Origin of the sequence: Janthinobacterium sp. PSPC1-1 (assembly GCF_049897625.1) — a bacterium.
GTDB classification, from domain to species: domain Bacteria; phylum Pseudomonadota; class Gammaproteobacteria; order Burkholderiales; family Burkholderiaceae_D; genus Janthinobacterium; species Janthinobacterium tructae.
In genome coordinates this window covers 56,663-111,961 of sequence record NZ_JAFCWP010000007.1, presented here as the reverse complement: position 1 = coordinate 111,961, position 55,299 = coordinate 56,663, and the positions used below count along the sequence as shown (strand labels likewise).

The following is a 55,299-nucleotide window of genomic DNA, read 5'->3' as shown; positions in this document are numbered from 1 at the left end:
TCGCCCGTCTGATCCTTGGCGCCATCGAGCCAGCCTTCCGCTTCATTGATGACGGTTTTCAGGTCGCCGACCAGTTTGTCGCGGGCCTTGTCGGCGTCGGCGAGGATGCTGTCGCTGCTGGATTTTCCGGTATGTATCGAGCTCATGTATTACCTCATGGAAGTGAAACTGCACAGTGAAATACCAGTGTAGGCAGCTGCGGTCAGGCTAGTCTTGTGCCGCCTCAAGGGCTGCTGCGGCGCAAGGATCATTGATTAACGGAAAGCAAAGTCCAGCACCACGCCCGCAAACACCGCTGCTCCTAGCCAGTTATTATGCCGGAACGCGGCAAAACACGGCATGCGCTCGCGTGCGCGGATCAGGGTGTAGTGGTAAACAGCGCAGCCGGCCGCTACCAGCAAGCCCGCCACATACCAGTAGCGCAAGCCCAGGTGCCAGCCGCAGACCAGCCACAGCAGCAGGAAAGCGGCATAGCACAGCATGATGATGGCCACGTCGTAGCGGCCAAAGGTGATGGCCGAGGTCTTGATGCCGATCTTTAAGTCGTCGTCGCGGTCGACCATCGCGTATTCCGTATCGTAGGCCACGGCCCAGAAGACATTGCCCAGCAACAGCAACCAGGCGACGACTGGCACGGAATCCGTGATGGCGGCAAAGCCCATGGGGATGCCGAAGCCGAAGGCGATGCCCAGGTAAGCTTGCGGAATCGCAAAGAAACGCTTGAAGTAGGGATAGGTGCCGGCGATGATGACGGCGGCCACCGACAATTGCTTGGTAAGCGCATTCAAGGGCAGGATCAGGCAGAAGGCCAGCACGGTCAGCACGCCGGCCACGGCCAGCGCTTCCTTGCCGCTGATGCGCCCGCTGGTGATGGGACGGTCCACCGTGCGCTTGACGAATTTGTCGATATCCTGGTCGGCGTAGTCGTTGATGGCGCAGCCAGCCGAGCGCATCAGGAAAGTGCCAAGAATGAAAATGAGCAGCAGCCGCCAGTCCGGCACGCCCTGCTGCGCCAGCCACAGCGCGCACAGGGTAGGCCACAGCAGCAATACGGTACCGATAGGCTTGTCCAGCCGTATCAGGCGAAAATACAGCGCCAGCTTATTCATGGAAGACTCGATCTTGTTGAAGAGAAAGGTCGATTATCGCAAATAGTATGCAAATGTACTATTTTGACGCCTGGCCGCTAGGCTGCGTCTTTGCACAAGGGGGTAATGCCGGGCAAGTCGCAGCTGGCGATGGCCGCGCACAAGGCATCGATGGCCGCCTTGCGCGTAAAACTCTTGCGCCACAACATCACCACCCTGCGCGATGGCACCGGGGCGGCGAAGGGCCGGTATTCGAGCATGCCCTCGGTGGCGTGCATATTGGCGACGGAGGCGCGCGGCAGGACCGTCAGGCCGATGCCGCTGGCCACCATGTGGCGAATGGTTTCCAGCGAGGAACCCTCAAACGTGCGCTGCATGCCGTTGCCGGGCGAGGAAAAACGCGCCATTTCGGGGCACACTTCCAGCACCTGGTCGCGGAAACAGTGGCCATTACCCAGCAGCAGCATGGTTTCCGATTTCAAGTCTTGCGCGGCGATTTTTTCACGCGCTGTCCACGGATGCTGGCGCGGCATGGCCACGACGAACGGTTCGTCATACAGTTCTTGCATGGCCATGCCGTGGTCGGGCAGGGGCAGGGCCATGATGGCCACGTCCAGTTCGCCCTGGCGCAGCAATTCGAGCAGGCGAACCGTGAAGTTTTCCTGCAAGATCAAAGGCATCTGCGGCACCTGGTCTATCATGGCCTTGACCAGGGGTGGCAGCAGGTAGGGGCCGATCGTGTAGATCACGCCCAGGCGCAGGGGGCCAGCCAGCGGGTCCTTGTTTTGCTTGGCGAGTTCCTTGATGGCGGCTGTCTGTTCCAGCACGCGTTCGGCTTGCGCAATGATCTGCGCGCCCAGGGGCGTGACGGAGATTTCCGCGCCGCCCCGTTCGAACAGGACCACGCCCAGTTCGTCTTCGAGTTTCTTGATGGCCACTGACAGGGTGGGTTGGGCAACGAAGCAGGCTTCGGCGGCATGGCCGAAGTGCTTCGCTCGCGCGACTGCAACGATATATTTCAGTTCAGTCAGTGTCATAGTTTGATTGAAACACAGGAAGTACTTACTTGCAATGAATGAAAGGTGGCGCGCACGTGAAACTGTGGCGCCGATGGCGTATTGTAGCGGATCGCCCCCTATAATGCGGGAGCGGGCAGCGAAGGGAGATGGCTGCAGGCGCTGGCATGCAAGGCGATAGCCACGCCTGAGCGTGACCCTATTTAACCCAACAAGAGATATCCATGCCTGATTTTGAAAACAAACTGTGCGACCGTGACGAACTGCGCGCCCGCGCCGCAGCCCTGCCGAAACCGGTGGTGGTGACGAATGGCGTGTTCGACATTCTGCACCGCGGCCACGTGACCTATCTGGCGCAGGCACGCGCGCTGGGCGCCTCGCTGGTGGTGGCCGTGAATACCGATGCCTCGGTGAAACGCCTGGGCAAGGGCGACGACCGTCCCCTGAACAGCTGCGAAGACCGCATGGCCGTGCTGGCCGCGCTGGAAGCGGTGAGCCTGGTGGTGCCGTTCTCGGAAGACAGCGCCCTGGAAGTGGTGCAGGAAATCGAACCGGAAATCTATGCCAAGGGCGGCGACTACGACATGGCGGCCATCCCCGAAGGCAAGGCCGTGCTGGCGTATGGCGGCCAGGCCGTGGCCATCGATTTCGCGCATGACCGCTCGACCACCAAGCTGCTGACGAAAGTGCGGACGCAGCAGGGCTGAGGAACGCCGTCAATGTTTTCATACTGATAAAAAGACGTTACTATGAGAACTGCCAGGGTTGCGACCTCGTTGCGTCAGCCCCAGCACCCGTTACACCGTCTGATATGCATTGCTAGTCATAGAAAATACATGGATCTTAAAACTTCTGGGGATTGGGCCGTGCCCTCCGGCGTCTGGTACGTCGATGACGATGGCGCGTGGAGCATGCAGCGCAGCGCGGACGGCCAGAACGTCTCGCCCTTGCTGAGCCCTGCCGATATCGGCCTGCTGATGCATGCGCGGCGCCTGCCGGCTGCCGTCGGCGCGCCCGTGCGGCAGTTTCCGCCTGAATTCTCGTTCGACCCCGCCACCGGCGCGGCCTTGCAGGTGCCGCCTGGTACGGCGCTTACACCGCCCTGGGTTCCGCCTTTCGGCGCGCAGCCCGTCAGCGACGTGCCACCGGCCGGCGCGGCCGGCTTGCGCCAGGCCAGCGTGCCCCTGAAGCTGGCGGACCAGCGCGTGCGCGAAGAGCATGCGCAAGCCGACGCCTCGTTGCCCATGCCGCCGCCCGGCGAATACGAATTCTTTTCCGCCCAGTTCGGCACCAGCGCGCCCGCGCTGCTGGCGCTGGACCCACGCAAGGCCGTCTTGCACGCCTGGCTACCCGCCTCGAAACGCTGGCTGGCGCTGGACCCCGACTATGGCAGCCTGCTGGCCGAATCGGACCTGGCCCACGGCGCCTGGCGCGCCGAGCTGGTGCCGGAGTTCAACAGCGTGCTGGTCTTGCCGACCAGCCATGGCCTCGCCTGCATCCGTCCCGACGTGCCTTCGCTCACTTACGTGGTCGAGCATGTGGGCGGCGCGCCGTGTGTGGCCGCGCCTGTCTGGTTCCAGAATCGTTTGTGGGCGCCTTTGCGCGACGACGATGGCCGCATCCGCTTCGTCAATCTTGACGCGCAACAAAAGTCGGGCAGCGACGTGCTGCTCGACGGCATGATGGATCTGGGCGCCGTCGGCGCGCCCGTCGCCTACAATCGCATGGCCGTGTGGCCGTGCGCCAACGGCCAGTTGCGCTTGCAGTTGCAGCCGGATGGCAACGTGGCCGCGTCGTTGACGCCCTGGCCCGAAGGGCTGGTGCCGCACTTCGAATTCGGCAGCCCTTACCTGTCGCGCGACGGTGGCCTGTGGCAACTGTGCTTTGAAAGCCGCCGCGGCACGTATGTCTATGTGAAGCTGGGTGGCCAGGTCGAGAAGGCCGACGCGCTGGCGCCGCGCCTGTGTTCGGGCAGCTTCAATTACCGCTTCGCCACCAAGCTGAAAACGGCGCCTTGGGAAGAGCCGGAACACGGCGACGATGGCGGCAAGAACCAGGCTGTCATGCCGCTGCTCGAATCGAGTGCTGGCAACAGCGTCTTTGGCGTGAAGTTTGCCACCAGCGCCGGCCTGTCCAGCGTGCTGCGCTCGAACGAGCGCCTGGCGGCCCAGCTGGTGCAGGACGATGAATTGCGCGAAACCGCGTTTCATACCTTTGCCGTCAGCGAGCCGTGGCGCGTGCGCTTGTTTGTGCATGAAGGCACCTTGTGGGCCTACCACCCGCTGCTGTCGCGCATCGATGGCTGGGCCTTGCAGGCATGAACGCGCGCTTACTGACGGTGGCCTGCGCCGCGTTGTTCAGCGCTGCCGCCGCGCATGCGGCCGGCATCCAGCAAGCGTTTCTGGTGCAAAACTCGGGCTGGATGGAGCCGTTTTATACGGATGAACATTCGCAACTGAAAGCCCTGGTGGGCGCCGTGGCGCAGGCCGCCACGAGCCCGTCCGATAAAGTCTACACGCTGGCGTTCAGCCAGAGCAGCGGCAGCAATGTCTCGCCCGCACTGATCGGGCAGGGGCAGGGTGGCGCCGGCGTGGCGGGCCAGCTGGCCCGCCTGGGCCTGGCGCGCAAGAGCGCCGGCGGCGCGCTGGCCGACACGGATTTCCAGGAAGCCGTGACCAAAACCATCACGGGGCCGTTCCAGTCCGCGTCCGGCATCGTGTGGATTTTTACGAATAACAAGAACAGCCCGAACAACGACAGCCAGACGGCCGAGCGCAACCGCGACTTTTACCGCTTGCTGCACCTGGAGCCGTCGATCAGCAAGACCTTGGTGTTTCCACTGCGCATGCCTGTACAGGGCAAGCTGTACAGCGCCAAGGGCTTGATGGTGTATGCGCTCGCGTATGGCCAGCCGGCGTCCGAGGCGTTGACCCGCATCCTGGCTGAAGGGCGGCTGTCGCAAGTGCTGACGCGCCCGCCCGCGCGATTAAAACCGGTGGACCAGGATGCCGTGCGCATCGTGCCCCAGTCCGTCAAGAACAGTCCCAACGTGCACGCCAGCCTGGGCCGCGACGGGCGCACCATCGTGCTCGACGTCGATGCGGCGAATCTGGTGCCGCAAGTGGTGCTGCAGGCGTCCTTGCAAAACATGTTTTTCCCGTACGTGATCGACAGCGCCAGGGTGCACGCCAGCCTGGCGGGCCAGAACGCGCCCCTGCACGTTGCGCCAGATCAAATCCGCCAGTTGCAGCCGGGCGCCAGCCAGGCCGTGCAGGTACAGTTTGCCTTGCCGATGGCGCAGATTCCCTCGCCGTGGTCGGCGCAGGCGATCGCCGCCATGGGCAAGCAAGTGATGCTGCCCATGCAGGCGCAGGTGGGCTTGTCGGAACAGCGGCTGGCGCTGGCGCCCAGTTTTGGCAAAGATTTGCAGGAACTGTTCCCCGGCGACCCGATCTCGGACATGTTCACGCCGCCCGACAGCGTGCGTGCGTCGCAGGCGACGATCCCGCTGCTGGTGCGCATCCAGTATCCGCTGCTGCCCGTGCTGGTACTACTGGGCGGCGTGCTGGCGCTCGTGCTGGGTCTGCTGGCGCTGGGTTTGCTGGGCACGCGCGCCACGCGCTACAAGGTGATGGCTGACGGCGTGCAGCGCCAAGTGCTGCTCAAACCATTCAAAAGCGTGCAGATCCGCGATGATAACGGCCGCGATATCGGCGAACTCAAGCGTGGCCTGGGCAAGCCGGCCGTCGTGCGCGTGGCCGAAGGGCATACCCTGAGCCTGGCCTGAGCAACCATTTTTTAAAAAACCTTCTATTCAACTGAGGCATACCATGGCGCAAGAGACTCCAAAAGACAACAGCGGTTTTACCCTGCCGGCCCCCGCATCCGCGCCGCCGGCAGCCGATGCATCCGCTGCGGCCAGCGCCACCACGGCCACCACCGAAGCTGCGCCCGGGTTGGACCCTGCCAGCACCACCGATACCTCGTCGCGCGACACCCTGGTCGGCGGCGTGGTGCTGTTGCTGCTGTTCATCGCCTTTTTCTTTGCCAAGAATGCCTATGCGAATGGCCTGGTGGCCAAGCGCGTGCCGCCGAACAAGGCCAATGCCTCGGGCTGGTGGCTGTTCATCTTCCTGGCCAGCCTGGCGACCGGCGTCGTGCTGGCCGCCGTGAACGCGCATAAATTTCTTGCGCCACTGTTCATGGGGCCGCTGGTGCTGGTGGGCCTGGTCGCGTTACTGTTGACCTTTACATCGAGCCGCCGCTAAGCCGCGCGCCGTCGTACGCATCATCGAAGGAATCACCATGGCAGAGAACCTGAACCAAACCATCCCCGGCGGCGCCAGCGAGCGCAAGCAGGACAAGATCATCGAACTGCGCCCGACCCTGTTCATCGGCATCGGCGGCACGGGCATGCAGGTGCTGATGCGCGTGCGCCGGCGCATCCTCAACACCCTGTGGGGCGGCGCGGGCAAGCGCACGCGCATTGAGGGCTTGGCCGACTTTCCCATCGCGCAATTCATCCATTTCGACCTGGACAATGGCGCCGTGATCGAAAGCGGCGAGTCGCAGGCGAAGGACTTGCAGTTCGACCAGGTGAAGTTCACGGATGACGACAAGGTGGTCGAATCGTTCGACATGGACAAGTACAGCCGTGATGAAGATTCCCTGGAAAAATATCCGCACATCAAGGAATGGCTGCCCCTGACGCCGCAGCGCATCCGCGAATTGCGTTTCGACATGAGCAGCGGCGCCGGCCAGATCCGCGCCGTGTCGCGCCTGTATTTCTTCGACAAGTACGCGAAGATCCGCGACAAGATCCGCTTGAAGTTGAAAGCCCTGAAGGCGGGCCTGTCGCACGAGCGCCAGCTGGCCGAACTGGGTTTGCGCATGGAAACGAACCGTTTCCGCATCGTCATCGTCGGCTCCGTGGCCGGCGGCACGGGTTCCGGTTCCTTCCTCGACATGGGCTTGCTGGCGCGCTGGCTGGCGCGCAGCGAAGTGGGCGCGGCCGACGTCGAGCTGATGCTGTTCTTGCCGACCGGCTACACCAAGGCCAACAAGGACCGGGTCGAGGCCAACGGCTATGCGGCGTTGATGGAGCTGGAATCGGCGATGATGGGCAACAAGGGCTACGTGGGCCGCTGGGATGCCTACGACCGCCCGGAATTGACGCGCGAGCCGTACAGCGAGGTGTACCTGATCGACTCGGGTAATCTTGCGCAGCAGCACACCAAGGATGTCAGCGACGTCTACCACATGGTGGCCGACTCGCTGTTCGAGGATTTCGCCTCGGCCGACTTCGCGCGCGCCAAGCGCTCGATCGCCGTCAACCAGGCGCAGCACAAGAATTCGCTGTACAACGCGCCCGTGCCGCAAGACCGCTTCGGCGACATGCGCCTGTATTTCTCGAAGCGTTTTTCCTCGTTCGGTATGGCCGTGCTCGATACGCGCCAGGAAGCGGCGCGCGACGAGCGGGCCCACCGCTGGGCCGGCGCCATGCTGCAAGCGTTCTTTGGCGTGGGCGGCACGGATGCGGGCGCCAACCGCGCCACGGATACGCAGCGCGATAATTTTCTTGCTGCCAATATGTTCCTGAAGGGCACGCCGTTCAGCGATTTCCCCGAGTTTTCCGACAAGAGCATCGAATTGAAGCGCTCCAGCGGCGATTTCATCGATTTCCGCATCGTCGACGAATTGCTGGAAGACCGCCACGGCCACTTGCTGGCCGGCGTGGAAAACCGGGTCAACACGCGCATCAACGATATCCGCACGGGTTTCGACCGCAGCGAATGGCCGGCGCAAGTGCGCGACGCCATGAAACACCTGGAACGCGACGCCGTGCGCGACCAGGATTCCACGGCCGACACGACGGAAGACCGCATCAGCAAGCGCCGCCGCGAAGTGCTGGAAGACGTCAAGAAAGTCGTGCGCGACCAGCTGTATGGCTACCTGGACAACAAGGAATTCGGCGGCCTGGAATACGTGCTGTCGCTGGTGGAACAGATCAAGGACCGCATCGAGGCGCCGGGCAGCGGCTTGACGGCGCAGATCGGCAACAATGCCGAGCGCTACCGCGAGATCAAGGAAGCCGTGCGTTCACGCGAATACGAGCGCTTGCTGAACAACCTGGAACAGACGCGCAGCACCTTCGGTTTCCTGAGCAATGGCGAAAAGCAGGCGGGCGTGGTGATGGACCATTTGCGCACGGAAATGGCGAATGCGCTGAAATTCCATCTGCGCGCCAAGGCGGCGGACGAGTCCGTCATCCTGCTGGGCGAACTGTCGCGCTGGCTGGGCAACCGTGTCGGCGTCGATGCGCAAGGCCGCGCGCAGTGGAATGGCCTGGTGGGCGAGCTGCAAACGGGCCGCGAAGGCGTGCTGGCGATGCTGGCGGAACTCAAAACGGCCAATACCATCCTGCAAAAGGACCTGGACAAGGAACACGCGACGCTGATCGTCATTCCCGTCACGGAAAAAGACATTGCGCTGCCATCGGCAGCCACCTTGCGCCAGTGGGCCGATGAAGCGTTCAAGGACATGGGCGGCTCGAAAGCGCTGTTCCCCATGCTGGCCGAACCGGCGCAACGGGGCTTGATCCTGGCCAAAGTCACGCGCATGGCCGAGAACATGATCGCCACGGCGGGCCTGGCGGAAGGGGCGACGAGCACGCCCGACCCCCTGTTCGAAGCGCTGGAACAGATGGATGTGTCCGAACGCCTGGACCGTTTCCGCAAGTTGCTGGCCTGCTCCATGCCGTGGATCGACGCCAACATGGCGGGCGACTTCACGGTCGTGTCGGACCAGTTCAAGTGCGTGATCGGCGTGGCCAGCGCGGCCGCCTTCAAGGCGAAGTTCGGCGCCGAGCTCGAATCGTGCGTGCCGACCCAGGTGGGCATCACGGTGAGCCAGCTGGAAATCGTCGAAACGGGCATCCGCGGGCGCGCCGTCTGCTATTGCGAACTGGCCGGCGTGCCGATGACGGTGCTGCGCGGCCTGGAAGGCTGGCGCACCAGTTACCGCAAGGAAGGCGACAACGACAAGGCGCCGACCCACACGCACATCGATCCGACGCAATTTACGCACCCGATCGCGCCGAACACGGACGAGATGAAACGCCTGGCAGAAGACTTCGGCGAATTCCTGCAAGCGATCATGCTGGGCATACTGACGCGCCACACGGGCAGAGTTGTGCCGCCGGGCCAGTACCAGTTTGCCGTCGAACCGGGCGATTTACGCCGCATCGGCAATGAACGGGCCATCCGCCAGAACGGCATGCCCGCCTCGTACGAGAAAAATATCGCCTTGCGCATCGAGGAAAAACTCGCGGCGCTTGATGCCGTGCAGACGGCGGCCCTGGCGGCGCTGGCAAAATACTATGAACGGGGCGTGTATGCACCGAAGCTGGTGGCGCAGGCCGATGGCTCGCAGCTGCCGTATATCGGCTTTGGCAGCGCCATTTCCGCGGAAGTGGGCACGCGCTTGCGCGATTCTGCACGCCGCAAGGGCATGGCCAGCGATGAGCTCGACCGCACGGTACAAACCTTGCTGGGACGCCTGAAGGAATGGGCGAATGTCATCGGCGACTCCGACAGCGATGCCTATGACTGGGAAGTGCGCGAGCCGGAAGCGGATGGCCAGCCCCGTCTGAAATACGCGATCAAGGGGGAAATGCTGGAAGCGGGGCGCCTGGAGCAATTGTTGCGTCCGGTCAGTGCCGCCGCCGCTCCCGTGGCGCCGGTGTTCGGCATGGCGCCGCCACCGCTGGGCGGCATGCCGCCGCCTTTGCTGGAATACCAGTATTTCCTGGGCATAAACGGCCAGCAGCAGGGACCGTTTACGGGCCAGCAGATCGTGCAGTACGTGCAGGCGGGGCAAGTCGTGCCCGCCACCACCAAGGTGTGGCGCGCCGGCTTGCCGGCCTGGGTCGACCTGGCCCAGTTCGCCGAACTGGCGCCTTTGTTCCTCAGCGCGCCGCCACCGTTGATGCCGCCGCCCCTGTGAACGCTGGAATGACGTTGGAATGAAGGATTAGTTTTGGATATCTGCATCAAATGCAAGGGCGGCCTGTTCAGTGCTGTCAGCCATTGCCCCTACTGCGGTCACGCCGTGGCTGGCGCGGCCAAGCCAGCGGCGGCCGCGCCGCCACCGCTGCCGCCCGTGCCCGCGCCTATGCCAGTAGCGCCCAAGCCGCCGCCTGTGCCGGTGACACCGGCGCCTGTGCCGAAACCACCGCCGAAACCGGCGCAGCCGCAGCCGCAAGCTGCGCCGAAGCCTGTACCAGCCCCGGCGCCAGCCCCGGCAGCACCGGTGCCGCCGTCACCGCCGCGCAAGTGGCTGCGCTGGCTGGGCGGCCTTGCCGTGCTGGCGGTCGTCATCGTCTACATGAACGGCAAGCCGGGCGGCAAGAACGATGCGGCTTGCAATGACGCTATCGACAGCGGCTTGAAATTGGTGGCGAATGGCAGCCTGGACGGCGCCCGCCAGAAGCTGGCGACGGCGAAAAATGTGTGCACGGGCAAGTCCAGCGCCAAGGCGGACGATTTGCAGGCGGCGATCGGCAAGGCGGGCGCCGCATCAGGCAGTTGCCAGCGCGGCGTGCGCGCCATCGAGCGTGCCATCGATGGCCATCAATTGCAAAGCGCGGCCAGCGGCATCGCCGCGCTCGACGCCGACTGCGCGGGCGCATCCAGCGTGGATTCCTTGCGCAAGCAGTTGGCGCGCCAGCAGGCGGCAGCCGCGTCCGTGCTGGTGGGAGTGCGCCAGGCGCTCGATGGCAAGGATGCCACGGCGGCAAGGAATGGCATCGCCCGGCTGGAAGCGATCGACCGCGAAGCGCTGGAATTGCCGCAGTTGAAGGCCGATGTGCAAGCGCTGTCGGCGGCCCCGGCCCCGGCGCCTGCGCCCGTTTCAGCACCGGCACCGGTGGAAACGGCACCGGCCCGCAGCGTGCCAACGGAACCGGCGCCCGCGCGCGTGGTCGAACGTTCAGCGGTGGCCGAACGCCGTCCGCTGGAAACGTCGCCCGTCGATAGCGGCGCTGCCATGCGCAGCGAGATGGCGCAATCGTTCCTGCGCGACGCCGAGCGTTCTTTGTTGGAAGGCAAGTTCGATGCGGCCAAGACGTATCTGGAAAGCGCGCGCCGCGTCGATCCCGGCAATGCGCGCATCGACAACCTGTCGCGCCGCATCCGCGAACGCGAGCGGCAAGTGCTGCAGACGGAAACAACGATCAATTAGTTATCAGGGGGCACCATGCTCAATCACACCACCTTGCGCGCCACCGCCGCACTGACCATCGCCGCCATACTGGCCGGCTGCGCCACGGCACCGATGAATCCGAACGGCGTGCGCCAGGACGGTTCCTATCCGCAAGGCGCTACCCAGGCGGCCACGGATGAAGACCCGTGCAGCGTGGGCACGTCGGCGGCGGCCGGCGCGGCCGTGGGGGCGCTGCTGGGCGCGCTGGCGGGCGGCAAGAATGGCGCGCTGAAGGGCGCGGCCATCGGCGGCGGCCTGGCGGCGGCCGGTTGCCTGGCCATCAATGTCAATTCACGCCAGACCAAGACGGCGGCGCAGGCGGACCGCGACTACATCCGCGCACGCGGCGCGCTGCCGCGCGAGCCGCAAGTGGTGTCGTACACGCCGCAGCTGAGCGCGTCGACCGTCAAGCGCGGCCAGCCGTTCAAGGTTCATTCGGTGGTGGAGCTGGTCAACGGCAGCGCGCAAAGCATCAACGACGTGCGCGAAGAACTGGTAGTGCTCGATCCGCAGGGTCAGCCATTCAAGTCCGGCTCGAAGGCCTTGGCCAGCAGCAACAAATCGGGCGGGCGCTTTGAAAACTCGTTCGAGCTGACCTTGCCGGCCGGCGTGTCGCAGGGCGTGTATGGCGTCAAGACGAATTTATATGTCAACGGCAAACTGGCCGCCACGCGCGACCTGCGCACGCAGCTGGTGATGCTGGATGTGGATACCGGCGTTGACGCGCAGCTGGCGCTGCGCTGATTGCCGTATGCAAACGCGTAGGTCGGATTAGCGGGGTAAAGCCCCGCGTAATCCGACAACACCACCAACGCCAACAATGTTGTCGGATTACGGCCCCTTGGGCCTAATCCGACCTACGCGCCGCCCTGGTACCCGTGCTGGCGCCAGGCCTCGTAGACGACGACGGCCACCGTATTCGATAAATTCAAACTGCGGTTATCCGGGCGCATCGGCAGGCGGATGCGCTGCTCTGCCGGAAAGCCGTCGCGCAGGGCAGGATCCAGGCCCTTTGTCTCGGAACCGAACACGAACACGTCGCCTGGCAAGAAGGCCACGTCGCCGAACGGGCGCGAGCCGCGCGTGGTCATGGCGAACATGCGGGCCGGGTCGGGCTGGGTGTCGGCCAGGAACGCTGCCCAATTCTTGTGCACCTTCATCTTGGCGTAGTCGTGGTAATCGAGGCCGGCGCGTTTCATCTTGGCATCGTCGAGCGGAAAGCCCAGCGGTTCGACCAGGTGCAGTTGCGCACCCGTGTTGGCGCACAGGCGGATGACGTTGCCCGTATTGGGCGGGATTTCAGGTTCTACCAAAACAACGTGAAACAAAATGCTCTCCTTGGGTCTATCTGTATCTAATATATAGCTAAATTAATGCGGCGGCGTGCGCGCCACCACCAATATGCTGACCTTCACCGCCCCTGCGCTCTTGCAGGCGGCCGCCAGGGCGTTAACGGTATGGCCGCTGCTCATCACGTCGTCGACGATGCCCACGTGACACCCTTGCAATAACGCCCCGTGTTCGGGCGCGATGGAGAACGCGTGCGCCAGGTTGGCTCGCCGTTCCTGCGGCGCCACGCTGCTTTGCGCCCGCGTGTCGCGCACGCGCAGCGCCAGGCGGGGCTGCAAAGGGACGTCCAGCCGGCGCGCCAGCGGGCGCGCGATTTCCAGCGCCTGGTTGAAGCCCCGCTGGGCCAGCCGGGCAGGGCCCAGCGGCACCGGGCACAGCAGTTGCGGCGCGTCCCACGCCTGTTGTTGCTGAATGGCAACATGCAGCAGTTCTGCCAACAGGGGCGCCAGCGCCAGGCGCGCGCCGAATTTCAGCTGCAGCAGCAACTGGTCGACGGGCGCCGCATAATCAAACGCCGTGACGGTAGCGTCATACGCGGGCCGCTGGCGCAGGCAGCGCCCGCACAGCAGCGCCACCTCGATGTCCGCGAGCGGATTGGCGCACTGGCGGCAGCGGGGCCGTGCTTGTCCCCGCCCTTGCCCAAGATACTGCGCGCGGCAGGGCGAACACAGCACCTCCGCGCAGCCGATGCCGCACAGTGCGCATTGCGCCGGCAGCAAGGTGGCGCCCAGCCACTGGCGCAGCGCCTGCCAGGCGGCATCAAGGCGGGGCTGGGTGGCGGTCCGCATCGCGATGGTGTCGTTCCATGTACACTGCCGACATTATCTCACCTCACCGGTTTCAACATGCCAGTTCCCGCCAATCCACCCAAAATGAGTGCGCCCATCGATGCGGTGCAAGTACGCGATTTCTTTTCCCGTCCCGCGCGCGTCGCGCCGTCGGATTTTCTGCGCCGCGAAGTGTCGGCCCGCATGCACGAGCGCCTGGAGCTGGTGAAAATCACGCCCTTGCGCGTGCTCGACGCCGGCTGCGGCCCGGGCGCGGACCTGGCGCAGTTGCATAAGGATTATCCCGCCGCGCAGATTATCGGTCTCGATGCAGCGCAAGCGATGATGCAGGCGGCGCGCGCGCCCGCGTCGAAACTGGCCAGCCTGAACCAGTTCCTCAGCAAACTCTTGCCGGCCAAGGCGGGCGTGGATCTGCTGTGCGGCGACCTCGGCGACTTGCCACTGGCGCAGGGCAGCATCGACCTGGTGTGGTCCAACCTGGCGCTGCACTGGCATGCCCAGCCCGACCGCGTGTTTGCCGAATGGCGGCGCGCGCTGCGCCTCGATGGTTTGCTGATGTTTTCCTGTTTCGGTCCCGACACCTTCCGCGAAGTGCGCGACGCGTTTGCCGAGGCGGATTTATATCCGCACGCCTTGCCTTTTGTCGACATGCACGACTTTGGTGACATGCTGGTCGAGACGGGTTTTTCCACGCCCGTGCTGGACATGGAAATCATTACGGTGACCTACGACACGGCGGAAAAACTGCTGGCGGACGTGCGCGCCTTTGGCGGCAACCCGCTCACCACGCGCCGGCGCGGCCTGATGGGCAAGGCGGCCTGGCAGCGCATGCTGGCCGCGCTGGAAAAGATGCGCCGTCCCGACGGCAAGCTGGGCCTGAGTTTCGAGGTCATCTATGGTCACGCCTTCCGTCCCGCGCCGCGCGTGACGCGCAATGGCGAAGCCATCATCCGCTTCGATTTGCCGCGCAAACCCAAATAAAACGGCAAAGAAACCGACACTTGGTCGCCATCCGCGCATGGATGTTGCCGCAACCGTTGCAAAGCGTGCGGCGGCCAGCAGAAGGGCACGCACAAAGCCGATTATTGCTTGATGGATTCAAGTTTACTTGACTATAATCGTTGACTGTTTGTCAGCTTGCTAAGTAACCCCCAAGAAATTATTGTGATTTCTGACTTTCATAACCGGCGCTCTGCGGCGTTGCCCACTGCTAGCAGTGCTCGCACTGCGTCGCAGTGGGCGCCTTGCATAGCATCCGGTTCTGTTCGTCATAACTTCACAAGAATTTCCTGAGGATTACTAAGTCAAAAAACAAGGGCTGCATACAAAATAAAAAAAACAAAGCAAGACTTATTCGAAGTTACTGCATTAGTATAGTAACCATCTTCCACACGAGGCCATTTCAAGGTGGGGAAGAAAAACAGGGTTCCAGCATGGTTGTCCGTCAGCGTTTTGGCTGCCGCAGCCAGCATGGAATTCGCTGGTGCTTGACGCACATGGCCGTATTCTGGCCGTGTTGCTTTCATGGAGGAGCGGCAGCGGTCCAGTACGGAGAAATCCGCAGCCGTTTAAAATATCATTATTTTTGGGTGGTTGGGGAAAACATGACACATGCAAAGCGACTTCAATCGTTGCTGCTCGGGCTGTCTTTGACAGCGTTTGGCATCGGGCGATGGGCCACGGCGGCACCGGCTGCCAGCACCTATCCCGGCACCGGCGGTCCCGTGCCGTTCGAAATGAATCTGCAGCCGCCGGCGACGCAGATCGCCCATGAAATCTACGATTTGCACACCCTGATGATGATCATCTGCCTGGTGATCTTCGTGGCCGTGTTCGGCGTCATGTTCTATTCCATCTTCAAGCACCGCAAGTCCCTGGGCCACAAACCTGCCACCTTCCACGAAAGCACCACCGTCGAGATCGCCTGGACCGTCGTGCCTTTCCTGATCGTCATCGGCATGGCCCTGCCTGCCACGCGCACCGTGGTGGGCATGAAGGACACCTCGAACGCCGACATCACCATCAAGGCCACCGGCATGCAGTGGAAGTGGGGCTATGACTACCTGAAAGGCGAGGGCGAAGGCATTTCCTTCCTCTCCAACCTGGCCACGCCGCGCTCGCAAGTGGGCGCACCTGGCGTGCCGCCGACGGAAAAGCGCGGTGAAAACTACCTGATCGAAGTCGACAACGAAGTTGTCGTGCCGGTCAACAAGAAGATCCGCGTGGTGCTGACGGCCAACGACGTCATCCACGCCTGGTCCGTGCCCGCCTTCGGCGTGAAGCAGGATGCGATTCCCGGTTTCGTGCGCGACACCTGGTTCAAGGCCGACCATATCGGCACCTTCCGCGGCAATTGCGCCGAGTTGTGCGGCAAGGAACACGCCTTCATGCCCATCGTCGTCAAGGTTGTCTCGGCAGATGACTACAAGGCCTGGGTTGATGTAAAACAAAAGGAAATGGCGGCATTGGCTGATGATCCAAACAAGGTGTGGACCATCGATGAATTGAAGGTCAAGGGCGAGAAAGTGTATGCGGCCAACTGCGTGGTCTGCCACCAGGCAACCGGCAAGGGCGTGCCCGGTGCATTTGCGCCGCTGGACGGCTCGGCCGTCGTGAACGGTCCGAAAGCGGAACAGATGCATGTCTTGCTGAACGGGCAAAAGAGCGGCAAGTATCCCGCTGAAATGCCAGCATGGAAACAGCTGTCCGACACGGAAATTGCCGCAGTGATCACTTACACGCGCAATTCCTGGTCGAACAAGGCCGCAGAGAACATCGTTCAACCAGCCGAAGTCGTGGCTGCACGCAAGTAATTAGGAGCCGTACATGAGCACTAGCACCTTGGACCACGCCGGTCACGATCACGACCATGCCCACGATCATCCCACTGGCTACCGCCGCTGGCTGTTTGCCACCAACCACAAGGATATCGGTACCCTGTACCTGTGGTTCTCGTTCATCATGCTGCTGTCGGGCGGCGTGCTGGCCCTGATGATACGCACGGAACTGTTTCACCCGGGCTTGCAATTCTTCCACCCTGAATTTTTTAATCAACTGACCACCATGCATGGCCTGGTGATGGTGTTTGGCGCCATCATGCCGGCCTTCGTCGGCTACGCCAACTGGATGATCCCGCTGCAAGTGGGCGCATCCGACATGGCGTTTGCCCGCATGAACAACTTCTCGTTCTGGCTGCTGCCGCCGGCCGCGCTGCTGCTGGCCACATCCTTCCTCGTGCCGGGCGGCGCCACGGCTGCCGGCTGGACCCTGTATGCACCGCTGTCGACGCAGATGGGCCCCGGCATGGACATGGCCATTTTCGCCATGCACCTGATGGGCGCCTCGTCCATCATGGGCTCGATCAACATCATCGTCACCATTTTGAACATGCGCGCCCCTGGCATGACCCTGATGAAAATGCCGATGTTCTGCTGGACCTGGCTGATTACCGCGTATCTGTTGATCGCCGTCATGCCCGTGCTGGCCGGCGCCATCACCATGACCCTGACGGACCGCCATTTCGGCACGTCCTTCTTTAACGCGGCTGGCGGCGGCGACCCCGTCATGTACCAGCACATCTTCTGGTTCTTCGGCCACCCCGAGGTCTACATCATGATCTTGCCGGCCTTCGGCATCGTCTCGCAGATCCTGCCCGCGTTTGCCCGCAAGCCCCTGTTCGGCTATGCCTCGATGGTCTACGCCACGGCCTCGATCGCGATTCTGTCCTTCATCGTCTGGGCGCACCACATGTTTACCACCGGTATGCCGGTGACCAGCCAGCTGTTCTTCATGTATGCGACCATGCTGATCGCCGTGCCCACGGGCGTGAAAGTGTTCAACTGGATCGCCACCATGTGGAAGGGTTCCATGACGTTCGAAACGCCGATGCTGTTCTCGGTGGGCTTCATCTTCGTCTTCACCATGGGCGGTTTCACGGGCCTGATCCTCGCCGTCACGCCGATCGACATCCAGCTGCAAGACACCTATTATGTGGTGGCGCATTTCCACTACGTGCTGGTGGCCGGTTCGCTGTTCGCCCTGTTCGCCGGCTTCTACTACTGGTCGCCGAAATGGACGGGCCATATGTACAACGAGACGCGCGGCAAGATCCACTTCTGGCTGTCCTTGATCACGTTCAACGTGACCTTCTTCCCGATGCACTTCCTGGGCCTGGCCGGCATGCCGCGCCGCTACGCCGACTATCCGGCGCAGTTCACGGACTTTAATATGATCGCCTCGATCGGCGGCTTCGGCTTTGGCCTGATGCAGGTGTACTTCCTGTTCTTCGTGGTCTTGCCGACCATCCGCGGCGGCAAGGCTGCGCCAGCGAAACCATGGGAAGGCGCGGAAGGCCTGGAATGGACCGTGCCGAGCCCGGCGCCTTTCCACACGTTTGAAACGCCGCCGACAGTGAAGTGAGGTATCCCGGGCCGGCGTGTTGCGCGGCCCGTCTTGAATAAAGTGCCTGTCATGACCGAAGTGAAAACTGAGCGTAAAAAACCGAACAACCTGCGTACCGGGCTGATCCTGGCCGCCCTGGCGGCCTTCTTCTTCCTGTCCGTGTTCATCAAGCGCATGTGGCTCTGACGTGACGACACCCCACCAACAGGAAACACGCGGCCTGAACCGCAAGATGCTGGGCAAGCTGATCGTCATTGCCGTGCTGATGTTTGGCTTTGGCTATGCCCTGATTCCCGTCTACAAGCAGATTTGCGAAGTGATGGGCATCAACGTGCTGACGCAAAAAGATGGCACGGTGGCCTACGACAACAATACGCAGGTCGACACGACGCGCAGCATCACCGTCGAGTTCGACGGCAATGCGCAGGGGCCATGGCGCTTCCGCCCGACCGTCTCGAGCATGCAGGTGCATCCGGGCGAACTGGTGACCGTCATGTATGAAGTGGTCAACACGCAAAACCGCGTCGTCAACGCGCAAGCCATTCCCAGCTACGCGCCGCAGAGCGCCACGCCGCATTTCAAGAAGGTCGAGTGCTTCTGCTTCAAGCAGCAGACCTTGAAACCGCACGAAGCGCGGCAGATGCCGGTGGTGTTCTTCCTCGATCCGGCCCTGCCGAAAGAGGTAAAGACCATCACCCTGTCGTACACGTTTTTCGAGATTGCCGGTCTGAGCCAGGCTCAGACGCCGGCCGTCCAATAGGAGAGTGCCATGGCCAAGCCAGACCAGCCGGAAAAAGCATCGTTCCTGTATTCGCTGCGCGCCGTCGTGTGGTCATTCACGGGCCTGCGCCGCAAGAGCGATTTCGACACGGATTCGGCCAAGCTCAATCCCGTGCACATCGTCATCGCCGGCTTCCTGGTAGTCGCCTGCCTGATCGGCATCCTGATTTCGATTGTTAAATTCGTCGTTTTATAAATTATAAAAAACCACCCTATAAGTTTTTGAGGAGATGATGATGAGTTCCAACCACGCCGCCGTACCTTATTATTTCGTGCCCGGCCCGTCGCGCTGGCCCATGCTGGGCGGCGCCAGCCTGCTGCTGACCATGATCGGCGCCTCGGCCTGGGTCAACGACGTCTCCTGGGGCCCGTACGTGAATTACCTGGGCATCGCCGGTATCCTGCTGGTGCTGTACTTCTGGTTCGGCGACGCCATCAGCGAATCGGAGCAGGGCCTGTACAGCGAGCGCATCGACCACTCCTTCCGTTGGAGCATGAGCTGGTTCATCTTTTCGGAAGTCATGTTCTTCGCCGCCTTCTTCGGCGCGCTGTTCTATGCGCGCAGCATTTCCATGCCGTGGCTGGCCGACCTTGACCACAAGGTGATCTGGCCCGATTTCGCCGCCCAGTGGGGCAATACGGGCCCGGCCGGCACGGTGCAGGAATTTACCACCATGACGCCGTTCTGGATTCCGACCATCAATACGGCCTTGCTGCTGACATCGGGCGTCACCCTGACGATTTCCCACCACGCGCTGCGCGCCGGCCACCGCGCCATGACGGCCCTGTTCCTGTTCGCCACGATCGTGCTGGGCGCCATCTTCATGGGCTTCCAGGTGTACGAGTACATGCACGCGTACAGCGAACTGAACTTGAAACTGACGTCCGGTATCTACGGCGCCACCTTCTTCATGCTGACGGGCTTCCACGGTTTCCACGTGACCCTGGGCGCCATCATGCTGTCCGTCATCCTGTACCGCGTGCTGAAAGGCCACTTTACGCCCGAGCACCACTTCGGCTTCGAAGGCGCAGCCTGGTACTGGCACTTTGTCGACGTCGTCTGGCTGGGCCTGTACGTGGTCGTGTATTGGTTATAATGGCGGGGCAGGGCGCGCGCCGTTGAAGGGTGCGCCTGCACCATAAAAAAAAGCCGTACCGGGAGATCCTGTGTACGGCTTTTTTCTTAGCGTGAAGAATTTGCTAATCAGGCAAGAAGAAGCTTAATGTATGCCCGTCGGCTGGATGTAGCCCAGGTGATGCGCCAGCAGGATCAGTAAAAACAGGGTGATTGACAAGCCCACGCGCAAGGCCAGCGCCTGCACGGTGCGGTTGCTCTTGCCCTTGTCGCGCATGAGGAAGAACAGGGCCGAGCCCAGGCTGCCCAGGATCAGGATGAAGGCGATGGCAACGAGGATTTTCATGGATGGTAGCGCCAGGCTTGAGGAGGTTTCATTGTAATGCGTATCCGCTTCCATTTTAGATGGATTCCATTTGTTGTAATGCTGCTACTGGTGGCCCTGGGGGGCTCTCTGGCGCAATGGCAGCAGCGCCGTGGCGACGAGAAACTCGCCCGCGCCGCCAAACTCGAAGCGGGCAACCAGGCCGCGCCGCTGGCATTGACGGCCGCGCCCCTGCTGCCGGCCGATGCGCAAGCGATCGAATACCGCCGCGTCACCGTCACGGGGAATTTTGTACCCGCCTGGACGGTCTACCTGGACAATCGCCCCTACAAGGGGCAGGCCGGTTTCCACGTGCTCACGCCATTTCAAATTGACGGTTCCGCCATGCACGTGCTGGTGGCGCAGGGCTGGCTGCCGCGCAACAATGCCGAGCGCGCGCGCATCCCCGATTACGCCACGCCAGCCGGCACCGTTACCATTAGCGGTATCGCGCGCCTGAACGCGGGCCATGTTATGGAGCTGGGCACGGCGCCGGCCCTGGCGCCGCACGCCATCGTGCAAAATGCCGATATCGGGCAGCTGGCCGGGGCCAGCGGCCTGGCCTTGCAACCCTTCATTCTTGAACAAACAGCTGATCCGACAGCGCCAGCGGCCAGCGCGCTTCCCGTGCGCGACTGGCCGGCGCCCGACCTGGGCGCCGACAAGCACCGCGGCTATGCCTTCCAGTGGTACGCACTGGCACTGATGGCTTTTTTATTTTTTGTCTTTACAGGATTTCGACGTGCAAACAAACAACCCTGAAGCAACGCAAGACAACAGCAACAAGCAGGCACAGAACACCGGACGCTGGAAACTGCTGGCCGTGGTGGCCGTGTGCGCCTTTCCCATCATCGCCTCGTATTTCACGTATTACATCATCAAGCCCACGGGCCGCAATAACTATGGCGCCTTGATCGACCCCCGTTTGCACCCGATACCCGAAGCCCAGCTGCATGTGACGGAACTCAATGGCAAGGCGGCGCCATTGGCGCAATTCAAGGGCAAGTGGGTGCTGCTGCAAACGGGGCCATCCGATTGCCAGGAAGCGTGCAAGAAGCAATTGTTTGACATGCAACAACTGCGCCTCATGCAGGGCAAGGAACGCGAACGCCTGGAAAGAGTCTGGCTGGTGACGGATGCGCAGCCGCTCGACACCCTCGTGATGCGCGAATTCGACGGCACCAGCATGCTGCGCGTGAATAACGACGCCCTGAAAGCGTGGCTGCCCGTGGAGGCGGGCGGCCAGACCAGCGACCATTTGTATTTGATCGATCCGCTGGGCAATCTGATGATGCGCTTCCCGAAAGACGCGGACCCGAACAAGATCAAGAAAGACATCGCCAAGCTGCTCAAAGCTTCGGCGATCGGTTGAGGAGTCTGCATGCCGACGATGCATCTCTCCGCGCTGGCCCAGCTGGGCTTGACAGGTTTGCTGGTGGCGTTGCTGCCCTTGACCATGGTATGGGTGTCTGCGGACGCCAATAAATACCGCAAGCTGGTGTGGATCGCCGTCTTTTTGACGGTCGACCTGATCATGTTTGGCGGCTTTACGCGCCTGTCCGATTCCGGCCTCGGTTGCCCGGACTGGCCCGGCTGCTATGGCTCGGCCAATCCTTTCCTGGCGCACGAGCATATCGTGGCGGCGGAAACCCTGATGCCGACGGGGCCCGTGACGGTGGTGAAAGCGTGGATCGAAATGACGCACCGCTACCTGGCCATGGCCATCGGCGTCTTGATCGTGGCGATGATGGTGCAAGCGTGGCGCCAGTGGAAGAAAAGCAAACGGCAGGAATTCGCCCCGGCGCTGCCGACGGCGCTGTTCCTGTTCGTCTGCCTGCAGGGCGCGTTCGGTGCCTGGACGGTGACCTTGAAACTGCAGCCGGTGATCGTCACCATCCACTTGCTGCTGGGCATGGGGCTGCTGGGCATGCTGACGTGGCTGGGCGGGCGCCAGGATCATGCCGTCCAACCCTTGCTGCGCGCCGATGCGGATGCGTCCGTGCTGCGCCCCGTGCGCGCGCTGGCCGTCATGTCGCTGATGCTCTTGACCGTGCAGATCGCGCTGGGCGGCTGGGTGAGCACCAACTACGCCACCCTGGCCTGCACGGATTTCCCCCTGTGCGGCGGCAAAGTCATTCCGGAGATGGATTTTGAACACGGTTTCCATTTGTGGCGCGAGCTGGGCAAGACGGCAGCCGGCCATTACTTGCCGTTTTCCGCGCTGACAGCCATCCACTGGGTGCACCGCAATTTCGCCTTCATCGTGGCAGCTGGCATCGGCTACACCGTGTTTCGCGCATGGAAACTGCCATCCCTGCGCGGCACGGCGCGCTGGGTCGCGCTGGTGCTGGCCTTGCAGGTAGCCACGGGCCTGGCGACGATTTACCTGAGCTGGCCATTGTCGATTGCCGTGCTGCATAACGGCGGGGCGGCGTTGCTCGTGTTGTTGCTGACCATGTTAAACTACAAGGCTAAATTCCAACTCGATGTTGCGCGCAATGTTCAGCGCGCTTGCGCCTCCGCGCCAGTGCCCACGGCACCAGCCAGTCCTTCCCGTACCGCATAAATGACTACTCAGACCATCAGCCGTAAACCATCCCCCCGCATCGCCCAGTACTGGGCGCTGACCAAGCCGCGCGTGACGCAACTGGCCGTGTTTTGCGCCGTCATCGGCATGTTCCTGGCCAGCGAGGAGTTGCCGGACTGGCGCGCGGTGGTGTTCGGCACCATCGGCATCTGGTTGCTGGCTGGCGCCGCGTTTGCCGTCAATTGCCTGGCCGAGCGCGAAATCGATGCGCGCATGGCCCGCACGGCGCGCCGCCCCATGGCCATGGGCGACATTACCGTCAAGCAGACGGTGGTGTTCGCGCTGGTGATTGGCGGCCTGGGCATGGCGATTCTGTATAACCTCGTCAATCCGCTGACCATGTGGCTGACCTTTGTCACCTTTGTCGGCTATGCCCTGATCTACACCATGGTGCTCAAACCCGCCACGCCGCAAAACATCGTCATCGGCGGCCTGTCCGGCGCCATGCCGCCCGCGCTGGGCTGGGCCGCCGTCGCCAACGACGTGCCGATGCAGGCGTGGCTGCTGGTTCTGATCATCTTTGTCTGGACGCCGCCGCATTTCTGGGCGCTGGCCATGTATCGCCGCGACGACTACGCGCGCTCGGGCTTGCCCATGCTGCCCGTCACGCACGGCATGCAATTCACGCAATTTCACGTCTGGCTGTACTCGATCGCGCTGGCCGCCACCACCTTGCTGCCGTTTGCCGTGCGCATGAGCGGCCTGATCTACCTGGCATCGGCCGTGGTGCTGAACGCCGGCTTCCTGTATTACGCGTGGAAGATGTACCGCCACTACACGGACTTGATCGCGCGCAAAGCGTTTACGTATTCCATCATTTACCTGGCATTGCTGTTCGCGGCCCTGCTGGTCGACCACTATATTCCCCTCGGCATATGAAAAAAACCCTGACCCTGTTGTTGGCGGCCGCCCTGGTCGCCGTCCTCGCCGGCTGCGGCAAGCCTGCCGCACCGAAGCTGGAATTCAAGAATACGGACGTGACGGGCCTCGGCTACGCGCGCGAGTTCGCGCTGACGGATCACACGGGCCACCCGCGCACCCTGGCCGACTACAAGGGCAAGCTGGTGCTGATGTTCTTCGGCTACACGCAATGCCCGGACGTCTGTCCCACGACCATGGCCGACATGGCGCAGGTGATGCAGGCAATGGGCCCGCAAGCGGAGCAGGTGCAAGTGCTGTTCGTCACCGTCGACCCCGAGCGCGACACGCAAGCCTTGCTGGCGCAGTACGTGCCCGCCTTCGACAAGCGCTTCGTCGGCCTGTATGGCGATGCGGCCGCGACGGCCAGGGTGGCCAAGGAATTCAAGGTGTATTACGCCAAGGTCGAGGGCGAAACGGATAGCAGCTACACGGTCGACCACACGGCCGGCACCTATGTGTTCGACCGTGAAGGCAAGATCCGCCTGTTCGTGCGCCACGGCGAAAAACCTGCCGCCATCGCGCATGATCTTAAACTTCTGCTATCCTGATCCGGTCGCGCCCCCAGGCGCCATCTTCAGGATTTGCAGTACATGGACAAACGTTTCGAGCCCCACGCCCGCCTGGCAGCCATCATCTTCTTGCTGATCGGCTGCTTTTTCGTCTTGCGGCCTTTCCTGGCCGCCATGCTGTTTGCCGCCTGCGTGGGCATTTCCAGCTGGCCCCTGTATCTGCTGCTGCTCGAGCGCCTGAAAGGCCGGCGCAACTGGGCGGCCGCCATCATGACCTTGTCCCTGGTGCTGGTCATCGTGCTGCCGCTGGCCCTCGTCACCTACAACCTGGCCGACAATGTCTCGCGCGTGTACGAGCAGATCCGCGTCGCGCTGGAATCGGGCGGCCTGCATCCGCCGGCCTGGCTGGCCAGCATCCCCGTGGTGGGCGAAACCATCGATGGCTACGTGCGGCGCTTGCTGGAAGACCGCGATGAACTATTGAATTTGGGTAAGACCATGCTGGAGCCGGCGCGCCATTTCCTCGCTTCCGGTGGCATCTTGCTGGGTACGGGCCTGGCGCAGACCAGCCTGGCCGTGTTCGTCAGCTTCTTCCTCTACCGCGATGGCCAGCTACTGAGCCGTGCCTTGATGACGGGCGCCGGCCGCATCATCGGCGACAGCGCGCCGGGTGTGGGCCTGACCATCAGCCGCACCGTGCGCGGCGTCATGTATGGCTTGTTGGGTACGGCGTTGGCGCAGGCGCTGGTAGCCGTGGTGGGTTTTTTGATCGCTGGCGTGCCCGCCGTAGCGTTGCTGGGCGTGGCCACCTTCATCTTTTCGCTGATCCCCGTGGGCCCGCCCCTGATCTGGGGCGGCGCCGCCATCTGGCTGTTCAATGACGGCCAGACGGGCTGGGGCATCTTCATGCTGGTGTGGGGCGGTTTGCTGATCAGCGGCGTGGATAACGTGGTGAAACCCATGCTGATCAGCCGCGGCAGCAGCCTGCCGTTTTTGCTGGTGCTGCTGGGCGTGCTGGGCGGCGTGCTGGCCTTCGGCTTCGTCGGCATTTTTATTGGACCGACCCTGCTGGCGGTGCTGTACAGCTTGCTGCAAACGTGGACGGTAGGCGAGACCACCGTGCCGCAGGGAAAAGACACCCTGACGAGCAAGAAGTAATCAGTCGCGCAAGTCTGCGCGCCTTGTATAACCCAACGGCAAGGACTGGGGTCGGACCCTCAGGGTCCGACCCCGGCCTTTCGCCGTTGGGGTACGTCTTGCTTAATCCCTTAAATCGGCATCCAGATCCCGCTCCTGCTTGGGGATCACCTTGATCAGTACGATGCGGGGCCCGTTCATCTTCTTGACGACGATATCGAAGTCGACAAAGGTGATGCGCTGGCCCTGCTTCGGGATGTCCCCCAGCTTGACCATGATCAAGCCGCCCACCGATTCCACGTCGTCCAGCCCCAGTTCCTCGTTCTCGATATCGATGCCGAGGATGCGTTCGAGCGAGAAGATGGGCAGGCTGGCCTTGCCGATCAGGGTACCGTCGCTTTGCTTGAGCCAGTCGTTTTCATTGCGGCGGAATTCATCGCGGATTTCGCCCACCATGGCGCCGAGCAAGTTATCCAATGTGATGAAACCCAGTGGGCGCTTGCCCTTCTCTCCGATCAGGGCGAAGTGGGGCGCGCCGTCGCGGAAACGGCGGAACAGTTCCAGCGCTGGCGTGCGCGCGGAAATGATGTCGACGGGACGCAAAAACGGCGTGAGCGAGGTGATCGGTTTGCCCGCCTGCTGGGCAAAGAACAGGTCTTTCAAGTGCACCACGCCCAGCACGTCGTCTTCATTCGTGTCGAAATACGGATAGCGGCTGAAGCGGTTGCGCAGCACCGTGTCGAGGTTTTCTTCCACGGTGTTTGACGCGTACAGGGCGATCACTTCATTGATCGGGCGCATCAGGTCCGACACCGTCATCTGTTCGAAATCGAGCGACTGGGCCAGGATGTTGCGCTCGTCGCGCGTAAATTTTTCGCCGGGCTGGCTGGTGCGCAAGATCAGTTTGAGTTCTTCGGACGAGTAATGGGCATCGTGGCCGCCCTTGCCGGACAGGCCCGCCATGCGCAGCACCCAGTTGGCGCTGGCGTTGAGCAGGTAAATGGCCGGATACATGGCCCAATAGAAACCATACAGGGGAATCGCGCTCCACAGGCCGACGGCTTCCGGGTTGCGGATGGCCATCGATTTGGGCGCCAGTTCGCCCACCACAATGTGCAGGAAGGAAATCACGCTGAAGGCGACGACGAACGAGACGCCGTGGATCAGTTCTTGCGAGGTGACGCCGATGGCGCCGAAGAGCGGCTCGAGCAAGCCGGCAAACGCCGGTTCGCCGACCCAGCCCAGTCCCAGCGATGCCAGCGTGATACCCAGCTGGCAGGCGGACAGGTAGGCGTCCAGCTGGCCATGCACCTTGGCCAGGATGCGGCCCCGTAGTCCCTGCGTCTTGGCGATGGCGCGGATGCGCGTGCGCCTTAAGGTGACGATGCCAAATTCGGCGGCAACAAAAAAACCGTTCAGCGCGACCAGGAAGAGGGCGAGCAGGACTAGCAAGACATTGTGCATGAGGGCGCGGAAGATGGGCTGTCAAAACGTCATCTTAAACGACGAAGGGCGCCATAGCCTAATTTTTGCCGCGCACGCCGCCCGTGCAGGCGTGCGCGCGCGGTGGTTTTTCCACGCTTTTTCAGCTTTTGGCCGCCGTTTGCGGTCCGCCGCGCATGGCAAAGACCATGACGGCCGAAACGATGGCGGGGATGGCAACGACGAGGAAAATCGTGCTGTTCGGCCAGTTCAGGCGGATCAGCTCACCACCGAGCACGGGGCCGATGATGGAGCCGATGCGCCCGATGCCCAGGCTCCAGCCGATGCCCGTCGAGCGCAGGGTGGTCGGGTAGTAGCTGGCCGCCAGGGCATTGACGGCAGGCTGGCCGCCCACCACGCAAAAGCCGGCGATGAAGATGGTAATGAAGAGGAAGGCCAGCGACACGTCGGGACGGCCGATCAGGGCAATGGCGACTGCGGCAACGAGGAAGCATGGCAGCAGGATGCGGCGGAAGCTGGAGCGGTCGATCAGCTGGCCCATGACGAGGGTGCCGATGGTGCCGCCCACTTGCAGGGCCGTGCCTGCCAGCACGGCGTTGGCCGTGGACAGGCCCGCTTCCTTGGCGATCGTCGGTAGCCAGTTGGACAGGAAATATAAATTAAGCAAGTTCATGAAGTTGATGACCCACAGCAAGATCGTCATCTTCGCGCGGCCGTCCGTAAATAGTTGCAGCACGGGCGCGCCCTTGTGTTCCTTCTCATGCACGACGTATTGCGTGTCGGCCGTGATGCTCACCGTCGGGTCGATGCGTTTCAACCACTGCGCCACCTTGTCCAGCTTGCGTTTCTTCAATACCAGGAATTGCATCGATTCCGGCAGCAGGAAGAACATCAGCACGCCGATCACCAGCGGTACCACGCCGCCCACGTAAAACACGGATTGCCAGCCGAATGCGGGAATCAGCGCGGCAGACAGCAGCCCACCCAGCACGGCGCCCAGCGTAAAGCCGCACGAGACCAGCATCATCAGGGTGACTTTCTTGCGCAGCGGGCTGTATTCGCCGGCCAGCGCCATGGCGTTCGGCATCACGGCGCCCAGGCCCAGGCCCGTGATGAAACGGATCAGCTGCAATTGCTCGATGTTCGTCGCCAGCGGCGTGACCAGCATGCACAGCGAAAAGAAGATGGTCGAGCCGATCAGCACGGGACGGCGGCCGAACTTGTCGGCCGTGATGCTGAAGACGAGCGAGCCGACCAGCATGCCCAGCAAGCCCGCGCCAAACACGGGGCCCAGGTTGGCCTTGCTGACGTGCCAATCGGCAATGATGGCGGGCGCCACATAGCCCATCGCCTGTACATCGAAGCCATCCATGATGACGCACAGCCCGCACAGGATCAGCATGCCGATCTGGAAGGAGCCGATCTTGTTGTTATTGATGAGATCGGGAATATCGATCGTCTTGCCTGCCGTGGACATGGTGCCGCTCCTGTTTTTTATGGTGGTCGCGCCCTTCCGGCGAGGGACAGGCGCGTGTTTGTCTCAGGCTTCATTACAATCGCTTTTGATTGATTATTCAAACGTTATTTTCGAATGGATTTATCAGGTTTCCTTGTGAATCTTCGGGTGACTCTGGATGGCGGCCAGGATCACGTCCAGCGCCGGATGCATGATTTTCCGCTCGTTCGAAATCACATAAAACTGTTCGCGCAGGGACGAGGCGTCGCCCACCAGCACGGCGCCGAATTGCTCCTCGATCTCGCCGGCCAGGCTGGCCGGGGCGAAGAACAGGCCCAGGCCCTTGCGGCCAAACGCGTTGAGCATGGCGTTATCCTCGAATTCACCGACCACGTCGGGGCGTACGCCTTGCTGCACCATCCATTCGTCGATGCGCCCGCGCAGGGCGTTATTGCGCGCAGGCAGCAGAAATGGCGCGCCGTGCAGGCTGTGCGGGAAATTGTCGCGGTATTGCTCGGCCAGCGCGGGGATGGCGAACAGCTTCATGGCGCTCTCTCCCCACAGGTGGCTGGAGACACGCAGGCTGGCGCCGGCCGGCACGGCGCGGTCCGTCAACACCAGGTCCAGCTTGTGCAGGGCCAGGTCGGCCAGCAGGGACTCGAATTCATCTTCCAGGCAGACGAGCTTGACGGGCTTGTCCAGGCTGCGGGTGGCGTCGAGCATGCGATAGGCCATCAGTTTCGGCAAGGAATCGGAAATGCCCACCGTCAGGCGCATCTTTTCCGCATCCGTGTCGGCCAGCGCTTCCTGCATCTGTTCGCCCAGCAAAAAAATCTGGTCCGCGTAGCCGAGCGCCAGCCGGCCCGCTTCCGTCGGCACCAAACGCCGTCCCTGCGGCTGCAGCAGGGACTTGCCCAGCTCCTTTTCCAGCAAGGCCAGCTGGGTGCTGATGGTTTGCACGGCCAGGCCCAGGCGCTCGGCCGCGCGCGTCACGCCGCCTTCCTTGGCGACCACCCAAAAGAAGTACAAATGGCGGTAATTGAAACCGGTAGTTTTCATCGTGTGGGCCTATCTTCTGTTTTTACGAAGTAATACTTCCATTATCTTCTATTTTTAAATGTGTCACATGTCCATATACTACGTTCCATTGAATTTGGATAAAAGGGAACTATCGATGAAACATTTCAGAGTGTCATTTCTAGTGACATTTATCTGCCTGGGCATTTCCGCCTGGTGGGGTTACACGCACGGTGGCGTGTCGACCATGCTGTCGGCATTGGGCATTGCGGTGATCCTGGGCGTGATGGAAGTCTCGCTGTCGTTCGACAACGCGGTGGTCAACGCTTCGGTGCTGAAGAACTGGGACAAGTTCTGGCAGAACCTGTTCCTGGGCGTGGGTATCATCATCGCCGTGTTCGGCATGCGTCTGCTGTTCCCGCTGGTCATCGTGGCGCAAGCGGCGGACCTGGGCTTGCTGGAAGTATGGAATCTGGCCCTGAGCAATCCGGAACAGTATTCGATGCACCTGACGAATCACCACGCGGAAGTGGCGGCTTTCGGCGGTATTTTCCTGCTGCTGGTGTTCCTGAACTTCCTGCTGGACTCGGAGAAAGAAACGCACTGGCTGGGCCGTATTGAAGAAAAACTGGGCGCGCTGGGCAAGATCTCGTCGATTTCCGTGATGATCGCGCTGGGTACCCTGATGGCCAGCCTGTCGATGATCGAAGAAGGCCAGAAACTGGTGGTATTGACGGCCGGCCTGTGGGGTATTTTGACCTACGTGGGTGTCGATGTGATCAGTGGCTTGCTGGAAGGCGATAACGGCGACGGCAACATGGGCGACATCATCAAGCGCGGCGGTATCGGCGGCTTCCTGTACCTGGAAGTGCTCGACGCCTCGTTCAGCTTTGACGGCGTGATCGGCGCGTTTGCCATCACCAAGGATGTCGTGATCATCATGCTGGGCCTGGCAATCGGCGCGATGTTCGTGCGTTCGATGACGGTGTTCCTGGTGCGCAAGGGCACGCTCGACGAGTTCGTTTATCTGGAGCACGGCGCGCACTATGCGATCGGTATCCTGGCCGTGATCATGTTGGTCAGCATGAAGTTCCACATTCCCGAGATCTTCACGGGTCTGATTGGGGTGGCCTTCATTCTCGCCTCGCTGTGGTCATCGATCCGCTACAAGCGCAGGATGGCCCTCGAAGAAGGCCAGACGCAAGCGCTGGAGCCGGTCAAGGCAGTGTAAAGAATGCGCGACAAACGACTACACCCGTTTGTCGGCAAGTTGTAGCAAGCGTCGCCGCCGGCCTGGGGAGTCAGGCCGGTGGAGGGCGCCAGGTGTTTGGTCATACACAACCCACATAGGAGAAATACATCATGGCAATCAGTCTGCAAAAAGGCGGCAACGTCAACCTGAGCAAAGAAGCCCCCGGCATTTCGAAGATGATCATCGGCCTGGGCTGGGATGCCCGCGCCACCGACGGCGCCGCATTCGACATCGACGGTTCGATCTTCCTGCTGAAGGCCGACGGCAAGGTTCGCGCCGACGTCGACATGATTTTTTACAACAACCTGAAATCGAGCGACGGTTCCGTCACCCACTCGGGCGACAACACCACCGGCGCTGGCGATGGCGATGATGAAACCGTTATCGTTGACCTGGCCACGGTGCCAGCCGAGATCGACAAGATCGCCGTCTGCGTCACGATTCACGATGCCGAAGCGCGCAAGCAAAACTTTGGTATGGTGTCGAAGGCGTACGTGCGTTGCGTCAATGCCAACGGCAACACGGAAATCGCCCGCTTCGACCTGTCGGAAGACGGTTCGGCGGAAACGGCCATGGTCTTCGGTGAAATCTACCGCAATGGCGCCGATTGGAAATTCAAGGCCATCGGCCAGGGATATAAAGGCGGCCTGGGCCCACTGGCAGCCTCGTTCGGCGTCGGCGTGTAAGGTAGCCACACCAAACCTACTGCGCGGTGCGCTTTGCGGCCGGCGATGCTCACCGTACTAAAGTACGGTTGCGCTTCTCGGCCACAAATCACATCCGCTCGCTACGGTTTTGTGCGGCACCGTTATTCTGTAGTAAGGGCGGCGGTTTAGCCCGACACCATCATCATCGTTAAGGAAGGAACAGTTGTATGCCAGTTTTCAATATTACCGGGGATGTCGACCCGTTCCTGCATGTGTCGCTTGCCAAGGGCGAGAAGATTTATTGCGAATCCAACGCGATGGTGATGATGGAAACCAATCTTGAGCTGAAAGGCAAGATGACTGGCGGCATAGGCGCTGCGCTGATGCGTACCTTTGCCAACGGGGAATCGTTCTTTCAGCAGCATATCGAGGCCATGCGGGGCGACGGCGATTGTCTGCTGTCACCCACCTTGCCCGGCGCGATGCGGGTGCTGGAGGTCGGCGCCCAGCAATACATGATCAGCGACGGCGCCTTCGTGGCGGCCAGTGCTGGCGTGGAATTGAAGGTGCGCACGCAAAGCCTTGGCAATGCGCTGTTTGCCCAGAGCGGTGGTTTTTTCATCACCGAGACGGCAGGCAGCGGCCAGTTGGCGGTCTCCGGTTTTGGCGCGATGTCGATACTGGAAGTGACGCCTGGCAAGGACGTAGTGATCGATAACTCGCACGTCGTGTGCTGGGATAACCGCCTGCAATACGAAATTTCCATGACGACCGGCAGCAGCGGCGGCTTTCTGGGTAACCTGATCAATAGCCAGACCAGCGGCGAGGGCGTAGTACTGAAATTTTCAGGCACGGGAAAAATCCTCGTGTGCTCGCGCAACCGCGCAGCCTTCCTCGCCTGGACGCAAAGCAAGCCGGCGTAACACGTAGTTGATGCAACTAACCCAACAGGAGCAATGCGTATGTCTGTCAATTTGAGCAAAGGCCAGAAGATTTCTCTGGACAAAGAAGCTGGTACCACCCTGACCCGTATCACCATGGGCCTGGGCTGGGATGCGGCCAAGACCAAGGGTTTCCTCGGTTTCGGTTCGAAGAGCGAAGCCGTCGACCTGGACGCGTCGTGCGTCATGTTCGATGAAAACAAGAGCACGTCCGACATCGTCTGGTTCCGCCAGCTGAAAAGCAAGGACGGCAGCATCGTTCACACGGGCGACAACCGTACGGGCGCGGGCGATGGCGACGACGAACAGATCAATGTCGATCTGTCGAAAGTGCCGGCGAACGTGAAAAGCCTGGTCTTCACCGTCAACAGCTTTACTGGCCAGAACTTCTCGCAGGTGGAAAACGCCTATTGCCGCATCTTGAATGCCAGCAATAACCAGGAAGTCGCGCGTTTCAACCTGTCTGTGCAAGGTTCCCACACCGCACAGATCATGGCCAGGCTGTACCGCCATAATGGCGAATGGAAGATGCACGCCATCGGTGAAAACGGCAACGGTCGCACGTTTGACGACTTAATGCCGCAGATTACCGTGCATCTATAAGGAGCAGTACGCAGCGGGCGGGGGACGGACCGGATACCGGCCCTTGTCCGCTGCTCTAAGTTTAGGAGAGTATGTCGTGATGCGATTGCTGATAGCCTTGCTACTTCCGTGTCTCACGTTTTTCATGCTGGGGCGCCCGCTGGCCGGTGCCGCCGCCTTGATCTTGCAGTGCACTGTGATCGGCTGGGCGCCGGCGGCCCTGTGGGCCCTGTACACGGTGAACCAGCATAAAACGGAGCAGGAACTGGAAGGTGCATTAAGCCGCAGCTACATGCGCAGGCGTAGTCGCTTGATTTAAGGTCGATTGATTTAAATCAACCGGGCGCCAGGAATCCTTGCGCTAAAGCCCGCACGAGCGATCATGCGGGCTTTTTTGTGCGCGCTCACTTCTTGCAGCGTATCGGCACGTTCACCGAATTGCCGTCCGAACTTAAGTTGCGGTACTGCAAATCTTCACTTTCGATGGCGAAACGGGGCACGGCGTGCACATAGCGCTGCTTGCAGACGGTATCGTCATTGATCAGCTGGCTCGCCAGCATGTAGTCGCACAGGGCAAAGCGCGATTCTTCGTCGTCGAGGATCAGCACGCGCGCGGCGCTGTACAGGGCCGCTTGCAGGACGTCCGGGCTGCAGTTTTCCGGGCCCGTCAGCTTCAGATGGGTTTTCGTTTGCGTGGCCAGGCGTTGCAGCTTGACGAGGGCGGCGCGCTCTTCCTTGCGCGCAATATCGACTTGCGCATCGCCGCTGGACAGGCGTAGCGCCAGCGAGGCGATCTGGTCGATGGAAATATGCCAGGCAAAGCCTTCCAGCCGCGTGCGGATCTGGCCCGGCAAGGGATCGGCCGCATCGACTTCACAGCGGTACTGGCCCAGATGGGGCCGGCACAACACGGGAATGGCAAAGGCCGAGGTGCGCTTGCCCTTGACGAATTTCTGGCTCAGGTCGCCAAAGTTTTCATGCGTGATGGTATCGAAGCGGGCTTGCCCAAAGCCCATCTTGACGAGGTTTTCCTTGCGCTGGCGCGAAAACAGGGCGTCGACGGCATCGTAAATATTCTTGTTGAAGATGCGGTCCAGCGGCTGGCGTTCGTCCGACATCTTTTCAAAGACGGCGCTGGAATTGGGCGCGTTGGCATCGATGGCAATGAGGATGAAGGGCTTGCTGTTCAGACGCGGCGGCACGACAGCCATGTCGTTGCCGTACAGCTGCGTCAGGGCCACGTCCCACAGGGTTTCCACGCCCAGGTTATCGGCCGCGCCACCGTCGAACAGGTGCACGTAGGACGGCGATTCGCGCGATTCGGAACCGAGTTCCGGCACGAAACTGTTTTTCGGGCGGAAACGCTCGAAAGTGACGGAATCGAACACGCCGGGAAAGGCGGCCGAGGTGGCCACGGCCGTGGCCAGGCGGATATCCTGGATCGGTGAATGCAGGGTGCCGTAAAAATACTCATAAGAAAACACCACGCGCTTGCCGCCATCGGTGGCGTCCGTCGCGTTGGCCAGGAAGATGGGGCCGTCGTGCGGCAAGTCCTGGTAGGTTTTCTTGTCGTACAGCACATCGTCCAGCACATCGGACAGGAACGAGGTACGTGTCTTGTTCGTCAGCAACATCGTCGTCAGGTTGGCGGGTTTCAAAATGGTCTGGCCGAAGAAATCCGTTTTGAGTTTGCTGCGCAGCAAGGGCCAGTCCGTTTGCTTGCCATGCAGCGCATAGTAGCCGCCCGCGATGGCGCCGCCCGAGACGCCGGAGATGGCCGAGGCGCCGCTGACGAGGCCGAACTCTTCCAGCTGCTCCAGCGAGGCGGCCGAGAAATTGGCGGCGCGGCTGCCGCCGCCGGACAGGGCGATGCCGATGAAGTGGTCGTTGGGCATCGGATTCTGGATGCGTGCCTTGGGCGCATCGATGCGCAGGCGTGGGGTTTCCTGCACGGCAAACGTGCGGTTTTCGACGCCGCTGTTGGGGCGCAGGGCGAGTACCGTGCAGCCGCTCAGCAGTGCTACGAGGACAAAGGGTGCGAACAAGCGTGGATGCATGCGTGATCTGTGCGTAGTCAGGGGTTGGGATACGGACGGAAACGTGTGCGATTCTAACAAACTTGCCTATGCTCATGCATAGAGTTGCACCGCGAGGATGGCCGCGTTGTAGCCGGCGTGCGCCAGCATGGGCGCCAGCAGCGAACGGCTGCGTTCATAGGCGGCGCCCGCGCACAGGCCCAGCACGAAGACGGGCAGCATGGAGACAGGCGGATGCACGATGGCAAAGATGGCCGCGCTGATGCCGATCGCCTGCCAGGCGGGCAGCGAGCGGCGCAGGCCGCCCTGGATCAGGCCACGGAAAATGAATTCCTCGCACAGGGGCGCGGCCAGCAGCGTCAATCCTGCCAGCCAGATTCCGTCCCAACCCGCCCCTGTCGCCAGCGGCGCGCGCGCAGCTGACCAGCCGTTGGCTTGCACGATGGCCAGGTAGCCGATGCCGAAGAGGGCCGCCAGCAGCGCGCCTGCCACACCCCGGCGCCACGCTTGCCGGCCTGGCCCGATGCGCGGCACGTCTGCCGTCTTGCTGCGCCAGTAGACGAGGCGCACCAGGATATAGGTGAGCGCGCCCGCGCTGCCGAAGGCGATGGCCACGTGCGCCAGCGTTGCGCCGGCCGCGTCCTTGAGCAGGAGCAAGGCCAGTGTCTGCAGGATAAAAAACAGCATGGCGGCGATCAAGCCATCCGAGGCCGACACCCTGGCCGGCGGCGAGGCGGCCGGATCGAGCAGGTACGGCAGCTCGTCGCGCGCCTTTTGCCACAGTGCCAGGGCCAGCGCCAGCGTCAGCACGACAAACACCAGTTGCTGCACCACGCTGCCGGCCGCCAGCGCGGCGAGGTACAAGCCGGTGAGCAGCAAATACAGGTACATATAGGTGGGGCGTATCTTCGCCGTCGCTTCGGTGGCCAGCGGGTCGCTGGCAAACACCCCCAGCGCCACGGCGATCATCGAATACAGGGGAATGCCGGCCAGGGCCAGCAGCATCAGTCTCGCCATGTCCCAGCGCCATGCGGGCAGCCAGGCCAGCGCCGCGCCAAACAGGATGAGGGGATACAGCAGGGCCAGCACGGCCCACAATTGCGCCTTTTGCCGCAGCGCCTGCTCAACGGAAACGGGAAACGTGTACAGCAGCCACAGCGCGCCGCCTTCCTTGTTCAGGGTCTGGAAGGCCGACATCATCAGCACATAGCTGCCGAGGAAAAAGCCGGTCGATGCCAGCAGGGCGGGGCTGGCCAGCAGCGTGTGCAGGTCGCGCGCCTGGCCCGAAAAAAGAGCCTGGCCGCCGAGGATCAGCAGCGGCATCAGCAGCGTTTGCACCATGAAATTACGGTCGCGCATCAGCAGGGTCAATTCGCGGCGCTGGATCACCGTGCCGATGCGGGCGCGCCACCGGCCAGCGGGCAGCGCCGCCGGGGAACGCTTGCGGCTGGCTTCGCGCTGGCCCGCGCCCACCACGCCGTGGCGCAACTGGCGGCGCAGTATCGCCATGCCCAGCCACATCAACAGCAGCACTTGCGCCAGCAGCAGGCAGGCCGGCAGCAGCGCGGCCGCCAGGCTGGCGGCATTGAGCACGCGCACCAGCAGGCCGGGCGGCGTCCAGCTGCTCCAGGCGGGCATGGCCGCGGCCCAGCCATGGGCAAAGCCGCCCGCGCCCATGCCAAAGGACATGCCCATATACATGGGAAATACCCCGGCCACCGACAGCAGCGCCTGCAGGTTGCCCAGCCGTGCCGGACTGAGCGACAGGCGCAGGCCCGTATCGACCAGGGTGCGCAGCATGGCCGCCAGGGCCAGCAGCAGCAGGCTGGCCGCCAGTCCGGACAGCGGAGAAAACCAGCCCTGGCCCGAATACCAGGCGATCATGGTGGTGCTGGGCCACAAGGCCAGCAGGCCGGCCGGATTGACGAGCGTGCGTTCGAGCACGCGCGCCCACAGCAGCGTGGTTTTGTCGACCGGCAAGGTGACCAGCCATTCCAGGTCCCAGTCCGGTTTCGACAGCTCGCCCATGCCTAGCGGCAACAACACGCTGACCAGCCACAACAGCATCAATTGCAGGGCCAGGCCGCCTGCCAGCGCCGTACTGAACGGGTGCCCGATGAATTCGGCGATGACGGGTGCCAGCAGGCGTTCTCCCGCCTGCATGCTGCCTTGCGCCTGGCAGGCGGCCACCTGGTCGAGCAGGCAATGCATGTTGAGTACGCCATGGCGCGCGATAGTGCCGAAGGAAAACAGCATGGGCAGGAACAGCAGCACGCCCAGCAGCCAGCGGCCCCGTTTCTTGCCCGGCGTGGCGGGGCGGCCCTGCGGGGGCTTCTTGAAGGCGAGTCCGCGGCCGCTGACGTTGAGCAGGCGCTGCAGGCGCAAGCGGGTCAGCAGCCAGATGGCGCGCCAGGCGGTGAGCGGCGCCGGCGTCATGCGGCGCCCGTTTCATCGGTAAGCTGCAGGAAGAGTTCTTCCAGGCTGCCGTCGCTGGACAGTTGCCGGCGAATTTCGTCCAGGCTGCCCGTGGCCGCCAGCGCGCCGCGGTGGATGATGGCCACGCGGCTGCACAGCTTTTCCGCCATGTCGAGCAAATGCGTGGAAACGAAGATGGTGGTGCCGGCGGCGGCGATGCGCAGCAGCCGTTCCTGTACTTCGCGCGAGGCGCGCGGGTCCAGGCCGTTGATCGGTTCATCGAGGATCAGCACGGCCGGATCGTGGATCAGCGCGCAGGCCAGGCCCAGTTTTTTCTTCATGCCCAGCGAATAATTGACGGCGAAATCCTCGCCCGCTTCGTCCAGGCCGAATTCCGTCAACAGACGCGTCGCGCGTTCGGCCGCATCCGCGCGTGAAAAACCATGCATTTCGGCGACGAATTGCAGGATTTCACGGCCCCGCAAATAATCGTAAAAGATCGGGGTGTCGGGCAGGTAGCCCACCTTGCGCTTCACGGCGGCACCCTCGCGGTGGCAATCGAGGCCATCGACCAGCACGCGGCCGCTGCTGGGCACCAGGATGCCCATCAGCATGCGGATGGTGGTGGTCTTGCCGGCGCCATTCGGTCCCAGGAAGCCGAAGACTTCTCCCTTCCCCACCTGCAAGGTGAGCGGGTGGACGGCGTCGAAGGTACCGTAGCGTTTGGACAAACCCTGGAATGCGATCATCGTGTGCCCTGCAAGAATGTTAACAATGGCAAGATGATAGCGTGCTATCCAGACGTGGTCGATTTATGGGCGTTCCAGCGCGCCCTGCGTGATTTTTACCTTGACCCGATACGCGGGTTCGGCCGCGTTGAGGGCGGGCGGCGTGGCCGGGTCGACGTCGAGCAAGGTGAACGTCAGGTGGTTGACGCTGACGGAGCTGGCGGCGCCGGGCATGGACTCGGACAGCACGATGTCGGTGGCGCCTGCGCTGTTGAGCAAACTGAAACTGTAGCTGACGTAGCCTTTCCACACGCACACGGCGCCCTTGCGGCAGCGGCTGTCGTTGACACGCTCGAGTTTCAGGGTATCGGTGGCCGTGATGGCCACTTGCTGGCCCGGCGAGAGCACGTGGGTGACGCTGCGCGGCGTGTTTTCCGCGTCGCCGGCGCTGCCGGCCGCGCCGCAGCCAGCCAGCACGGTCAGGCAGGCGATGAGCAGGGGCAGCAGCAAGGTACGATAAGAGCGGCTCAGGTAAGGCATGTTTTTCCTTTCAGGTAGAACGTCCCGGGTGTGCTTGTTCACACGTGGGATAAAATAATGGTAACAAAATGATATTTTCTCGGCGCACTATTGGCGTGCTGCCGATGAATTGATGCGCCGGCCACGCGGCGCGCCGATTACTGCGTAGAATGGCTGTTTTGAAAATCAGGAAACAACCATGAAAAAAACTGCCCTGGCGAAAAGCGATGCCAAGAAACTGATGGGAAAGATGAATGTTCCCGGCGCCGGTGCATTCGGTAAGGAAGCGGTGGTCGTCGACCGCCGCGAGCAGCGCAAGCGCGATCAGGCCCTGGGCCTGGTGCCATTCGCCGTCAAGCTGAACAGCGATCTGGTGTTGCAATTGCAGACCCTGGCCAAGGAGCGCGATGCGGATCTGAATGAATTGGTCGCCGAGCTGATCACCAAGGGCTTGGCTGCAGCATAAGGGCTGACAATGTTTATCTGTTGATAAATATCATTTGTAAAACTAAAAGGCGCCTTGCGGCGCCTTTTGCATTGCGGCATTGCTTGTACTTACACCCAGGCGGCCAGCGCGCCCTTCATTTTTTTCAGCGCCGCCACTTCGATCTGGCGGATGCGTTCGGCCGATACGCCGAACTCTTCTGCCAAAGCGTGCAGGGTGGCGCCGGAACCGTCGTCGTTGGCCAGCCAGCGCGCTTCGATGATGCGGCGCGAACGGGCGTCCAGCTTGGACAGTGCTGTTTCCAGGCCTTCCGATTGCAGACGTGTCACTTGTTCCGCTTCCAGCACCTTGGTCGGCTCGCTTTGCTCCGACGACAGGTAGGCGATCGGCGAAAACTTGTCGTCTTCATCGTCGGTCGGCGATTCCAGTGCAATGTCGCGGCCGCTCAAGCGCGTTTCCATTTCGATCACTTCTTCGCGTTTCACGTCGAGCAGCTTGGCCAGCGCATCGATCTGCTTCGGCGTCATCGCATCGAGGCCCGTCTTGTGGCTGCGCAGGTTGAAGAACAGCTTGCGCTGTGCCTTCGTCGTCGCGACCTTGACCAGGCGCCAGTTTTTCAGGATGTACTCGTGCATCTCGGCTTTCACCCAGTGCATGGCGTACGATACCAGGCGCACGCCCTGGTCCGGATCGAAGCGTTTCACGGCTTTCATCAAGCCGATATTGCCTTCCTGAATCAGGTCGGCGTGCGGCAAGCCATAGCCCAGGTAGCCGCGGGCAATCGAGACCACCAGGCGCAGGTGCGACAGCACCAGTTCTTGCGCGGCGGCCAGGTCATTTTTTTCGCGCAGGCGTGTTGCCAGCGAAATTTCTTCATCGTGGGTCAACATGGGCAGGCGGTTCACGGCCGAGATATAGGCGTCAATATTGCCCAGATTGCCAGTGAACCCGAGGCCCAGCGCATTACTTTTGGTCGGAACCAATGCGGATGTTGCGGACATCATAGTCATGTTTTCTCCCTCGTAGTCTTGCTTTGTTCCAGTTGGCCATGTCACGCGACGTGGCCCGATTGTCTGTTCGTTTTGCGTATGCGGTCTTGCACTTGCAGATCGCGGCACCATCTTCATTTGGCGTCCATGGCGGTTCTGCTGTTGGTATGTCCCTATATTAGCACTCTCTGCTTGAGAGTGCCAATCAGCACATTTAATCGTCCTGATAGCCTAAATGCTATGGCGAATGAATGCTTGATAAATGTGTATGAACGGTGATCTGAACAGCGCTGCAGGCCGCTTCACGACAACGTAGCCAGTCTACGGCCTCTGGCTGAAGCGAACCTTAAGAATACTTGCTAAATATCAAGATAACAGCATTGTGGTGACGCATGGCGGCACCTGGGGCGCCGCCATGGGAGGGAGGAAAGGTCAGTTCAGGCGCGCCAGGTGGCGCTGCACGCAGAGGAAGGCGCCGATCAGGCCCAGGCCGGCGCTGACGGCCAGCAAGCCGGCCATTGGCAGCGGCGCCAGCGGCACCAGCTGGAATTCGGACGCGTACAGGCGGGCAAACTCGGCAATCGCGGTATTCAGTGGTTGCAAGGCCAGCGCCACGGCGCCCAGGGCCAGCGCACCGGCGCACAGGCCCAGCAGGGCGCCCGTGTAATAGAAGGGGCGGTGGATGAAGGTGTCGGTGGCGCCGATCAATTTCGAGATGCTGATTTCATCGCGCTGCTGCATCACCTGCAGGCGGATGGTATTGAAGACCACGGCGATCACGGCCACGCCCAGGGTGATGGCCAGCAGCAGCAGCACCAGGCGCAGCACGCCCAGCAGGGCCGCCAGGCGCTTGACCCAGGCCGAATCGACTTGCGCCGATTCCACGAATGGCAGGTGGCGCAGCTGCTCCGCCACCGCATCGACATCCTGCGCTTCGCTGGCGCTGCTGAACGCATCGAGTTTCAGTACATAGCTGTCGGGCAGGGGATTGTCGCCCAGGGTGCTGAGCACGTCGGCCAGGCCGTTCTTGTTTTTCAGGGTGTCGAGCGCCTGTTCGCGCGGGATGAAGACGATCTTCGCCTTTTGCGCGCCGACGACCTTGCGCATGGCGCCCGCCAGGGCCACGGCTTGCTCGCGCGGCGTGTCGATCTTCAGGAAAACGCTGATTTCCGGGTCGACCGACATCTGTTCCGACATGGGGCGCACATTGTCGAGCATGGTCAAGCCGGCGAACGGCAGCGACAGGGCGATGGCGACGACGAGCACGTTCAACAGGAAGCCGCCTGGCGACTTGCGCAAATGGATCAGCGCCGAACCGAGCGCGAAGCGGTGTTGACGGAACCAGCCTCTCATGCCTGTTCTCCCTGCACATCGTCGGGGCCGGGGGAGGGCGCAAAATCGGGATCGGGCGGCGCGAAGACGGGCGCCTGCGTGGCCTTGTCGATGGCGACTAATTGGCCGTTTTTCAGGTGGATCACGCGGGCGGCGGCGTCGAGCATCTGTTCGTCATGGCTGGAAATGAGGCAGGTCACGCCCACCGAATGAAACGCTTTCAGGGCGTCGAGCACCTTGTTGGCGCTGGCGCGGTCCAGGTTGGCCGTCGGTTCATCGGCCAGGATGATCTGCGGCCGGTTGACGATGGCGCGTGCGATCGATACGCGCTGCTGTTCCCCACCCGACAGCGACAGGGGACGCGCCATGGCGCGGTCCAGCAATCCCACTTTGTCGAGGGCGGCGCGCGCGCGCTGCTCGGCGGCAACTTTATGCGCACCGACGACGAGCAGCGGCAGCATGACGTTGGCCAGGATGGAGCGGTCGTTCAGTAATTTTTGCTGCTGGAAGATCAGGCCCATGTTGCGGCGCAAAAAGGGCACGCCGGCCGGCTTGATCTTCGCCATGTCCTGGCCATTGACGATCAGCTTGCCCGACGTGGGGCGTTCCATGGCGGCGATCATTTTCAGCAGGGTGGACTTGCCGGCGCCGGACGGGCCGGCCAGAAAGACCAGCTCGCCTTTGGCAATGCTCAGCGAAATGTCGCTGAGGGCCACGGCATCGGAGGAGTATTGCTTGGAGACGTGCTGAAATTCAATCATGTATAGGCTTATCCGAGCAGCGCTTCGACAAATTCGGCAGCCACGAAAGGCTGCAAGTCTTCAATTTTCTCACCGATGCCGATGAAATACACGGGGACGGGGCGTACGCGGGCAATCGCCGCCAGCACGCCGCCCTTGGCGGTACCATCGAGCTTGGTAATCACCAGGCCGCTCAACTGCAGTGCATCGTCAAAGGCTTTCACTTGCGTCAAGGCGTTCTGGCCCGTGTTGCCGTCGATGACGAGCAGGGTTTCATGCGGCGCGCCTTCCATGCCCTTGCCGATCACGCGCTTGATTTTCTTCAATTCTTCCATCAGGTGCAACTGCGTCGGCAAGCGGCCCGCCGTGTCGACCATGACCACGTCGATACCGCGCGCTTTTGCCGATTGCACGGAATCGTAGGCCACGGCGGCCGGGTCGCCCGATTCCTGCGAGATGACGGTGACGTTGTTGCGCTCGCCCCAGACCATCAGCTGCTCGCGCGCGGCGGCGCGGAAGGTGTCGCCCGCAGCCAGCAGCACGGACTGGTTATTCGACTGCATGTGCTTGGCCAGCTTGCCGATGGTGGTGGTCTTGCCGGCGCCATTCACGCCCGAAATCATCATCACCAGCGGCTTGTGGCGGCCCAGCTCGAAGCGCTTTTCCAGCGGCGAGAGCAGGTCGATCAGCAGCACTTTCAGCGCGGCCTTGACGGCGGCGGCGTCGAGCAGCTTGTCTTCCTTGACCTTTTTCTTCAATTCCGTGAGCAGGAATTCGGTGGCGTCGATGCCCGCGTCGGACATCAGCAGCGCCGCCTCCAGCTCTTCGTACAGGGCGTCGTCGATCTTCGCGCCGACGAACAGCACGGACAAGGTGTTCGAGGTTTTCGACAGGCCGGCCTTCAGGCGCGTCATCCACGATTTTTTCTCGGGTTCGGCAGCGACGATCACGGGCACGAGCTCGGCCGGCGCGCCGCTCAGGGGCTTAGCGGCAGGCTGCGGGGCAGGCGACGTGGCGGCAGGAAGGACGAGGGGCTCGGCTGGCGCAGCCTCGGGAGCGATGGGTTTTTTCTTGAAGAAACTAAACATGGATGTGTGGTGGCGGGTGCTGACCTAAGGCCCGGCGGCGCCGGACACTGTGTTACAGGCTATTCTACCAGAGCGCGCCCGGCCCTTCATGCTTTACTGTTCGATTGGCAACATTGCGCGGCTATCCACGGAGATCGCCGCAGTTGCCGCGCTTTCCAGCCGGTTCAGTGGGTTTGCAGGGCCAGCGCCTGATGGCGGCGGCGCCAGTCAGCGATGCTTTCCTCGACTTGCCGCAAGTCCAGCACATGCAGGAACGCCGGCGGCTGCTTGGTCAGCACGGGACTGCGTCCGCCAGCCCACAATTCCATGTCTGGCGGCAAGCTCGCATGCAACTGCTGCAGGCTGTCGCGCGTCTGCCGTTGCTTGCTGGCGCTGGAAAACGACAGCGCCACGATGTCGGCACGCTGCGCGCGGGCCGCCGCGACGATGTCCGCCAGCGGCGTTTCCACCCCCAGCGACATGCAATGGGCGCCGGCCGCCGCGCACAGCGCCTCGGCCATCAGCAGCCCCAGGCCATGCCGCTCCTGCGGCAAGGTACTGAGGACGATACGCGGCGTGCGCGTCGACGGGCTGCTTGCCTGCGGCAGGGAAAAAATGGCATGGCGCATCACCGTTTGCAAGGTTTCGCTATACAGATGCTCTTCATACACGGCCAGGTCGCCGCAAGCCCACGCTTCGCCCACCATGCCCGTCAGGGGCGCGATGACGTCGATGGTGAACGCTTTCAAGCCCAGCACGGCCAGCGCCTGGCGCAGGGCGTCGCCCAATTCCGCCATCTGGTGGCCACGGCACAGGGCCAGGTAGTGTTCGAGCTGGGGGGGACGGGTTGACGGCGCCACGCTGCCGGCGCTGGCCAGCTGCTGCAGTTGCAAGGTGCTGTGTTGCATGATTTTGCCCGGACGAAATCCGAGGTCCAGCAGGCGCTTGACCATACGCAACTTCTGCACTTGCTCGGCCGGGTAGCTGCGCTCGCCAAAGGCGTCGCGCTGGGGCTGGGGAAAGGCGTAGCGGCGCTCCCAGACACGCAAGGTTTCCTTGGCCAGCCCCGTATCGCGCTCGACATCGCTGATGCTGAAGGCGGAAGGGGGGTGCAGCGGTTGCAAATCAGTATCCATACAGGGGGCTTGCTCGCATGCCAAAAGAACGTGGGATGCATTTTACGCCTTCCATCGCCCCGGACCAAATAGCTGAATCCGATTGAAACTTGCCTGCGTATAAGTTTGTGAGCGGCTCGCGCCCTCATTGACATAGATCAATATTTGACTGACTATGCAGAAAACTTAATTTGTCCAGGACAAACATGAAACGGATACAGTCATGAAGATCGCCGTCGTCGGAGCAGGAATTGCCGGTTTGTCGTGTGCCTATCGCCTGGCGCAAGCGGGCCAGGACGTCACCTTGTACGAGGCGGGTGACTATTTCGGCGGTCACAGCCATACGGTGGACGTCACGCTCGATGGTGTTACGCATGGCGTCGACACGGGTTTTCTCGTGTTCAACCACGCCACCTACCCGAACCTGGTGCAACTGTTTGATGAACTCGGTGTCGGGGCGGCCGACAGCGATATGTCGTTTTCCGTGAAAATGCCGCTCGGCACTGCGTCCGATGCCCGCGTGCTGGAATGGGCTGGCGCCAATTTCGATACCGTGTTTACCCAGCGCAGCAATCTGCTGCGCCCCGCCTTCCTGCGCATGCTGCGCGATATCGTGCGCTTCAACCGTCAGGCCAGCGCCCTGGCCACGGCCAGCGTGCCGGCGCCGGCCCTGTCGCTGGGTGAGTTTCTCGAGCTGCACGGCTATGGCGATGAATTCCGCCACTGGTATCTGCTGCCGATGGCCGCCTGCATCTGGTCGTGCCCGGCGCGCCAGATGCTGGCCTTTCCCTTGGCCACGTTTATCCGTTTCTGCCATAACCATGGCTTGCTGCAAGTGAGCGACCGGCCGCAATGGCGTACGGTGCGCGGTGGTTCGCGCGTGTACGTGGAAAAACTGCTGGCGGGCATTCCGCAGCAGCGCCTGGCTTGCCCCGTGCTGGCCGTGCGCCGCCAGGCTCATGGTGGCGCGCGCATGGTCGAGCTGCACACGGCCGCCGGTGTCGAGCATGCCGATCATGTCGTGCTCGCTTGCCACAGCGACCAGTCGCTGGCCCTGCTGGGAGATATCCGTGACGACGAGCGCTGCGTGCTCGAAGCCGTACGCTACCAGCCGAACCGGGCTGTGCTGCATACGGATGCGTCCTGCCTGCCGCAGCGCCGCAAGGCTTGGTCGGCCTGGAATTACCAGGGACGGCCGGCAGTGGCGGAAGGCGAGGCGCCGCAGGTATGCGTACATTATTTGTTGAACCAGTTGCAGCCGCTGCCGTTCACCACTCCCGTCATCGTTTCGCTCAATCCCCTCGATGAACCGGACCCGGCGTCCATCCTCGACGAGTTTTCGTATGCCCATCCCGTGTTCGATGGCGCGGCCATTGCCGCCCAGGCGCGCCTGGCCGGCTTCCAGGGCGCGCAGCACACGTGGTTCGCGGGTGCCTGGACGGGCTATGGCTTCCATGAAGACGGCTTGAAGTCGGGCCTGGCCGTGGCGCAAGCGCTGAACGGCATGGCGTCGGCGGAGCTCGGCCATGCCGCGTGATTTCTCGCCGCCCGTGCCGCCGCAGCCCCTGCTGTGCCTGGGACGGGTGCGCCATGCGCGGCTGCGCCCGCGCGCGCATGCTTTCAGTTATGGCATGTTTTATCTGCGCCTGCCCTTGCGCAGCATGGGCGCGCAGGATTTCCCCGCTCGCCTGATGTCGCGCAACGGCGCCAATCTGCTGGCCTTCCGCGACAGCGACCACGGCGATGGCACGACACCGTTGCTGGAGTGGATCGATGGCCTCTTGCACCAGCATGGCGTGTTGGACGCGGGTGGCGAAATCTGGCTGCAAACCATGCCACGCATGTTTGGCTATGTCTTCAATCCCATCAGCTTCTGGTTTTGCCACCGCCCGGATGGCGTGCTGCGCGCCGTGCTCTGCGATGTGCGCAATACCTTTGGCGAGCGCCATCTGTACTTGCTCGAGCAGGGCGGCGCCATCGCGTATGGCAGCGAGTTGCGTGCCAAGAAGATTTTCCATGTGTCGCCGTTTTGCAAGGTGGAAGGACAGTACCGTTTCCGTTTCCTGCGCAACCACGACAAGGATGGCGAGCGCCACCTGGCCCGCGTCGATTATGACGACCTCGACGGTCCGATTCTGGAGACGAGCTTGTCCGGCACGGCGCAGCCGCTGCGCGATGGCGCCATCGCCTGGGCCTTGCTGCGCTACCCCCTGATGACGTTTGGCGTGATGGCACGCATCCATTGGCAAGCCTTGCGCCTGTGGCTGCGCCGCGTGCCGTTTTTCAGCAAACCCCACCCCCCACAAAAAAAGGTGTCCCGATGAGCTCCGATTCCCTGCCGACCGGCCTGCATGCGCGCAGCGGCCCGTCCCCGAACCCTGTGCATGAACATCTGGACTTGCCCGCTGCTGCGCGCATGATTCTGCGCCTGCTGGAAAAACTGCAATATGGCGCCCTGCGCCTGCGCACGCCGGATGGCCGTATCTTGCTGTACGGCGACGCCAGTCACCCCGTCACCCTGGACTTGCATAACTGGCGCCTGTGTGCGGCCGTGTTGCGTTCGGGTGACATCGGCTTTGCGGAAACATTCATCGCCGGCGACTGGCGCACGGACAATTTGCCGGGCTTGATCGAATTGATGATACGCAACCGCGCGCAGGTCGAAACCTTGATCTACGGCAACTGGTGGGGCAGCCTGCTGTACAAGGTGCGGCATTTGCTCAATCGCAATTCGCGCGCCGGCAGCAAGAAAAATATTCACGCCCATTACGACATCGGCAATGCCTTTTATCAGCTGTGGCTGGACCCGTCGATGACGTATTCGAGCGCCCTGTTTACCGCAGGCGCCAGCCTGGAGCAGGCGCAAGGTGCCAAATACCGCCGTATTGCGGACCAGTTGCAGCTGCAGCCGGGCCAGCGCGTGCTGGAAATCGGTTGCGGCTGGGGCGGCTTTGCGGAAACGGCGGCACGCGATTACGGCGCCCACGTCACGGGGCTGACCCTGTCGACCGAGCAGCTCGCCTATGCGCGCCAGCGCCTGCAGGATGTGGGGCTGGCAGGGCAGGCTGATTTGCAACTGTGCGACTACCGCGACAGCCACGGCCAGTACGACGCCATCGCCTCAATCGAGATGTTCGAAGCCGTGGGGCAAAGCTACTGGCCCGGCTATTTCGCTTGCGTGGCGCGCAACCTGAAGCGGGGCGGACGCGCCTGCATCCAGACCATCGTCATCGCCGACGAACTGTTCCAGCGCTACAGCAAGAGCACGGATTTCATTCAACAGTATATTTTCCCGGGCGGCATGCTGCCCTCGCCGATGGAATTTCGCCGCGCTGCCGAGGCGCAGGGCTTGCGCGTGGTGGACGCCTTCAGCTTTGGCCTCGATTATGCGGAAACCCTGCGCCAGTGGCGCGCCAGCTTTCTGGCCCAGCGCACGGCGCTGGAAAAGCAGGGTTTCGATGGCCGTTTCCTGCTGACCTGGGAGTTTTACCTCGCGTATTGCGAGGCCGCCTTCCAGGCGCACAACACGGATGTGATGCAATTTACCCTGATCAAGGACTGACCATGCGCCGCCTGCTTGCCACTGTTGTGCTGTCCCTGACCATGTTCGCTGCCGTCGCCGCGCCGCCGGCCTTTATTGCTGCCGATGTGCCCGAAGCCCGCCTGGCGGGTGAGGGCGAATACACGTGGTTCGGCATGCGTATTTATCGGGCGCAACTGTGGGTGGGCGCGAACGGTTACCAGGGCGCGGCGTCGGCAACGGCGCCTTTCGTGCTGGAATTGCGCTACGCGCGCGCGCTCGATGGCAAGAAGATCGCCGAGGCCAGCCATGAGCAGATGCAAAAGTTGGGCCTCGGCACGGAACAGCAGCGCCTGGCGTGGCTGGCCACCATGCAGCGTATCTTTCCTGACGTCAAGGAAGACCAGCGCATCGCGGGCGCCTACCGGGCCGGTATCGCGCCCGGCGTGCGCTTTTATCTCGATGGCAAGGTGCTGGCCGACGTAAGCGATGGCGACTTTGCGCGCGCCTTCTTCGCCATCTGGCTGTCGCCCGAGTCGACGGCGCCGACACTGCGCGCGGCCCTGCTGCAGAGTGCGGCGCCACTGCCATGAGTAGCGGGGCCGGCGCTTTGACCTTGCCTGCCTTGTTCAGTTATGGCCTGTTCGGCTTGCCGCTGGCCATGCTGGCACTGCCCATCTATATATATGTGGCGCCATTTTATGCGCAGCGCAGCAGCCTTGACCTGGCGCAAATCGGGGCCGTGCTGCTGGCGGCCCGCATCGCCGCCGCCTTCATCGATCCGGCCCTCGGTGCCTGGATGGCGCGCGGCGGGCGCAGCTATGCCATCTATGTCGCTGCGTCGCTACCGTTGCTGCTGCTGGGCTTTGGCGCCCTGTTCCATCCGCCGTCCCTGTCGCATGGGGCGACCCTGGCCTGGTTCCTGGCTGCCTTGCTGCTCGTGTATGCCGCCTATGGCCTGGCCGGCATCGCGCACCAGAGCTGGGGCGCGGCCTTGAGCCATGCGCCCACGCAGCGGGCGCGCGTGACGGCCGTGCGCGAAGGCTGCGGCTTGCTCGGCGTGATCCTGGCGGCAGGATTGACTTCCGTGCTCGGCTATGACGGCTTGTCGCTGGCCTTTGCCGTGTGCTTGCTGGCGACGGGTGCGCTGTTGCTGGCGCGCGCGCCGCGTCCGCTTTTGCGCCAAGGCACGGAGGCGCTGCCCGCTGGCGCCTGGCGCCTGCCATTGCGCCAGCGCGCGTTCCGCTGGCTGTTCGCCGTCCTGCTCGTCAATGGCGTGGCCGCCGCCATTCCCGCCACCCTGTTCCTGTTCTTTGCCGGCGATTATCTGCGCCTGGGGCATTACGCCGGTCCGTTCCTGATCGTGTATTTTTGCGCGGCGGCCGCCTCGATGCCCGCGTGGGTGGCGCTGGCGCGCCGCTTTGGCGAAGCGCGTGCCTGGGGCGGCGCCATGCTGCTGGCCGCCAGTGTGTTTGTCTGGGCATATGGCCTGGACGCGGGCGCCGCCTGGGGTTTTGCCACTATCTGCCTGCTGTCGGGCCTGGCGCTGGGCGCCGACCTGGCCTTGCCGCCGGCCCTGCTGGCAGGGCTGATCGGCGCGGCCGGCCATGCCGGGCGGCACGAAGCGGCATATTTTGGCTGGTGGAACTGGGGCGTGCAAATGAGCCTGGCGCTGGCGGCCGGCATCGCCTTGCCCCTGCTGGCCTGGCTCGGCTATGTGCCGGGCAGCAGCACCGGCTTGCCGGCCCTGTCGGCCGCTTACGCCTTGCTGCCCTGTGCCCTGAAACTGCTGGCCGCGCTGCTGCTGTGGCGCGCGCCCTTACAACATATATATAGCGATCACCTGGAGATTCGACCATGCACCTCATGAAATGCTGCCGGCGCGGCATGGCGGCGGCTGTGCTGCTGGCGCTGGCCGCCTGCTCCACGCCGCCCACCCCCGCCACGTACGCGCAGGAACTGCCCGTACTGGATCTGCAACAGTACTTCAACGGCACGCTCGATGCCCACGGCATCTTCCAGGACCGCTCGGGCAAGGTGGTCAAGCGCTTCACGGTGGTGATGCGGGCCAGCTGGGCGGGCGAGACGGGCACCCTGGACGAGGATTTCACGTATTCGGACGGCAGCAAACAACGCCGCGTGTGGACCCTGCGCAAGACGGCGCCCGGGCGCTTCATCGGCACGGCGCCCGACGTGGTCGGCGAGGCCATTGGCGAAGTGGCCGGCAATGCGCTGCGCTGGCAATACGTGCTGGCGCTGCCCGTCGATGGCACGGTCTATCACGTCGATTTCGAGGATTGGATGTTCCTGATGGATGACAAAGTCATGCTCAACCGCGCCGCCATGAGCAAATTCGGCTTCAGCCTGGGCGCCGTCACTTTATCGTTCAGCAAGCGTCCACAGGCGGCCCCATGAATCGCAAGATCAGCAACTGGGCCGGCAAGCGCGTCTGGATCATCGGCGCCTCCAGCGGCATCGGCGCCGCGTGCGCCACCTTGCTGCTGCAGCAGGGCGCGTGCGTGGCCTTGTCGGCCCGCCATCGCGCCAGCCTGGAACTGCTGTGCCAGGGGCAGCCGCTGGCGCAGGCCTTGCCGCTCGATATCACCCAGCCCGCGCAGTTGCGGGCCGTCTGCGCGCAATTGCAGCAGCAGTGGGCGCATATCGACCTGATACTGGTGGTGGCAGGCGGCTATCAGGCCATGCGTGCCGATAGCTTTGACCTTGAGGCAGCGCAGGGCTTGTTGGCCCTGAATGTGGGCGGCGTCTTCAATTGCCTGGAGCAGGCCTTGCCGTGGCTGTTGCGCCAGGGCAGCGGCGGCATCGGCATTGTCGCCTCGGTGGCCGGTTATGGCGGCTTGCCCAAGGCGCTCGCGTATGGTGCCAGCAAGGCGGCACTGATCAACCTGACGGAATCGTTGTATCTGGATTTGCATGGGCGTGGCATTGATGTGTATCAAATCAATCCCGGCTTCGTCGCCACGCCCCTGACGGCGGACAATGATTTCAAGATGCCTGCCCTGATGACGGCGCACGATGCGGCCGCCGCCATGCTCGACGGCATTGAGCGGGGCCAGTTTCACATCCACTTTCCCAAACGCTTCACGAATACCCTGCGCCTGGCGCGGCTGTTGCCGTACCGCGCCTATTTCTGGCTGATCAGCAAGGTGACTGGCCTATGAACGCAAGCATGGACGACCCGTTGGCGCGCCTGGTGGCGTTTTACGAGCACCTGAGCATCGAAAGCCTGACGCAACTGGGCACCGTGTACGCGCCGGACGCCCATTTCAAGGACCCGTTCAACGAGGTGCAGGGGCATGCCGCCATCCTGGCCATCTTCGAGCACATGTTCGTGCAAGTCGATGCGCCGCGGTTTGTCGTGCTGGAAAGCCTGGGGCAGGGGACGCAAGCCTTCCTGACGTGGGAGTTTCGTTTCCGCATGAAACGTCTGGTATCGGGCGAACAATGTATTCGTGGCGCCACACATGTGCGCTTCGATGCGCAGGGACGGGTGGTCTTGCACCGCGATTATTGGGACGCGGCGGAAGAATTGTATGAAAAATTGCCTCTGCTGGGCGGTTTCATGCGCATGCTCCGGCGCGCAAGCCAGCGTTAAGCTTGTTTCTTGATGCTTCTAAGCAAAAAATCAAAAAAAGAAAAAGTAATTTGTGTGAAATTGGGCAGAGAAAAACTTGATTTCGATCAACGTGTCGTTTTTTAGACACAAATTTGTCAAAATATTGAGAAGGCAACATTGTAAGAAATTGTTTCAATTAGTGCGCAATTTGCAAGCAAGAGTCGTCCTCATGCGTTCCTGGCAGGTAGCTGGGGCATGCGCTGGTAAACATGGAAAACATTTATATGTGAGCAATTTAAATTACCGGAAAGTCAGTAATTTAATTGTCACTCTGGCTATTTTTTGGACGCGTACGCCGACGCGCAAATTGGCGCCTACGCCCCTGAATAATGCGGCAACGCACCAAAATAGCGCGCATTATTTCCCGTTTTTGGGCATCCGGCAGCAAACATTGGCGATGCCGTGTATGCTTCGTTCCGTTTATCCATTATCGCCTGACAAATTGTGCGCTTTGTCGCGTAAGTCTTGGAGGGTAAATGATGGGTAAAGCATGTTGACGTTTTAATCACTCGCCTGATACTGTTGCACTAATACAACGGGTGCCAGCAAACCATGCGCTATGATGGAATGGTCAATCAGGCCCATGCATTGGTTGGCAAGGGGCACTGGCTCTGTCGCGTAGTACGGTTGGCGATGGTCGGGATGCCTGAAAAAGCCCCCGGCCTGGTACTGGAAGTAACATGTTGGAACTTGATGGAATGTGAAACGGTCGTTATAGTGCCGCTTCCGGTGCCCTTTGAGCACCGAACCGGCGCACGAATGACGGTCGTTATGCAGCCTTCAAGCTTATCGGTGCAATAGCGTGCCGATACCGATATGAATGTTCCCCTGACCGGAACAGCAATGTGGCAGGTGGAGACCTTGCCCTCACTCATAAAAAGCGCTCTGCTAGAGCGCAGCTCGAGATGCATAGGCTGTATTACTTTTTGCTTCAAAAATTAAAGGAAATCGCAATGAAAAAAACTCTGATCACCCTGGCAGTCCTGGCAGCAGCCACTGGCGTAGCCCAAGCTCAATCGAGCGTTGTTATCTACGGTACCGTTGACGCTGGTTTCGTCAGCGAGCGCGGCGGCAAAGCCGGCACCACCAACAAAATCGATAGCGGCGTTGCTTCGGCTTCCCGTCTGGGCTTCAAAGGCACCGAAGATCTGGGCAGCGGCCTGTCGGCACTGTTCGTTCTGGAATCGGGTTTCAACGTTGACAACGGTCAGCAAGACGCTGCAGGTACCTTGTTCAATCGTCAAGCTTACGTTGGTCTGAGCAGCAAAACGGCTGGTACCGTAACCCTGGGTCGTCAATACACCCCTTGGTACAACACCCTGTCGAAAGTTGCTGATCCATTCGCAGCTGGCTACGCTGGTTCCGCCAAGAACTTGTTCCCAGCGAACACCACCCGTACCAGCAACACCGTGCTGTACACCTCGCCTAATTTCAACGGCTTCGATGCTGACGTTGCTTACAGCACCGCCAACAAAGACCAAGAGAGCGTCGTTTCCAGCAAAATCGGTCGTCAAATGGGCGCATCGGTTGGCTACGCTAACGGTCCTTTGAACGCACGTGTTGCTTACAACACCACCAGCAACGAAACCGCCACCAGCGATGTTGGCAGCGCACGTAACTGGCTGGTAGCTGCTAACTACGACTTCGCAGTAGCGAAAGCGTATGTTGCATACGGCGTCAACAAAGGCCTGAACAGCTCGACCCGTAACAACGCCAGCGCTGGTAACTTGTTCAACACCGTATCGACCGGTGGTCTGACCACCGACGGCACCACGGCCCTGATCGGCGCAACCGTACCAGTTGGTCCAGCTGGCACCGTGATGGCTTCGATCATCCACGTCAACGACAAAAACAACTCGAACGCCGATGCGAACCAGTTCGCACTGGGCTACTCGTACGCTCTGTCGAAGCGCACCAGCACCTACGCTTCGTACGCCAAGATCTCGAACAAAAACAACGCTGGTTACACCGTTGGTAACAACAGCAATGTTGGTTCGGGCGACCAAGCGTTCAACGTTGGTGTTCGTCACTCGTTCTAATATTCGCGCAAGCGAAGCTTAGTACCGCTGTCAGCATCCCTTCGGGGATGCTGATAAGCAAGGAAACGCGTCTCCAGGCTAGTCCTGGCGGCGCGTTTTTGCATGTGCGGCGCCAGTTATAATGGCGCCGTTACTCAAGTAAAGGAATGCCATGTATTCATACACCTCGCCACGCCTGGCCGCTTTGCTGGCCGCGCTGCTGCTTGCTGGCGCCACGGGCACCGCTGTCGCGGCCGTCAAGGGCAAGAAGCCGGCCGGACTGGAGCGCTACGGCGTGGCCGTCTATTCCGACCTGTGCCTGCAAAAGGATAGCGGCGAAATCGGTGGCCAGCGCGTGACCCTGCACCGCTTTGCCGAGGCCGACTCCGTCATCTATGAATTTACGGCAGGCGCACTGAGCTGGCCCATCGTCGCCAACGACGTCAACCTGGACGCCGCCACGGGCGCCTTCGACTTCACCATCGCCGGCGCCGACAGCGAAGAACGCACCATCGTCGGCAAGTTTTCGAAGGATGGGCAGACCCTGACCCTGGAAGGCGATTATTGCGGCGGCAACGTGCGCATGCCCATGAAATTGAGCCGCGTGCGCGATTTCGGCCGTCCCCTGAAAAACTGCACGCCATGCCCGCCGGTGCCGGAAGTGCCCGCCGAGGCCGTGCCTGCCGAGGAAAGCACCCCAGTACCCGCTGCCTGAGCGATTGCCGCTGTCAAAAAGAAAAAAGCCCGGTATCGACCGGGCCTTTGTTGTTTTTAGCGCTGAAACGGGCTTATTTGGCCGCCTGCGCCTTTTCCGCCGTGGCGCGGATGGTGGCAAGCGTCGCGTTCGGCGTGATCAGGTTGCCGTCATAGCGCAGCTCGATCAGGGCCGGCAAGTTGTGCGCCCTGGCATGCGCCAGCGCCCGCTGCAGGGCAGGGGCGAACTCTTCTGTCGTAGTCACCACTTCGCCATGCGCGCCATACGCCTGCGCCAGCGCGGCAAAATCCGGGTTGTGCAGGGTCGTGCCCGAGACGCGGCCCGGGTAATCGCGTTCCTGGTGCATGCGGATGGTGCCGAACATCTGGTTATTGAAGACGATGATGACCACGCCCGCCTGGTATTGCACGGCGGTGGCCAGTTCCTGACCATTCATCATGTATTCGCCATCGCCGGCAAAGGTGATCACGGTGCGCTCTGGATGCACGATCTTCGCCGCCACGCCGGACGGCACGCCGTAGCCCATGGCGCCGTTGGTTGGCGCCAGCTGCGTGCGCATGCCTCCGTAGCGGTAGAAGCGGTGCGCCCACGAGGCGTAATTGCCGGCGCCGTTCGTCACGATGGTGTCAAGAGGGGCCTGGGCCATGATCTCCTGCGTCACTTGCCATAGGTCCAGCGGCGCCTGGCCATCCTGGAAGATGGGTGGGCGCTCCTGGTAGGCGGCCAGCTCGGCCTTGGCTTCGCCTGGCGTATGTTTCCATGCGGAAGCGTCGACGGGGGCCATGGCGGCCAGCATGGTGCAGACCTGCGGCATGCCGCTGTTGATCATCAGCTCGGCCTGATAAACGCTGCCCAGTTCCTCGGCATCCGTATGGATGTGCACCAGGCGCTGGCGCGGCACGGGCGAGTCGAACAGCGTGTAGCCGCCCGTCGTCATTTCACCCAGGCGCGGGCCGATGGCGATGACCAGGTCGGCATTTTTCACGCGCGCGGCCAGTTTCGGGTTGATGCCGATGCCGACGTCGCCGATGTAGTTGGGGTGGGCATTGTCGAGCAAGTCCTGGAAGCGGAAGGCGCAGGCGACGGGCAAGTGATTCGCTTCGGCGAACTGTTGCAGGTTGGCACACGCCTGCGGTGTCCAGGTGGTGCCGCCCAGCAAGACCAGCGGACGCTGTGCATCGGCCAGCATGGCGCGCAATTGCAGCAGTTGCTGTTCTGATGGCGATGCCTGCACGCTCTGGTAGGCGCGCGTATCGGCCACCGTGGCCAGTGAAATGAGCATGTCTTCCGGCAGGGCCAGCACGACAGGGCCGGGGCGGCCGCTGGTGGCGACCTGGAAGGCGCGCGCCAGGTATTCGGGGATGCGCTCGGCGCGGTCGATCTGCGCCACCCACTTGGCCATCTGGCCGTA

Annotated in this window: 56 protein-coding genes (2 of these 56 only partly in view); 36 read left to right on the top strand and 20 right to left on the bottom strand. The window is 62.1% G+C overall.

Annotated elements, in window-relative coordinates; genetic code table 11:
* The 3 genes from ACP7EG_RS21390 to ACP7EG_RS21380 all read right to left on the bottom strand — a co-directional run.
* Positions 1–146, bottom strand: the 5' end (the start) of a protein-coding gene (locus ACP7EG_RS21390; protein ID WP_046683402.1) for a glycine zipper domain-containing protein. Its footprint begins 211 nt before the window's first position; 146 of the gene's 357 nt are visible here — the first part of the coding sequence; it begins with the start codon at positions 144–146; its stop codon lies beyond the left edge, outside the window.
* Positions 147–254: 108 nt separating this feature from the next.
* Positions 255–1,109, bottom strand: coding sequence for a 4-hydroxybenzoate octaprenyltransferase (gene ubiA, locus ACP7EG_RS21385; protein WP_071079436.1), 855 nt, complete (start codon positions 1,107–1,109; stop codon positions 255–257).
* Between the two features lie 77 nt (positions 1,110–1,186).
* The gene (locus ACP7EG_RS21380) at positions 1,187–2,125 is read right to left on the bottom strand and encodes a hydrogen peroxide-inducible genes activator (RefSeq protein ID WP_096233854.1); all 939 of its coding nucleotides are present in this window, start codon (positions 2,123–2,125) and stop codon (positions 1,187–1,189) included.
* A gap of 203 nt (positions 2,126–2,328) precedes the next feature.
* Between ACP7EG_RS21380 and rfaE2 the strand changes: the two genes are divergently transcribed.
* From rfaE2 to ACP7EG_RS21345, 7 genes are all read left to right on the top strand, one after another.
* Entirely contained in the window at positions 2,329–2,811 is a 483-nt protein-coding gene (rfaE2, locus tag ACP7EG_RS21375; protein ID WP_071079434.1) for a D-glycero-beta-D-manno-heptose 1-phosphate adenylyltransferase, read from the top strand.
* 129 nt (positions 2,812–2,940) lie between these two features.
* Positions 2,941–4,425: a hypothetical protein gene (locus ACP7EG_RS21370; protein ID WP_426089206.1), complete on the top strand. Its 1,485-nt coding sequence runs from the start codon at positions 2,941–2,943 to the stop codon at positions 4,423–4,425.
* Positions 4,422–5,891 carry a hypothetical protein gene (locus tag ACP7EG_RS21365; protein ID WP_426089205.1) on the top strand — a complete coding sequence of 490 codons (1,470 nt, stop codon included), beginning with the start codon at positions 4,422–4,424 and terminating at the stop codon, positions 5,889–5,891. The genes ACP7EG_RS21370 and ACP7EG_RS21365 overlap by 4 nt, the downstream gene beginning before the upstream one ends.
* Before the next feature lie 43 nt (positions 5,892–5,934).
* Positions 5,935–6,372 carry a hypothetical protein gene (locus ACP7EG_RS21360; RefSeq protein ID WP_426089204.1) on the top strand — a complete coding sequence of 146 codons (438 nt, stop codon included), beginning with the start codon at positions 5,935–5,937 and terminating at the stop codon, positions 6,370–6,372.
* A gap of 37 nt (positions 6,373–6,409) precedes the next feature.
* Entirely contained in the window at positions 6,410–10,108 is a 3,699-nt protein-coding gene (locus tag ACP7EG_RS21355; protein ID WP_426089203.1) for a tubulin-like doman-containing protein, read from the top strand.
* Positions 10,109–10,141: 33 nt separating this feature from the next.
* The gene (locus ACP7EG_RS21350; RefSeq protein WP_426089202.1) at positions 10,142–11,344 is read left to right on the top strand and encodes a hypothetical protein; all 1,203 of its coding nucleotides are present in this window, start codon (positions 10,142–10,144) and stop codon (positions 11,342–11,344) included.
* Between the two features lie 15 nt (positions 11,345–11,359).
* Positions 11,360–12,109: a hypothetical protein gene (locus tag ACP7EG_RS21345; RefSeq protein WP_426089201.1), complete on the top strand. Its 750-nt coding sequence runs from the start codon at positions 11,360–11,362 to the stop codon at positions 12,107–12,109.
* A gap of 113 nt (positions 12,110–12,222) precedes the next feature.
* Here ACP7EG_RS21345 and trmL read toward each other — a convergent pair whose 3' ends face one another.
* Both trmL and ACP7EG_RS21335 read right to left on the bottom strand, forming a co-directional pair.
* Positions 12,223–12,693: a tRNA (uridine(34)/cytosine(34)/5-carboxymethylaminomethyluridine(34)-2'-O)-methyltransferase TrmL gene (gene trmL / locus ACP7EG_RS21340; RefSeq protein ID WP_034784868.1), complete on the bottom strand. Its 471-nt coding sequence runs from the start codon at positions 12,691–12,693 to the stop codon at positions 12,223–12,225.
* 42 nt (positions 12,694–12,735) lie between these two features.
* A complete protein-coding gene (locus tag ACP7EG_RS21335; protein WP_426089200.1) occupies positions 12,736–13,503 on the bottom strand; it encodes a phosphoribosyltransferase family protein in 768 nt (255 codons plus the stop codon).
* An 84-nt stretch (positions 13,504–13,587) separates the two neighbouring features.
* Here ACP7EG_RS21335 and ACP7EG_RS21330 point away from each other — a divergent pair, with 84 nt between their 5' ends.
* The gene (locus ACP7EG_RS21330) at positions 13,588–14,484 is read left to right on the top strand and encodes a methyltransferase domain-containing protein (RefSeq protein WP_099760640.1); all 897 of its coding nucleotides are present in this window, start codon (positions 13,588–13,590) and stop codon (positions 14,482–14,484) included.
* Between the two features lie 323 nt (positions 14,485–14,807).
* On the opposite strand, the gene ACP7EG_RS21325 is transcribed toward ACP7EG_RS21330, so the two are convergent.
* The gene (locus tag ACP7EG_RS21325) at positions 14,808–15,029 is read right to left on the bottom strand and encodes a hypothetical protein (RefSeq protein ID WP_426089199.1); all 222 of its coding nucleotides are present in this window, start codon (positions 15,027–15,029) and stop codon (positions 14,808–14,810) included.
* 78 nt (positions 15,030–15,107) lie between these two features.
* Between ACP7EG_RS21325 and coxB the strand changes: the two genes are divergently transcribed.
* Genes coxB through ACP7EG_RS21295 form a run of 6 tightly spaced genes read left to right on the top strand, consistent with a single transcriptional unit; the run spans position 15,108 to position 19,781 of the window.
* Entirely contained in the window at positions 15,108–16,316 is a 1,209-nt protein-coding gene (coxB, locus tag ACP7EG_RS21320; protein WP_426089198.1) for a cytochrome c oxidase subunit II, read from the top strand.
* Between the two features lie 13 nt (positions 16,317–16,329).
* Positions 16,330–17,922, top strand: coding sequence for a cytochrome c oxidase subunit I (gene ctaD / locus ACP7EG_RS21315; protein WP_077399730.1), 1,593 nt, complete (start codon positions 16,330–16,332; stop codon positions 17,920–17,922).
* Between the two features lie 51 nt (positions 17,923–17,973).
* On the top strand, positions 17,974–18,090 hold the full coding sequence (locus ACP7EG_RS21310) for a cytochrome oxidase small assembly protein (protein ID WP_426089197.1): 117 nt from the start codon (positions 17,974–17,976) through the stop codon (positions 18,088–18,090).
* A gap of 1 nt (position 18,091) precedes the next feature.
* The gene (locus ACP7EG_RS21305) at positions 18,092–18,664 is read left to right on the top strand and encodes a cytochrome c oxidase assembly protein (protein ID WP_081344910.1); all 573 of its coding nucleotides are present in this window, start codon (positions 18,092–18,094) and stop codon (positions 18,662–18,664) included.
* A gap of 9 nt (positions 18,665–18,673) precedes the next feature.
* Positions 18,674–18,880: a DUF2970 domain-containing protein gene (locus tag ACP7EG_RS21300; protein WP_071079423.1), complete on the top strand. Its 207-nt coding sequence runs from the start codon at positions 18,674–18,676 to the stop codon at positions 18,878–18,880.
* A 40-nt stretch (positions 18,881–18,920) separates the two neighbouring features.
* Entirely contained in the window at positions 18,921–19,781 is an 861-nt protein-coding gene (locus tag ACP7EG_RS21295; protein ID WP_426089196.1) for a cytochrome c oxidase subunit 3, read from the top strand.
* A 123-nt stretch (positions 19,782–19,904) separates the two neighbouring features.
* On the opposite strand, the gene ACP7EG_RS21290 is transcribed toward ACP7EG_RS21295, so the two are convergent.
* Positions 19,905–20,105 (bottom strand): twin transmembrane helix small protein, encoded by a 201-nt coding sequence (locus tag ACP7EG_RS21290; protein WP_046683386.1) that lies wholly within the window; start codon positions 20,103–20,105, stop codon positions 19,905–19,907.
* A gap of 36 nt (positions 20,106–20,141) precedes the next feature.
* On the opposite strand from ACP7EG_RS21290, the gene ACP7EG_RS21285 reads away from it, so the two are divergent.
* The 6 genes from ACP7EG_RS21285 to ACP7EG_RS21260 are packed head-to-tail and all read left to right on the top strand — an operon-like array spanning position 20,142 to position 25,298.
* Complete coding sequence (locus ACP7EG_RS21285) at positions 20,142–20,885, top strand: SURF1 family protein (protein WP_426089195.1); 744 nt, start codon at positions 20,142–20,144, stop codon at positions 20,883–20,885.
* Positions 20,866–21,495: an SCO family protein gene (locus tag ACP7EG_RS21280; protein ID WP_426089194.1), complete on the top strand. Its 630-nt coding sequence runs from the start codon at positions 20,866–20,868 to the stop codon at positions 21,493–21,495. Before ACP7EG_RS21285 ends, ACP7EG_RS21280 begins: the two co-directional genes overlap by 20 nt.
* 18 nt (positions 21,496–21,513) lie before the next feature.
* Positions 21,514–22,689, top strand: a complete 1,176-nt coding sequence (locus ACP7EG_RS21275; RefSeq protein WP_426089309.1) for a COX15/CtaA family protein — start codon at positions 21,514–21,516, stop codon at positions 22,687–22,689.
* Positions 22,690–23,589 (top strand): heme o synthase, encoded by a 900-nt coding sequence (cyoE, locus tag ACP7EG_RS21270; RefSeq protein WP_426089193.1) that lies wholly within the window; start codon positions 22,690–22,692, stop codon positions 23,587–23,589.
* Positions 23,586–24,179, top strand: a complete 594-nt coding sequence (locus ACP7EG_RS21265; protein ID WP_282407990.1) for an SCO family protein — start codon at positions 23,586–23,588, stop codon at positions 24,177–24,179. Before cyoE ends, ACP7EG_RS21265 begins: the two co-directional genes overlap by 4 nt.
* Before the next feature lie 42 nt (positions 24,180–24,221).
* The gene (locus ACP7EG_RS21260) at positions 24,222–25,298 is read left to right on the top strand and encodes an AI-2E family transporter (protein WP_426089192.1); all 1,077 of its coding nucleotides are present in this window, start codon (positions 24,222–24,224) and stop codon (positions 25,296–25,298) included.
* Positions 25,299–25,400: 102 nt separating this feature from the next.
* Here ACP7EG_RS21260 and ACP7EG_RS21255 read toward each other — a convergent pair whose 3' ends face one another.
* From ACP7EG_RS21255 to nhaR, 3 genes are all read right to left on the bottom strand, one after another.
* Positions 25,401–26,741, bottom strand: a complete 1,341-nt coding sequence (locus ACP7EG_RS21255; RefSeq protein WP_426089191.1) for a hemolysin family protein — start codon at positions 26,739–26,741, stop codon at positions 25,401–25,403.
* Between the two features lie 121 nt (positions 26,742–26,862).
* Complete coding sequence (locus ACP7EG_RS21250) at positions 26,863–28,197, bottom strand: MFS transporter (protein ID WP_426089190.1); 1,335 nt, start codon at positions 28,195–28,197, stop codon at positions 26,863–26,865.
* 123 nt (positions 28,198–28,320) lie between these two features.
* Positions 28,321–29,235, bottom strand: coding sequence for a transcriptional activator NhaR (gene nhaR, locus ACP7EG_RS21245; protein ID WP_426089189.1), 915 nt, complete (start codon positions 29,233–29,235; stop codon positions 28,321–28,323).
* Positions 29,236–29,350: 115 nt separating this feature from the next.
* Between nhaR and ACP7EG_RS21240 the strand changes: the two genes are divergently transcribed.
* From ACP7EG_RS21240 to ACP7EG_RS21220, 5 genes are all read left to right on the top strand, one after another.
* Positions 29,351–30,424 (top strand): DUF475 domain-containing protein, encoded by a 1,074-nt coding sequence (locus ACP7EG_RS21240; protein WP_426089188.1) that lies wholly within the window; start codon positions 29,351–29,353, stop codon positions 30,422–30,424.
* Between the two features lie 131 nt (positions 30,425–30,555).
* The gene (locus ACP7EG_RS21235) at positions 30,556–31,131 is read left to right on the top strand and encodes a TerD family protein (RefSeq protein WP_071079413.1); all 576 of its coding nucleotides are present in this window, start codon (positions 30,556–30,558) and stop codon (positions 31,129–31,131) included.
* A 188-nt stretch (positions 31,132–31,319) separates the two neighbouring features.
* The gene (locus ACP7EG_RS21230; protein ID WP_058050737.1) at positions 31,320–32,015 is read left to right on the top strand and encodes a TIGR00266 family protein; all 696 of its coding nucleotides are present in this window, start codon (positions 31,320–31,322) and stop codon (positions 32,013–32,015) included.
* Between the two features lie 39 nt (positions 32,016–32,054).
* Positions 32,055–32,636, top strand: coding sequence for a TerD family protein (locus tag ACP7EG_RS21225; protein WP_426089187.1), 582 nt, complete (start codon positions 32,055–32,057; stop codon positions 32,634–32,636).
* Positions 32,637–32,715: 79 nt separating this feature from the next.
* A complete protein-coding gene (locus ACP7EG_RS21220; RefSeq protein ID WP_034784905.1) occupies positions 32,716–32,934 on the top strand; it encodes a hypothetical protein in 219 nt (72 codons plus the stop codon).
* A gap of 85 nt (positions 32,935–33,019) precedes the next feature.
* Here the strand turns inward: ACP7EG_RS21220 and ACP7EG_RS21215 are convergent, their stop codons facing one another.
* The 4 genes from ACP7EG_RS21215 to ACP7EG_RS21200 all read right to left on the bottom strand — a co-directional run bounded on the left by ACP7EG_RS21215 (position 33,020) and on the right by ACP7EG_RS21200 (position 38,334).
* Entirely contained in the window at positions 33,020–34,672 is a 1,653-nt protein-coding gene (locus ACP7EG_RS21215; protein WP_426089186.1) for a patatin-like phospholipase family protein, read from the bottom strand.
* A 72-nt stretch (positions 34,673–34,744) separates the two neighbouring features.
* Positions 34,745–37,087, bottom strand: a complete 2,343-nt coding sequence (locus ACP7EG_RS21210; protein WP_426089185.1) for a CPBP family intramembrane glutamic endopeptidase — start codon at positions 37,085–37,087, stop codon at positions 34,745–34,747.
* Positions 37,084–37,815, bottom strand: a complete 732-nt coding sequence (locus tag ACP7EG_RS21205; protein ID WP_426089184.1) for an ABC transporter ATP-binding protein — start codon at positions 37,813–37,815, stop codon at positions 37,084–37,086. The genes ACP7EG_RS21210 and ACP7EG_RS21205 overlap by 4 nt, the downstream gene beginning before the upstream one ends.
* Before the next feature lie 63 nt (positions 37,816–37,878).
* Positions 37,879–38,334: a hypothetical protein gene (locus ACP7EG_RS21200; RefSeq protein WP_426089183.1), complete on the bottom strand. Its 456-nt coding sequence runs from the start codon at positions 38,332–38,334 to the stop codon at positions 37,879–37,881.
* Positions 38,335–38,512: 178 nt separating this feature from the next.
* On the opposite strand from ACP7EG_RS21200, the gene ACP7EG_RS21195 reads away from it, so the two are divergent.
* Positions 38,513–38,779: a hypothetical protein gene (locus ACP7EG_RS21195; RefSeq protein ID WP_071079406.1), complete on the top strand. Its 267-nt coding sequence runs from the start codon at positions 38,513–38,515 to the stop codon at positions 38,777–38,779.
* Positions 38,780–38,868: 89 nt separating this feature from the next.
* Here the strand turns inward: ACP7EG_RS21195 and rpoH are convergent, their stop codons facing one another.
* From rpoH to ACP7EG_RS21170, 5 genes are all read right to left on the bottom strand, one after another.
* The gene (rpoH, locus tag ACP7EG_RS21190; protein ID WP_035824784.1) at positions 38,869–39,762 is read right to left on the bottom strand and encodes an RNA polymerase sigma factor RpoH; all 894 of its coding nucleotides are present in this window, start codon (positions 39,760–39,762) and stop codon (positions 38,869–38,871) included.
* 417 nt (positions 39,763–40,179) lie between these two features.
* Positions 40,180–41,100 carry a permease-like cell division protein FtsX gene (ftsX, locus tag ACP7EG_RS21185; protein WP_426089182.1) on the bottom strand — a complete coding sequence of 307 codons (921 nt, stop codon included), beginning with the start codon at positions 41,098–41,100 and terminating at the stop codon, positions 40,180–40,182.
* Positions 41,097–41,840 carry a cell division ATP-binding protein FtsE gene (locus ACP7EG_RS21180; RefSeq protein WP_096233883.1) on the bottom strand — a complete coding sequence of 248 codons (744 nt, stop codon included), beginning with the start codon at positions 41,838–41,840 and terminating at the stop codon, positions 41,097–41,099. Before ACP7EG_RS21180 ends, ftsX begins: the two co-directional genes overlap by 4 nt.
* An 8-nt stretch (positions 41,841–41,848) precedes the next feature.
* A complete protein-coding gene (gene ftsY, locus ACP7EG_RS21175; protein ID WP_426089181.1) occupies positions 41,849–42,907 on the bottom strand; it encodes a signal recognition particle-docking protein FtsY in 1,059 nt (352 codons plus the stop codon).
* A 164-nt stretch (positions 42,908–43,071) separates the two neighbouring features.
* Positions 43,072–44,010, bottom strand: coding sequence for a MerR family transcriptional regulator (locus ACP7EG_RS21170; protein WP_426089180.1), 939 nt, complete (start codon positions 44,008–44,010; stop codon positions 43,072–43,074).
* Between the two features lie 214 nt (positions 44,011–44,224).
* On the opposite strand from ACP7EG_RS21170, the gene ACP7EG_RS21165 reads away from it, so the two are divergent.
* The 10 genes from ACP7EG_RS21165 to ACP7EG_RS21120 all read left to right on the top strand — a co-directional run bounded on the left by ACP7EG_RS21165 (position 44,225) and on the right by ACP7EG_RS21120 (position 53,888).
* Positions 44,225–45,538, top strand: coding sequence for an NAD(P)/FAD-dependent oxidoreductase (locus ACP7EG_RS21165; RefSeq protein ID WP_426089179.1), 1,314 nt, complete (start codon positions 44,225–44,227; stop codon positions 45,536–45,538).
* Positions 45,528–46,325, top strand: a complete 798-nt coding sequence (locus ACP7EG_RS21160) for a DUF1365 domain-containing protein (protein ID WP_426089178.1) — start codon at positions 45,528–45,530, stop codon at positions 46,323–46,325. Before ACP7EG_RS21165 ends, ACP7EG_RS21160 begins: the two co-directional genes overlap by 11 nt.
* Positions 46,322–47,563: a class I SAM-dependent methyltransferase gene (locus tag ACP7EG_RS21155; RefSeq protein WP_426089177.1), complete on the top strand. Its 1,242-nt coding sequence runs from the start codon at positions 46,322–46,324 to the stop codon at positions 47,561–47,563. The genes ACP7EG_RS21160 and ACP7EG_RS21155 overlap by 4 nt, the downstream gene beginning before the upstream one ends.
* 2 nt (positions 47,564–47,565) lie before the next feature.
* Positions 47,566–48,114: a chalcone isomerase family protein gene (locus tag ACP7EG_RS21150; protein WP_426089176.1), complete on the top strand. Its 549-nt coding sequence runs from the start codon at positions 47,566–47,568 to the stop codon at positions 48,112–48,114.
* Entirely contained in the window at positions 48,111–49,391 is a 1,281-nt protein-coding gene (locus ACP7EG_RS21145) for an MFS transporter (RefSeq protein WP_426089175.1), read from the top strand. The genes ACP7EG_RS21150 and ACP7EG_RS21145 overlap by 4 nt, the downstream gene beginning before the upstream one ends.
* A complete protein-coding gene (locus ACP7EG_RS21140; RefSeq protein ID WP_426089174.1) occupies positions 49,379–49,936 on the top strand; it encodes a DUF3833 domain-containing protein in 558 nt (185 codons plus the stop codon). Before ACP7EG_RS21145 ends, ACP7EG_RS21140 begins: the two co-directional genes overlap by 13 nt.
* Complete coding sequence (locus ACP7EG_RS21135; RefSeq protein WP_426089173.1) at positions 49,933–50,700, top strand: SDR family NAD(P)-dependent oxidoreductase; 768 nt, start codon at positions 49,933–49,935, stop codon at positions 50,698–50,700. Before ACP7EG_RS21140 ends, ACP7EG_RS21135 begins: the two co-directional genes overlap by 4 nt.
* Positions 50,697–51,134 carry a nuclear transport factor 2 family protein gene (locus tag ACP7EG_RS21130; protein WP_426089172.1) on the top strand — a complete coding sequence of 146 codons (438 nt, stop codon included), beginning with the start codon at positions 50,697–50,699 and terminating at the stop codon, positions 51,132–51,134. Before ACP7EG_RS21135 ends, ACP7EG_RS21130 begins: the two co-directional genes overlap by 4 nt.
* Positions 51,135–52,108: 974 nt before the next feature.
* The gene (locus ACP7EG_RS21125; protein WP_426089171.1) at positions 52,109–53,194 is read left to right on the top strand and encodes a porin; all 1,086 of its coding nucleotides are present in this window, start codon (positions 52,109–52,111) and stop codon (positions 53,192–53,194) included.
* 151 nt (positions 53,195–53,345) lie between these two features.
* The gene (locus tag ACP7EG_RS21120; RefSeq protein ID WP_426089170.1) at positions 53,346–53,888 is read left to right on the top strand and encodes a hypothetical protein; all 543 of its coding nucleotides are present in this window, start codon (positions 53,346–53,348) and stop codon (positions 53,886–53,888) included.
* 73 nt (positions 53,889–53,961) lie between these two features.
* Here the strand turns inward: ACP7EG_RS21120 and ACP7EG_RS21115 are convergent, their stop codons facing one another.
* Positions 53,962–55,299, bottom strand: the 3' portion of a protein-coding gene (locus ACP7EG_RS21115) for a thiamine pyrophosphate-binding protein (RefSeq protein ID WP_426089169.1). It continues 366 nt past the right edge of the window; the window shows 1,338 of its 1,704 coding nt (coding positions 367–1,704); the start codon falls outside the window, past its right edge; it ends in the stop codon at positions 53,962–53,964.

What these genes read in the sequence shown, in the direction of transcription:
- ACP7EG_RS21180 (WP_096233883.1), bottom strand. Translation starts at nt 41,840, where the DNA reads ATGATTGAATTTCAGCACGTCTCCAAGCAATACTCCTCCGATGCCGTG.
- ACP7EG_RS21135 (WP_426089173.1), top strand. Translation starts at nt 49,933, where the DNA reads ATGAATCGCAAGATCAGCAACTGGGCCGGCAAGCGCGTCTGGATCATC.
- rpoH (WP_035824784.1), bottom strand. Translation starts at nt 39,762, where the DNA reads ATGATGTCCGCAACATCCGCATTGGTTCCGACCAAAAGTAATGCGCTG.
- ACP7EG_RS21165 (WP_426089179.1), top strand. Translation starts at nt 44,225, where the DNA reads ATGAAGATCGCCGTCGTCGGAGCAGGAATTGCCGGTTTGTCGTGTGCC.
- ctaD (WP_077399730.1), top strand. Translation starts at nt 16,330, where the DNA reads ATGAGCACTAGCACCTTGGACCACGCCGGTCACGATCACGACCATGCC.
- ACP7EG_RS21330 (WP_099760640.1), top strand. Translation starts at nt 13,588, where the DNA reads ATGAGTGCGCCCATCGATGCGGTGCAAGTACGCGATTTCTTTTCCCGT.
- ACP7EG_RS21335 (WP_426089200.1), bottom strand. Translation starts at nt 13,503, where the DNA reads ATGCGGACCGCCACCCAGCCCCGCCTTGATGCCGCCTGGCAGGCGCTG.
- ACP7EG_RS21250 (WP_426089190.1), bottom strand. Translation starts at nt 28,197, where the DNA reads ATGTCCACGGCAGGCAAGACGATCGATATTCCCGATCTCATCAATAAC.
- ACP7EG_RS21160 (WP_426089178.1), top strand. Translation starts at nt 45,528, where the DNA reads ATGCCGCGTGATTTCTCGCCGCCCGTGCCGCCGCAGCCCCTGCTGTGC.
- ACP7EG_RS21140 (WP_426089174.1), top strand. Translation starts at nt 49,379, where the DNA reads ATGCACCTCATGAAATGCTGCCGGCGCGGCATGGCGGCGGCTGTGCTG.
- ACP7EG_RS21360 (WP_426089204.1), top strand. Translation starts at nt 5,935, where the DNA reads ATGGCGCAAGAGACTCCAAAAGACAACAGCGGTTTTACCCTGCCGGCC.
- coxB (WP_426089198.1), top strand. Translation starts at nt 15,108, where the DNA reads ATGACACATGCAAAGCGACTTCAATCGTTGCTGCTCGGGCTGTCTTTG.
- ACP7EG_RS21300 (WP_071079423.1), top strand. Translation starts at nt 18,674, where the DNA reads ATGGCCAAGCCAGACCAGCCGGAAAAAGCATCGTTCCTGTATTCGCTG.
- ACP7EG_RS21260 (WP_426089192.1), top strand. Translation starts at nt 24,222, where the DNA reads ATGGACAAACGTTTCGAGCCCCACGCCCGCCTGGCAGCCATCATCTTC.
- ACP7EG_RS21150 (WP_426089176.1), top strand. Translation starts at nt 47,566, where the DNA reads ATGCGCCGCCTGCTTGCCACTGTTGTGCTGTCCCTGACCATGTTCGCT.
- ACP7EG_RS21230 (WP_058050737.1), top strand. Translation starts at nt 31,320, where the DNA reads ATGCCAGTTTTCAATATTACCGGGGATGTCGACCCGTTCCTGCATGTG.
- ACP7EG_RS21365 (WP_426089205.1), top strand. Translation starts at nt 4,422, where the DNA reads ATGAACGCGCGCTTACTGACGGTGGCCTGCGCCGCGTTGTTCAGCGCT.
- ACP7EG_RS21120 (WP_426089170.1), top strand. Translation starts at nt 53,346, where the DNA reads ATGTATTCATACACCTCGCCACGCCTGGCCGCTTTGCTGGCCGCGCTG.
- ACP7EG_RS21310 (WP_426089197.1), top strand. Translation starts at nt 17,974, where the DNA reads ATGACCGAAGTGAAAACTGAGCGTAAAAAACCGAACAACCTGCGTACC.
- cyoE (WP_426089193.1), top strand. Translation starts at nt 22,690, where the DNA reads ATGACTACTCAGACCATCAGCCGTAAACCATCCCCCCGCATCGCCCAG.
- ACP7EG_RS21155 (WP_426089177.1), top strand. Translation starts at nt 46,322, where the DNA reads ATGAGCTCCGATTCCCTGCCGACCGGCCTGCATGCGCGCAGCGGCCCG.
- ACP7EG_RS21345 (WP_426089201.1), top strand. Translation starts at nt 11,360, where the DNA reads ATGCTCAATCACACCACCTTGCGCGCCACCGCCGCACTGACCATCGCC.
- ACP7EG_RS21200 (WP_426089183.1), bottom strand. Translation starts at nt 38,334, where the DNA reads ATGCCTTACCTGAGCCGCTCTTATCGTACCTTGCTGCTGCCCCTGCTC.
- ACP7EG_RS21290 (WP_046683386.1), bottom strand. Translation starts at nt 20,105, where the DNA reads ATGAAAATCCTCGTTGCCATCGCCTTCATCCTGATCCTGGGCAGCCTG.
- ACP7EG_RS21370 (WP_426089206.1), top strand. Translation starts at nt 2,941, where the DNA reads ATGGATCTTAAAACTTCTGGGGATTGGGCCGTGCCCTCCGGCGTCTGG.
- ACP7EG_RS21195 (WP_071079406.1), top strand. Translation starts at nt 38,513, where the DNA reads ATGAAAAAAACTGCCCTGGCGAAAAGCGATGCCAAGAAACTGATGGGA.
- ACP7EG_RS21130 (WP_426089172.1), top strand. Translation starts at nt 50,697, where the DNA reads ATGAACGCAAGCATGGACGACCCGTTGGCGCGCCTGGTGGCGTTTTAC.
- ACP7EG_RS21210 (WP_426089185.1), bottom strand. Translation starts at nt 37,087, where the DNA reads ATGACGCCGGCGCCGCTCACCGCCTGGCGCGCCATCTGGCTGCTGACC.
- ftsY (WP_426089181.1), bottom strand. Translation starts at nt 42,907, where the DNA reads ATGTTTAGTTTCTTCAAGAAAAAACCCATCGCTCCCGAGGCTGCGCCA.
- ACP7EG_RS21225 (WP_426089187.1), top strand. Translation starts at nt 32,055, where the DNA reads ATGTCTGTCAATTTGAGCAAAGGCCAGAAGATTTCTCTGGACAAAGAA.
- ACP7EG_RS21205 (WP_426089184.1), bottom strand. Translation starts at nt 37,815, where the DNA reads ATGATCGCATTCCAGGGTTTGTCCAAACGCTACGGTACCTTCGACGCC.
- ACP7EG_RS21355 (WP_426089203.1), top strand. Translation starts at nt 6,410, where the DNA reads ATGGCAGAGAACCTGAACCAAACCATCCCCGGCGGCGCCAGCGAGCGC.
- ACP7EG_RS21145 (WP_426089175.1), top strand. Translation starts at nt 48,111, where the DNA reads ATGAGTAGCGGGGCCGGCGCTTTGACCTTGCCTGCCTTGTTCAGTTAT.
- ACP7EG_RS21215 (WP_426089186.1), bottom strand. Translation starts at nt 34,672, where the DNA reads ATGCATCCACGCTTGTTCGCACCCTTTGTCCTCGTAGCACTGCTGAGC.
- ACP7EG_RS21240 (WP_426089188.1), top strand. Translation starts at nt 29,351, where the DNA reads ATGAAACATTTCAGAGTGTCATTTCTAGTGACATTTATCTGCCTGGGC.
- ACP7EG_RS21125 (WP_426089171.1), top strand. Translation starts at nt 52,109, where the DNA reads ATGAAAAAAACTCTGATCACCCTGGCAGTCCTGGCAGCAGCCACTGGC.
- ACP7EG_RS21295 (WP_426089196.1), top strand. Translation starts at nt 18,921, where the DNA reads ATGAGTTCCAACCACGCCGCCGTACCTTATTATTTCGTGCCCGGCCCG.
- ACP7EG_RS21275 (WP_426089309.1), top strand. Translation starts at nt 21,514, where the DNA reads ATGCATCTCTCCGCGCTGGCCCAGCTGGGCTTGACAGGTTTGCTGGTG.
- ACP7EG_RS21255 (WP_426089191.1), bottom strand. Translation starts at nt 26,741, where the DNA reads ATGCACAATGTCTTGCTAGTCCTGCTCGCCCTCTTCCTGGTCGCGCTG.
- ACP7EG_RS21380 (WP_096233854.1), bottom strand. Translation starts at nt 2,125, where the DNA reads ATGACACTGACTGAACTGAAATATATCGTTGCAGTCGCGCGAGCGAAG.
- ACP7EG_RS21220 (WP_034784905.1), top strand. Translation starts at nt 32,716, where the DNA reads ATGCGATTGCTGATAGCCTTGCTACTTCCGTGTCTCACGTTTTTCATG.
- nhaR (WP_426089189.1), bottom strand. Translation starts at nt 29,235, where the DNA reads ATGAAAACTACCGGTTTCAATTACCGCCATTTGTACTTCTTTTGGGTG.
- rfaE2 (WP_071079434.1), top strand. Translation starts at nt 2,329, where the DNA reads ATGCCTGATTTTGAAAACAAACTGTGCGACCGTGACGAACTGCGCGCC.
- ftsX (WP_426089182.1), bottom strand. Translation starts at nt 41,100, where the DNA reads ATGAGAGGCTGGTTCCGTCAACACCGCTTCGCGCTCGGTTCGGCGCTG.
- ACP7EG_RS21265 (WP_282407990.1), top strand. Translation starts at nt 23,586, where the DNA reads ATGAAAAAAACCCTGACCCTGTTGTTGGCGGCCGCCCTGGTCGCCGTC.
- ubiA (WP_071079436.1), bottom strand. Translation starts at nt 1,109, where the DNA reads ATGAATAAGCTGGCGCTGTATTTTCGCCTGATACGGCTGGACAAGCCT.
- ACP7EG_RS21285 (WP_426089195.1), top strand. Translation starts at nt 20,142, where the DNA reads ATGCGTATCCGCTTCCATTTTAGATGGATTCCATTTGTTGTAATGCTG.
- ACP7EG_RS21325 (WP_426089199.1), bottom strand. Translation starts at nt 15,029, where the DNA reads ATGAAAGCAACACGGCCAGAATACGGCCATGTGCGTCAAGCACCAGCG.
- ACP7EG_RS21235 (WP_071079413.1), top strand. Translation starts at nt 30,556, where the DNA reads ATGGCAATCAGTCTGCAAAAAGGCGGCAACGTCAACCTGAGCAAAGAA.